At 49.3% G+C, this 57,671-nt stretch carries 48 protein-coding genes and 1 pseudogene; 29 read left to right on the top strand and 20 right to left on the bottom strand.

The annotated features are described in order from the left end of the window. Positions 1–303 (top strand): transposase (locus L5M17_RS12095; protein WP_263147697.1); only part of this gene is annotated, 303 nt, incomplete at its 5' end. A 53-nt stretch (positions 304–356) separates the two neighbouring features. On the opposite strand, the gene L5M17_RS12100 is transcribed toward L5M17_RS12095, so the two are convergent. The 13 genes from L5M17_RS12100 to L5M17_RS12160 form a co-directional block, all read right to left on the bottom strand. Next, positions 357–1,901, bottom strand: coding sequence for a formylglycine-generating enzyme family protein (locus L5M17_RS12100; RefSeq protein WP_263147700.1), 1,545 nt, complete (start codon positions 1,899–1,901; stop codon positions 357–359). Next, positions 1,891–3,105, bottom strand: a complete 1,215-nt coding sequence (locus tag L5M17_RS12105; protein ID WP_263147702.1) for an ABC transporter permease — start codon at positions 3,103–3,105, stop codon at positions 1,891–1,893. The genes L5M17_RS12100 and L5M17_RS12105 overlap by 11 nt, the downstream gene beginning before the upstream one ends. Next, the gene (locus L5M17_RS12110; protein WP_263147705.1) at positions 3,092–3,802 is read right to left on the bottom strand and encodes an ABC transporter ATP-binding protein; all 711 of its coding nucleotides are present in this window, start codon (positions 3,800–3,802) and stop codon (positions 3,092–3,094) included. Before L5M17_RS12110 ends, L5M17_RS12105 begins: the two co-directional genes overlap by 14 nt. Then, positions 3,802–5,772: a vWA domain-containing protein gene (locus tag L5M17_RS12115; RefSeq protein ID WP_263147910.1), complete on the bottom strand. Its 1,971-nt coding sequence runs from the start codon at positions 5,770–5,772 to the stop codon at positions 3,802–3,804. The genes L5M17_RS12110 and L5M17_RS12115 overlap by 1 nt, the downstream gene beginning before the upstream one ends. Further along, complete coding sequence (locus L5M17_RS12120; RefSeq protein WP_263147708.1) at positions 5,772–6,482, bottom strand: hypothetical protein; 711 nt, start codon at positions 6,480–6,482, stop codon at positions 5,772–5,774. Before L5M17_RS12120 ends, L5M17_RS12115 begins: the two co-directional genes overlap by 1 nt. A gap of 362 nt (positions 6,483–6,844) precedes the next feature. Continuing rightward, positions 6,845–9,547, bottom strand: coding sequence for a putative virulence factor (locus L5M17_RS12125; RefSeq protein ID WP_263147710.1), 2,703 nt, complete (start codon positions 9,545–9,547; stop codon positions 6,845–6,847). Continuing rightward, positions 9,547–12,612, bottom strand: coding sequence for a virulence factor SrfB (locus L5M17_RS12130; RefSeq protein ID WP_263147713.1), 3,066 nt, complete (start codon positions 12,610–12,612; stop codon positions 9,547–9,549). The genes L5M17_RS12125 and L5M17_RS12130 overlap by 1 nt, the downstream gene beginning before the upstream one ends. Positions 12,613–12,630: 18 nt before the next feature. Further along, entirely contained in the window at positions 12,631–14,121 is a 1,491-nt protein-coding gene (locus L5M17_RS12135; RefSeq protein ID WP_263147715.1) for an SrfA family protein, read from the bottom strand. A gap of 64 nt (positions 14,122–14,185) precedes the next feature. Beyond that, on the bottom strand, positions 14,186–15,319 hold the full coding sequence (locus L5M17_RS12140; protein ID WP_263147717.1) for a hypothetical protein: 1,134 nt from the start codon (positions 15,317–15,319) through the stop codon (positions 14,186–14,188). Between the two features lie 88 nt (positions 15,320–15,407). Next, the gene (locus L5M17_RS12145) at positions 15,408–15,899 is read right to left on the bottom strand and encodes a hypothetical protein (protein ID WP_263147720.1); all 492 of its coding nucleotides are present in this window, start codon (positions 15,897–15,899) and stop codon (positions 15,408–15,410) included. 77 nt (positions 15,900–15,976) lie between these two features. Further along, the gene (locus L5M17_RS12150; RefSeq protein WP_263147722.1) at positions 15,977–16,699 is read right to left on the bottom strand and encodes a hypothetical protein; all 723 of its coding nucleotides are present in this window, start codon (positions 16,697–16,699) and stop codon (positions 15,977–15,979) included. A 504-nt stretch (positions 16,700–17,203) separates the two neighbouring features. Continuing rightward, positions 17,204–17,413, bottom strand: coding sequence for a DUF3387 domain-containing protein (locus tag L5M17_RS12155; RefSeq protein WP_263147723.1), 210 nt, complete (start codon positions 17,411–17,413; stop codon positions 17,204–17,206). Positions 17,414–17,687: 274 nt separating this feature from the next. Then, a complete protein-coding gene (locus L5M17_RS12160) occupies positions 17,688–18,815 on the bottom strand; it encodes a hypothetical protein (RefSeq protein ID WP_263147726.1) in 1,128 nt (375 codons plus the stop codon). Positions 18,816–18,993: 178 nt separating this feature from the next. Between L5M17_RS12160 and L5M17_RS12165 the strand changes: the two genes are divergently transcribed. Continuing rightward, a complete protein-coding gene (locus L5M17_RS12165; RefSeq protein WP_263147729.1) occupies positions 18,994–19,632 on the top strand; it encodes an ERCC4 domain-containing protein in 639 nt (212 codons plus the stop codon). A 27-nt stretch (positions 19,633–19,659) separates the two neighbouring features. Here the strand turns inward: L5M17_RS12165 and yjjG are convergent, their stop codons facing one another. Continuing rightward, entirely contained in the window at positions 19,660–20,343 is a 684-nt protein-coding gene (yjjG, locus tag L5M17_RS12170) for a pyrimidine 5'-nucleotidase (RefSeq protein ID WP_263147731.1), read from the bottom strand. 295 nt (positions 20,344–20,638) lie between these two features. Between yjjG and L5M17_RS12175 the strand changes: the two genes are divergently transcribed. Next, positions 20,639–21,550, top strand: a complete 912-nt coding sequence (locus L5M17_RS12175; protein ID WP_263147734.1) for a LysR family transcriptional regulator — start codon at positions 20,639–20,641, stop codon at positions 21,548–21,550. Positions 21,551–21,691: 141 nt separating this feature from the next. Here L5M17_RS12175 and L5M17_RS12180 read toward each other — a convergent pair whose 3' ends face one another. The 3 genes from L5M17_RS12180 to L5M17_RS12190 all read right to left on the bottom strand — a co-directional run bounded on the left by L5M17_RS12180 (position 21,692) and on the right by L5M17_RS12190 (position 25,496). Continuing rightward, a complete protein-coding gene (locus L5M17_RS12180) occupies positions 21,692–23,650 on the bottom strand; it encodes a DUF2075 domain-containing protein (protein ID WP_263147739.1) in 1,959 nt (652 codons plus the stop codon). Then, a complete protein-coding gene (locus L5M17_RS12185; protein ID WP_076497128.1) occupies positions 23,647–23,877 on the bottom strand; it encodes a helix-turn-helix domain-containing protein in 231 nt (76 codons plus the stop codon). Before L5M17_RS12185 ends, L5M17_RS12180 begins: the two co-directional genes overlap by 4 nt. Positions 23,878–24,374: 497 nt before the next feature. Then, entirely contained in the window at positions 24,375–25,496 is a 1,122-nt protein-coding gene (locus L5M17_RS12190; protein WP_263147744.1) for a Fic family protein, read from the bottom strand. A 427-nt stretch (positions 25,497–25,923) separates the two neighbouring features. Between L5M17_RS12190 and L5M17_RS12195 the strand changes: the two genes are divergently transcribed. Continuing rightward, positions 25,924–26,757: a sulfotransferase gene (locus L5M17_RS12195; RefSeq protein WP_263140704.1), complete on the top strand. Its 834-nt coding sequence runs from the start codon at positions 25,924–25,926 to the stop codon at positions 26,755–26,757. Between the two features lie 48 nt (positions 26,758–26,805). Here L5M17_RS12195 and L5M17_RS12200 read toward each other — a convergent pair whose 3' ends face one another. From L5M17_RS12200 to L5M17_RS12210, 3 genes are all read right to left on the bottom strand, one after another. Further along, positions 26,806–27,870, bottom strand: coding sequence for a phosphotransferase enzyme family protein (locus tag L5M17_RS12200; protein WP_263140707.1), 1,065 nt, complete (start codon positions 27,868–27,870; stop codon positions 26,806–26,808). Further along, the gene (locus L5M17_RS12205; protein WP_263147746.1) at positions 27,863–28,735 is read right to left on the bottom strand and encodes an NTP transferase domain-containing protein; all 873 of its coding nucleotides are present in this window, start codon (positions 28,733–28,735) and stop codon (positions 27,863–27,865) included. The genes L5M17_RS12200 and L5M17_RS12205 overlap by 8 nt, the downstream gene beginning before the upstream one ends. Before the next feature lie 165 nt (positions 28,736–28,900). Next, positions 28,901–30,598: a hypothetical protein gene (locus L5M17_RS12210; protein ID WP_263147748.1), complete on the bottom strand. Its 1,698-nt coding sequence runs from the start codon at positions 30,596–30,598 to the stop codon at positions 28,901–28,903. 252 nt (positions 30,599–30,850) lie between these two features. Here L5M17_RS12210 and gmk point away from each other — a divergent pair, with 252 nt between their 5' ends. The 25 genes and pseudogenes from gmk (at position 30,851) to L5M17_RS12335 (ending at position 57,671) form a co-directional block, all read left to right on the top strand. After that, positions 30,851–31,474 (top strand): guanylate kinase, encoded by a 624-nt coding sequence (gene gmk / locus L5M17_RS12215; protein WP_263147750.1) that lies wholly within the window; start codon positions 30,851–30,853, stop codon positions 31,472–31,474. Positions 31,475–31,532: 58 nt separating this feature from the next. After that, complete coding sequence (gene rpoZ / locus L5M17_RS12220) at positions 31,533–31,811, top strand: DNA-directed RNA polymerase subunit omega (protein ID WP_007651394.1); 279 nt, start codon at positions 31,533–31,535, stop codon at positions 31,809–31,811. 42 nt (positions 31,812–31,853) lie between these two features. Beyond that, complete coding sequence (gene spoT, locus L5M17_RS12225) at positions 31,854–33,959, top strand: bifunctional GTP diphosphokinase/guanosine-3',5'-bis pyrophosphate 3'-pyrophosphohydrolase (RefSeq protein WP_105251161.1); 2,106 nt, start codon at positions 31,854–31,856, stop codon at positions 33,957–33,959. A 25-nt stretch (positions 33,960–33,984) separates the two neighbouring features. Beyond that, positions 33,985–34,368 (top strand): RidA family protein, encoded by a 384-nt coding sequence (locus L5M17_RS12230; protein ID WP_105251160.1) that lies wholly within the window; start codon positions 33,985–33,987, stop codon positions 34,366–34,368. A gap of 508 nt (positions 34,369–34,876) precedes the next feature. Continuing rightward, entirely contained in the window at positions 34,877–36,541 is a 1,665-nt protein-coding gene (locus tag L5M17_RS12235; protein WP_212600293.1) for an AMP-binding protein, read from the top strand. A 181-nt stretch (positions 36,542–36,722) separates the two neighbouring features. After that, positions 36,723–37,667 (top strand): calcium/sodium antiporter, encoded by a 945-nt coding sequence (locus tag L5M17_RS12240; protein ID WP_105251158.1) that lies wholly within the window; start codon positions 36,723–36,725, stop codon positions 37,665–37,667. A gap of 248 nt (positions 37,668–37,915) precedes the next feature. Continuing rightward, positions 37,916–38,620, top strand: coding sequence for a tetratricopeptide repeat protein (locus L5M17_RS12245; RefSeq protein ID WP_263147754.1), 705 nt, complete (start codon positions 37,916–37,918; stop codon positions 38,618–38,620). Between the two features lie 118 nt (positions 38,621–38,738). Further along, the gene (locus L5M17_RS12250; RefSeq protein WP_263147756.1) at positions 38,739–39,818 is read left to right on the top strand and encodes a sensor histidine kinase; all 1,080 of its coding nucleotides are present in this window, start codon (positions 38,739–38,741) and stop codon (positions 39,816–39,818) included. Then, positions 39,818–40,414 (top strand): response regulator transcription factor, encoded by a 597-nt coding sequence (locus tag L5M17_RS12255; RefSeq protein WP_198572537.1) that lies wholly within the window; start codon positions 39,818–39,820, stop codon positions 40,412–40,414. The genes L5M17_RS12250 and L5M17_RS12255 overlap by 1 nt, the downstream gene beginning before the upstream one ends. Positions 40,415–40,605: 191 nt before the next feature. Continuing rightward, positions 40,606–42,681, top strand: a complete 2,076-nt coding sequence (recG, locus tag L5M17_RS12260; protein ID WP_263147758.1) for an ATP-dependent DNA helicase RecG — start codon at positions 40,606–40,608, stop codon at positions 42,679–42,681. 203 nt (positions 42,682–42,884) lie between these two features. Next, positions 42,885–43,781, top strand: a complete 897-nt coding sequence (locus L5M17_RS12265; protein WP_219255063.1) for a DUF3014 domain-containing protein — start codon at positions 42,885–42,887, stop codon at positions 43,779–43,781. Between the two features lie 337 nt (positions 43,782–44,118). Continuing rightward, on the top strand, positions 44,119–44,856 hold the full coding sequence (locus L5M17_RS12270; protein WP_113941113.1) for a beta-ketoacyl synthase chain length factor: 738 nt from the start codon (positions 44,119–44,121) through the stop codon (positions 44,854–44,856). Then, positions 44,849–45,724: a lysophospholipid acyltransferase family protein gene (locus L5M17_RS12275; protein ID WP_263147761.1), complete on the top strand. Its 876-nt coding sequence runs from the start codon at positions 44,849–44,851 to the stop codon at positions 45,722–45,724. The genes L5M17_RS12270 and L5M17_RS12275 overlap by 8 nt, the downstream gene beginning before the upstream one ends. Beyond that, positions 45,708–45,962: a phosphopantetheine-binding protein gene (locus L5M17_RS12280; RefSeq protein ID WP_011787697.1), complete on the top strand. Its 255-nt coding sequence runs from the start codon at positions 45,708–45,710 to the stop codon at positions 45,960–45,962. The genes L5M17_RS12275 and L5M17_RS12280 overlap by 17 nt, the downstream gene beginning before the upstream one ends. A 9-nt stretch (positions 45,963–45,971) precedes the next feature. Beyond that, positions 45,972–46,220 (top strand): acyl carrier protein, encoded by a 249-nt coding sequence (locus L5M17_RS12285; RefSeq protein ID WP_011787696.1) that lies wholly within the window; start codon positions 45,972–45,974, stop codon positions 46,218–46,220. Further along, the gene (locus tag L5M17_RS12290; RefSeq protein WP_263147764.1) at positions 46,220–46,768 is read left to right on the top strand and encodes a hypothetical protein; all 549 of its coding nucleotides are present in this window, start codon (positions 46,220–46,222) and stop codon (positions 46,766–46,768) included. Before L5M17_RS12285 ends, L5M17_RS12290 begins: the two co-directional genes overlap by 1 nt. After that, complete coding sequence (locus L5M17_RS12295; protein ID WP_263147766.1) at positions 46,765–48,129, top strand: AMP-binding protein; 1,365 nt, start codon at positions 46,765–46,767, stop codon at positions 48,127–48,129. The genes L5M17_RS12290 and L5M17_RS12295 overlap by 4 nt, the downstream gene beginning before the upstream one ends. Further along, a complete protein-coding gene (locus tag L5M17_RS12300; RefSeq protein ID WP_173242763.1) occupies positions 48,122–48,508 on the top strand; it encodes a thioester dehydrase in 387 nt (128 codons plus the stop codon). The genes L5M17_RS12295 and L5M17_RS12300 overlap by 8 nt, the downstream gene beginning before the upstream one ends. Further along, positions 48,502–50,379, top strand: a pseudogene (locus L5M17_RS12305) (glycosyltransferase family 2 protein). The gene L5M17_RS12300 and the pseudogene L5M17_RS12305 overlap by 7 nt, the downstream one beginning before the upstream one ends. Next, complete coding sequence (gene hutH / locus L5M17_RS12310; protein ID WP_263147769.1) at positions 50,376–51,950, top strand: histidine ammonia-lyase; 1,575 nt, start codon at positions 50,376–50,378, stop codon at positions 51,948–51,950. The pseudogene L5M17_RS12305 and the gene hutH overlap by 4 nt, the downstream one beginning before the upstream one ends. Further along, positions 51,947–52,378 carry an acyl-CoA thioesterase gene (locus L5M17_RS12315; RefSeq protein WP_063884990.1) on the top strand — a complete coding sequence of 144 codons (432 nt, stop codon included), beginning with the start codon at positions 51,947–51,949 and terminating at the stop codon, positions 52,376–52,378. Before hutH ends, L5M17_RS12315 begins: the two co-directional genes overlap by 4 nt. After that, on the top strand, positions 52,378–53,148 hold the full coding sequence (locus tag L5M17_RS12320; RefSeq protein ID WP_263147773.1) for an outer membrane lipoprotein carrier protein LolA: 771 nt from the start codon (positions 52,378–52,380) through the stop codon (positions 53,146–53,148). Before L5M17_RS12315 ends, L5M17_RS12320 begins: the two co-directional genes overlap by 1 nt. 2 nt (positions 53,149–53,150) lie before the next feature. Continuing rightward, a complete protein-coding gene (locus tag L5M17_RS12325) occupies positions 53,151–55,589 on the top strand; it encodes an MMPL family transporter (protein ID WP_263147775.1) in 2,439 nt (812 codons plus the stop codon). A gap of 23 nt (positions 55,590–55,612) precedes the next feature. Then, positions 55,613–56,902 (top strand): NAD(P)/FAD-dependent oxidoreductase, encoded by a 1,290-nt coding sequence (locus L5M17_RS12330; RefSeq protein WP_263147778.1) that lies wholly within the window; start codon positions 55,613–55,615, stop codon positions 56,900–56,902. Between the two features lie 4 nt (positions 56,903–56,906). After that, the gene (locus L5M17_RS12335; protein ID WP_173242750.1) at positions 56,907–57,671 is read left to right on the top strand and encodes a DUF3261 domain-containing protein; all 765 of its coding nucleotides are present in this window, start codon (positions 56,907–56,909) and stop codon (positions 57,669–57,671) included.

A 57,671-nucleotide genomic window follows, 5' to 3' on the forward strand; every position in this document is an offset into this window, starting at 1 on the left:
AAAGCACTGTCCAGTGAATTGCTGGAGAAAGGCATCACACTGGTGACAAACGTGCGTAAGAATATGAAAGTAAAAGCGATGTCGTTGTGGGATAGAGCGATGCTGTCGAGACGTTTCATCATAGAAACCATCAACGACCAGTTAAAAAACATCTCTCAAATAGAGCACTCTAGACACCGCAGCGTACATGGTTTTATGCTCAACATGATTGCGGGACTCATCGCCTATCAATTGAAAGACAATAAGCCACAACTGAACATCACTAACGCAGAGTTTAATGCTATTACAGTTATGGCTTGTTAAACCGATCTCAGGTTAAATAGGTTAATAAGCAGTCATTTTTTATTTCAATTTAATTATTGCAATTTCTTACAACTTTCCAACCAAATAACAGCATCAATTTTTCCATTTTGCAGATAGCGCTGTTGGTTTGCCCAATGCGTCGCAAGAAATGGTTTAAGCCCATTCAGTTTTTTGTTAATTGTCAGCATTTGATCAAATGCTGAAATTTGCTCTTTAATGGGTCCTTCACCATATAGGGATGCAGACTCGACTAAACCACTGGCATAATAACCCGATAGCTGACTGAGTCGCTCTTTTTGCTCATCCAACTTAATCTTGCGAACCACGCAGTTTTTATCCGCCTTATCGCTACAAAGCTGCTCATAATTGCTGTTAAGAAAATCCAAAAACTTGCCATCATCTTTTAATTTGGTGCAAAGAAAAGCGCCCAAGTTAAGGCTGGCGCGGATCGACTGGGCACGCTCTTCCTGTTGTTTTTGGTTGCTCGCTCTAAGCTGACCTTCCAGATTTTTCAATTTCTGTTTGAGGACCTCATCATCGACCCCAAAAGCCAACGTGCTCAACTCACTGACTGCATCCTTCTTGTCGCTGGCACCCCCTACAAATTTGTTTGATCCCAGTTGCTGCCAACCGCTCTCGATACTCTTAACTCGCTGGGTCGATGTCATGATAGGGGAAACCAACACCAGCCGTATCCCAGTGCTCTTGCTAGTGAAATGGCGAGCTTCATCGTAGTAACTCACCTCTTTGCGGGCCGCGCTGCGTAAAGTAGCCTGCTCAGTGAGATAGTTACCACCGCGCACCACATAACCACCGGCCTGTCCATGCTGGCGATCGAGCTTGTTGAGATAGAAGGGTTCAAACATAATCTCGTCCACGTTACCCAGCATGTCATGCAAGCCGAGCGGATTAGGAGCCAGCAGCCCCGCCAGTTGCAAACGACCATTGGCTGACTGGGCACCAGCAAACCATTCATGCTCTTTGAGATCGTTCATAGGATAACGAACATCACGAAAATCTGCGCTGTTGACCTTAAGCCCGCCACGTGCGGCAAATTCCCACTCGATTTCAGTCGGCAGGCGCACAAAACCCGCTTTACCATCTTCTTTAGGGATCTTATCAGCGGCATGTTGTCGCAACCAGAGATTGTATTTATCGGTGGCCGCGACAGCATCAAACCAGCTGATGGCGCTCACCGGCAAACTCAGCTTTTTCGAGGGCGTGGGACAGGTCTCAGAGGTAAGGGCCTGATATTGCAGCTGGGTAAGCTCATATTTAGCCATCAAATAATAGCGACCCAGCTCCTTAGCTGACTGAGTGAAACTACCTGCAATGAAAGCAGGATGAGTGTGCTCGACAAAGCCCCATTCACCACCGTCTTGACCTACCTGGATTGGTAAGTCTTCCAGCGGGCCGCTGACCGGCACCTGCACTCTCCGAAAGGCCATGGCTCCTTCGCACGGCATTGGCAGGATCACGTCCTCTACATCGGCTTTTGGATTGTAATGTTGAGCAGCCCATGGCTCGGCAAATGTAACGCCACTGGACAGGGCACATCCCATAATGATGAGCTGGGATAAAGTATTTTTAGAGTTCACGCAAACTCTCCGCAGGTTGAATGGCAATAGCCCGTCGAGCGCCAATAATGGCCACTAGAATGGCCACCGTTAGAGCTAGGATTAGGGCCAGTAAGCAGTGTAATGGGGTAATCTGGCAGATCATCTGTTCAGTACTCTGGCTGCTGGCCAGTGTCCGATTAAACAGTGTACTGCCGCCCAGATAGAGCAAAATGCCCCCACCATAGGCAAGCAACGTCAGGATCACCCCCTGAAAGATAATATAGAGGCCCACCGCCGGGCTGGTAAATCCCAGCAAGCGCAATACCGCAATGTGCTTACGCTTGCGATCCACGTTAGCGAGGAAGGCGCCGATCAAAGATGCGACACAGCCGATAAGCGCGGTGCCAGCAATGACGTTGAAGATGAGGCTAAGTACCCGGTTGATACTCTTTATGTTCTCGATATCGGCCAACCGGCTAACTGTCTCGATACGCTGCTGCTTGAGCCAGAGATCGAGAGCCGCCACTTGGTCAATGCTGTTGGCATAAATACGGGCACGGGCGAATATCGGCGGTTTATCCGTTAACGGCTGACCTGTGCTAATGCCCAACATAGGGATACGATAACCATCACGAAAAGACTCCAACGCCAGCAGCAAGGATTCATGCACGAACAGAGCAGGACGGTTGAAATAAGTCGGCGCCAATATCGCTCCCACAGTTAAGGTGCACTCCCCCAACTCTCGCCTATCATCGAGCTGGCGCATGACGCGCAAGCGGATAGTTTCGCCAACACTGACCGCCAAACGGCGCGCAGCCTCGGCACTGAGGATTACCTCACCCTCGCTCCCCAGTTGCAATGTTCCCAACAGAGGGTCACCCCTATAGGTCGGAATTACCTCTGCATTTTCAATGAAATGGCTCATATCTTTCAGCAAATCGGCTTGGGTATTGAGGGATCGGGTTTGGCCGATGGCAAAGCCTACCTCCGCTTTTTGCCGCAAAGCAGCGATCCATTCTGTTGAATAGTGGCCACTGCTCACCATGCGGATCTCCAGATTGCGTGGATCTCGCACGAGATCCTCCTGCAACTGGCTCACCACCCCATAACGCAGACCAAACATCAGCAGCAGCGGTGCTATCACGGCGATCAGCGAGGAAATTATACAAAACGATACCGAACGATCATGCCAAAGATCCTGCATGGCCAAGCGCAGCAGTAGCCCGCGTTTATGAGAACGCAAAATGAGTCTCTCCCTGCGTTAAATTAGCCTTGAGACAGGGCAAGCCAAACGTCTTGACCAAACCCCAATCATGAGAGGCCACCAGCGCCGCTATGCCCCACTCTTGTACCAACTCGATGAAGAGTGCAAAGAGCAACCTAGCGGTGTGGGGATCAAGTGACGCGGTGGGTTCATCAGCCAGTAGTAGCTTGGGGCGGTGCGCCACCGCCCGCACAAAAGCAACCCGCTGCCGCTCCCCGATAGAAAGCTGGGCTGGTTTCTTGTGCAACAATCCCTCCAACTTGAGAGTCTGGACAGCCCGTGTGAGTAAATGCTCATCTTCCGCAATGCCCAGTAGTTGGCAGGGCAAGCGGATATTGTCTCTCACCGTCAGAAAGGGCAGCAGGCCGCCACTTTGCAACATGAAGCCAATTCTGGTGGCGCGGATGTCGGCTAACGCCGCTTGATCGTTAGCCGCCAACAAGTGGGCAATATCGACGGCAGCTGGAGCGGCGTCAATGAAATCCATCTCAAAACGGCCCACTCGACTGGGGCTCAGTAACAGCCCAATCACCTCAAGCAAGGTGCTCTTGCCGCAGCCACTTTCGCCCGTCACGGCCACCACTTGTCCCAGAGGCAAGGTTAGTGCGGGCAAACAGACCCGATGGGCCTGTTCACCACTGCCCCGCACTATGCTCATATCTTCGATACATAGCATCAGGGCATCATTTCCAGGGGAATCGGATAGACGTGATCACGGGGATCACTATCCTTGGCCAGCGCAACCCAGCGATCAACATCAGCGTTGTAACGCTGGTAATGGCGCTGCTTGGTCGCAAGGGTGCGGATAAACTTCTCCTGTGCCAACCCATCCCAACTCTTCCAGGTCTCCTCATCCAGATTGAGCACATCGCTGCGATAAGGCAGATCGGCAAGGTATTCCCCCATCACACCCAGATCTGTGATACTGGTGTTATCCAACTGCTTGAGCTGGTTAGGATCAGCGCCCATGGTTGCCGCCACCGAGCGCAATCGCTCGAACATCTTAGCCGGTGAGATCATACCTTCATTAGCCGCATCCAAAATCTGTTTCACCACATCGCTAAGGTCACTAAGCTGGCCCTTGGTGAGCAGCACCCTGACCTCGGTGGTCGGGATATTCTGCTTGATCAGATCTCGGTCGCTAATCCAGGCCTCAAACACCAAGGGAGCCTGAGTTCCGCTCTTCTTGCCGAGGTAAGAGAGTTGCATAGCATGGCCTATCAGCGCAGTATCTTGCAGCAATTTTTGCGCCGGGGTGAGCGTGTCCTGCTCTTTAGCGTTACTGGCGCTGCCTACGGCCGGCTCACCAAAATAGGATGCTTTCACCTGATCGGTAATGGCAGTAGCCAGCGCATCAACCTTGTTACCAAACTCGTTAACATCACCCGCATTAACCGGATAGTAAAGCGAGGTATTGGTGCCACTGTAAGTTGATAACTCTTGATATTGGCTTGCTGCCTTGGCGTGATCTTTCTTACCCGCCGCAGTTTTCAGGTGCAGGGTATATATTGCCACCCCAGGGTTGGCGGCTTCCAACCGGATTTGCTTGGCATCCAATCCAGTGGTAGACAGCTTGTTATCCCCTTCGATAGCCCCTGCATCGGTGATCAGCACCACATAACGGGCCCCAAAGCGGCTCCAGTCTATCTGGTCTATCGCCTGCATCACCCCCGCATACGCATCTTCATTGAATAGCTTGCTAGAAACGTTAGCCTGCTTGAGGTCAGCCACTTTTTTCAAGAAGTCGGCACCGTCTTTAATTTCATTGGGGTCGGCATACATGCGGGTGGTATACTCCAGACCAGGTACCTCCTTGGTGCTGGAGCGAAAGGAGATCATGCCAAACTTCACCTGCTGCCCCAGATTTTCCTTGTTGATCCGCTCATAAACCTTGCGCACGGCCTCGCGGGTACGCTCGATATAGGGTCCCATCGATATGGTGGAATCCACCACGAACACTACAGCGGCATTGAACTCCTTGAGCTGGCTCACCTTGGCACTGGATTCTACCGTGGCTGCATCAGCCTTGCTGACCGAGGCCACATTGAGCAAGCGGGTGTAAAAGCCATCCTCGGTCATAACCTCTTCACCACTGAGGATGGGCAGCAGATAAAACTGTTGCTGCAGATCGACAAAGTATTCGGGCTCTTGTGCCAAAATTCCGTCAGCGTTGCCCAGCTTCTTCAACGCAGCACGTAGCGGTGCCACCTTGGCGACAGGATCCGGAGCTTCCAGGATCTGGTTGAGTTGATCTCGCTCCTTGAAAAAGAGCAGGCGATCTCGGTTGGCAGGGTTGGTGAAGGCCAAGGTCAGCTGCATCTTCCAATCAACGGTACAAGACTTGGGCAGCCAACCAATACTATGACCATAGCTGTCGGGGCCGACCTTAATCCAGCCCGCCCCCTTGGCATTGACCTGCTCATAGACATAAAAACTACTAAAGGCCGGTTGTAGCACCCCTGACGCTTGACCAGCCTCGGCCACCAGTTCGCAACCTGGTGTGGTCAATACTCGTTGATAGAGGCTCTTTTTTCCTTCCTGTAACAACGGGCGATGCCCAGATGTCATCTCGGTCGCCGCTACGCTTGCACCACCCAACAACAGTAGGAGTGCTGCCGAGCAGCGCAATAATCTGGTTGCAACCATCACTTGCTTAACTCCTCATAGCGCTGTTTTGCCTCGGCATTGTCAGGCTCAACCTGAAGTACAGTGTCATACCAGTAAGCGGCAGTGGCGTTGTCAGCCTCTTTGAAACAATCATTAGGCTGGTGGAACTTGGGATCATATTCACGGGCATAGGTCAAGGCAACCTTGGTATCCCCCCCTTGCGCACGGTTAGCATAAAGGCGCTGCGCCACTCCACACTTCTGGGCTGACTTGGCACTTTGGATCACCGCCAATAACGCATCGATTGGTGGCTGCTGTGCGATACAGGCCTGCACAAACTCCAATTCGCTCTGGGTCGCCAAGTTATCGGCACTGCAACCATCCTCCGTCACCTCGCCGTTGGTCTCGTTAACCATCGGCTCTGCGGCCACCGGTTCGACAACCTTTTCAGCAATAGGATCGGTCACTGATGTAGCGGTGGATGGTGCATCTGCCGAGCGGCTAAACCAGAAGATCAGGGCGCCAATCATCAGCAATAGCACGACCCCACCAAGGATCAACGGAGTTTTCGATTTGGGCACAGCCGCAGTGGCCGCCAGTAGGGCCGTAGCCACCGGCACGGGCTCTGGTTCGGCACGCAAGGCCGGCAGCTCTATCTCAACTGGCACCTCAACTGGTGCTAGACCTGGTACCGGAGGAGCATTAACCACGGGCGAGTTAATGACACTGCTGCCACCATATTCACCCACCTCTCCTCGGGCGTTGGAAGAGAGCACCGCCTCGCGTGCCACTTGCAAGGTGGTATGGCGAATTTCACCAGAAGCCAGCTTGACGTGGATCTGAATTGGACTGGCGTTGACCAGCAAGGGATCCACTACCGCAGCACCCACTCTAAAACCACTGCCGCTTTGTAGCGGATAACCACCGCTGATGCCGAACCAGCGGGGAGCAGGGCTCCACTCGCCCCCCTCTTGCAAATAGTTCTGCTGATTATTGAGCAGGGCAAATTCGAGACCCTCCACCAGCTCGGAGACACCCCGCAGCCGGATTAGTAGTTGGGCTTCACCCGGCACAGCGGGGTCGGTAGCAATTATTTTGGCTAGCATGGTGCTTACTCTTGTTTTAATTGATGGATGATCTGGCCCAGACGCTGATTCTGATCGTGAGAAATATCCCGTGTGGCACTATGGCCTGCGTTATCTTGGGTGATCAGCACCAGGGAAGAGAGCCAATCCCCCAAATACGCCATGGCAGGATTGAGCGGTGTGTCGGGCAGGCAAGGCAACTCGTTCTGGCCTATTTCTGCGCCACGGGCAAACATCTTGCCCTTAGCGCCCGTAAAGCTGTTTGGCACCTTCTCTGGTGGCATGGCCAAAAAACCAAACCAGGCCACGAAATCGCGCAAGGTAAACTGAGCCTTCATCACTTGCCGTGCCAACAGTTGTTCTCGCCGCACCCCCGCTTGCTCCTGCCCAGCCAGGGTTCGCTTCAACGTCCCCTCCAGATCCAGACGGTTAGCCGCCGTAACCAACTCTTCGGTGAGCAAGTCGATCAATTCGGTCTCGATGCCGAGCTGAGCCAGCAGGGTTTTCTGGGTAGGCAGATCACGCAGATGAGCGACCCATGCCTTGAATGCCTCACGGGCGAAACCATCATCTTGGCCTACCCGCTCTTCAGTCTTGGCAGCTGTGTTCGCCACGGCGGCATCAGCCTGACCGAAAGGATTGCCCGCAAATGGGCTGCTTTCAAAAGGACTCGCACCAAAGGGCATCTGCCCAAATGGGCTGGCAGGGCTACTGCCATAGGGCGAGATAGCGGTTGCTTCTACCCCCTCATCCTTGGGAACATCCTCACGAATACTGAGGTAGATATTGCTCAGCTCCGCGGAGGGTAGATCCAGTTGGCTAATCAGCTCGCCGAGGGAGTTAAAACGGGCGCCAAGCCCAGTCCAGAGCTGCTTGCCTATCTCCCGCTTTTTCGCCAGTTGACCGTCACCATCTTGCTCATACCAACGCCCCAGCAGTTGCTCCGCCAGTTCTTTGCGCTTGGCGTCCAGCTGCTGCTGGAGTCGATCAAGCTTGAATTCAAGATGCGCTACTCCCCTCAGCTCTTGTCCAAGCCGGGCCATACCGCCATCGTTGAGCGACAGCATGGCCACCCACGCAGCTTCAGGATCAGCTAAATGTTGCGCCACACCTTTTCCTGCCACAAAAGAGGTCGCCATCTGTTGCAAGACCTCAGCGTATTGAGGTGCAACAGCCACTTCTCGCCCACCGTCCATCCTCAAGAAAGGGACTGGCATGCCGGGTTTGCGTACCAAGAAACAGTTGTTAAATGCGCGCCCAGGTGCCCACTCCTGGATCCACTCATATTGGCCAAAACGTTCCAGCAGGGTTTGCTGCATCAGGCCATCCCACCCTTCCTTGAGCTGAGCCGGTGTCAGATTCAGCCCGCTGTTGATCCGCATATCAAACATGGTCAACGCCCAAAACAGACCCGGTTTACGACTCTGCCGCTCACAGGCACTCTTGCCCTGGGTCTTTTCTACCCAGCGCGTCAGCACAGGACCCACACTGGTCACGTCACTCTGCTTGGCGGCGCTGGCACAAACCACCAAGGCATTCATCTCCTGATTGTCGGTATAACGCTCGAACAGATACGCGACCTTGCCACGCAGCAACAGCTGAGAAATCGGACTTCCGCCTGCGCTAGCGGCCTCCTCCAGTTTGCTAATCGCGAGACGACCCCGGTAGCCGGGGAAATCAAGCAGATCCACCTGCTCCACCAAGCTATCCGCTGACCCCTCGACCATGGGAAAGATCAACTCGGTGGTAAGGGCGGCCAGCTGGGCCTGGGCAATCGAGGCAGACGTGTACCGACCGTCAGTCCCCAAGAAACAGATCTCGACGGTCCTGTCCTCGGCGGATCCCAACAAGCCGAGGCTGTCTACATTCATGATGCTCACACTGCCGTTACCTTGATTCAACAGGCAATCAAGGGGAGCGTAGACGGTCTTGGCGTGGCCCAGTCTGGCAAGGCTGGTCGCTAGGTTGCGATAGATCTCGGTCAGCTCGATTTGCTCGCCCCACAACAGGGAGAACAACTCGGCCCGCTCAGCGGGCGTCAGGGTCGGTGCCAACTGCAATACCCGCGGCCAATAGCCATGCTCGAGCTTTTCCACTGATTTTCTAAAGCTGCCGTTCAGATAGTCCCACAGGGCCACCACATCATCACGGCTGACACCGTTGTTGGCCACTGCATTGATGGGGCGATCCTCAAACGGCCGCAGCCGCGCCTCGATGCGCGCTTCATCGAGCTGATAGCTCAGAAGTTCGTGGTTGAAATCGTTAAACCAGGTGTTGGCCAGGATCTTGGCTAAGTCTATCTCGCTAAACAGCTGCAAGGGTACCGGGTAATTCGCCGGAGCAGTGGTCTGGGCACGGGTAAACCGCGTGACCAGACCCGTGGCCTCTTTGCCGCCGCCCACCGGGTTAACCTCCTTGATGAAGTCAACCGGACGCTCGCCATAGCGCCCCTCCAGTGCACCATTACTGCCAGCGGCCAAGGCTGAGATCAGATAGGATTTACCCGCTTGGGAAATGCCGAAAAAACCCACCGTCATGGGTGTACCAGCCACCCGCTTGAGGCTGCTAGCCAAATTGCGGGCCCGGTGCAGACTGAGGTTGAGCTTATCCGCCTCGTTGTCGAGACGATGGGAGTCATGGCGCACTGCATCGACCCAGGCAAGCGCATCTAGGGCGCTGCGTTCGATGGTTGCCCAGCCTTGATTTAGGATCTCCTGTTGAGGCTTCATTATTGTTTTACACTCCCGCTATCTAGCCAGTGTCTGCTATCGATGAGTCCGGCATCTGGCATGGTGTTGAGCTCCAGCTCGAGATCCCGCTTATTGAACGTTTTGTCGGTGTTGCTGCTCACTTCACTGACCATCAGCTTGTCACTAATAAGTCCCAATGCCCTAGCCCGGTTATCTTTGCCAATGGCCAGCTTTACCTCGAGATAAGGTGAACTGCCATCTGGGGCCTTGGCCTGGGTATATTTGGCCCGCCCTTCATCACTGAAACGCAATGTATAGAGGGAAGATGCCGTCCAGCGTTCCGTATCGAGCTGGCGATACCCTAGTCGCAAATCACCGCGCATGATCCAAGCTGGAGTATCCGCCTCGGAACTACCGCTGCTAGGCAGTTGGATCTGACCCTCATGCGACTGAATGTCACGGTAGGTCACATCATGATCTCGGATGATATTTTGCAGGTCGATGATCCCCATATGGCGGATGGTGGAGTAAGGCCTGAGTGCCGCCGTGCGGAAATGGAAGTTTGGAATACTGTGATTTGCACATAATAAGGTGATCATGGCTCCCACCGAGGCGGTACTCTTCGGATCCTCGATTTGGCCATTCTTGTGGAACGGATACCAAGTGCCAGTATGGTAACCATGCAGCGGCAAAATGCGTCCCGGCGGCAATGGTAGACACATCCGAATAAAAGCCTGAATGCCCGGCAGTAAAGAGGGACGCCCGGTTAACAGCAACATGTCGCAATGGTAGTTAGCCATCACCTCACACAGTGCGGTCAACACCTTGCAGATGTTGAAACGACCAGACAGCAACGACTGATGCAATTGTGCCAAATTGAAAGTAATAGGCACCTCGCACAATTTGAAATCACTGCCACCGCCCGCTTTTTGTACCTCCCGCCGCACAAACGCCTCAACCACCTCACTGATGTTATTGTCTGGCAGCAAGTCGCCATAACGCAGGCTCTCGCTCACTTTCGCACCAGAGCCCTGCGGATCATACTGCTCATAGCGACCCAGCAGATTAAGAGCAATCGGGACAAATACCTGCAAGTTAAGTTGCTGACGCAGCACCGCTTCTGCCGCACTCACGTTGTTGGCACCACAAAGCTGAGACAATAAGGTGTCCACTGACGCAACACTGGTCTGTTTAAGCGCAGCCTCCAACGCAGGCAGCACCAACAACTGGATCACATCGAGCAGTATATCGTCCCCCGCAATTTTGAAACTGTCGCGAAAGCGCTGCTGCGGAACGATATGGGCATTCACACCGGCCCCATGTTTCCCGCTGCGATCGAGGGCATAATCGGTGATCACCAGATCCGTGGTGCCACCCCCAATATCGATGGAAGCGAGGGTAATACTCTCACGGTTCTTTCTGTCAGGGCGGCCCAGCGCGGCAAAAAACTCCTCCGGATGACCAGCAAAGTTCTGGTTGATCTCGGTATAGAGGTAGACCAGTTGGGCGCAGGAGGCCTCGTCCCATTCCACCCGGACACGGGGCAACGGCACCTGAATTTTATCCTGCACACTCCCCTCATCCAGCCTACGATAAGGGTCTTGTTCTCCTTGGTGCCAACGCAGCGCCTTCCACACCAGCCCTACGGCTTGGTGCATGCGTTCATCAAGAATGCAGCGTTCTGCCATCGGCATGCCGGGCGGCACGGTGAGGATAATATTGCGCAACTGGCGTGGGATGCCGGCGTGACCTTGGCGAGTCCGCTGGGCCGGGCTGTTGATCTGGGTCAGTGTTTGGGTCAGTACCTCTGCGAGCAAAAAGGTCATCAGGGCACTGCGTGAGTAGCGCGGCGTAAACACCGGTATGCGATCCATCTCATCCTCTATAGTGTGTAGCGCTTCTCCTTTTTCATTGATAAGGTTGGCAAAAGGGGCAGCAGTTGCCAGCGGATGAGCGTCGTGCTGCTGGTATGCCGTATTGAAGCGCCAACCCTGACCATAGAACTTCTCATCCCACAGGTAGCGCTTCGGACTGGACAGGCCAGTAGATCCTTCACTACCACGACGGCGGCTGGCCAAGCGGCCAGCTTCGTTGCCGATTCGGGCGATGGTCGGCCATTGAAACGCATCATGGCGGCCACTGCGTACCGAGAAGTGATCCTTGCCAAAGAAGGCCTGTGAAAATTCGATGCGACTTTCGAAGGGCTGGCTGTAAACCTGTTCGGGGGAATTCAGATCCCGCAGCTGCAGTACATAGTTGTGCATCAGGCCGGAACCGGACTGACCGTGATCTTCAATCAGAATGCCGCAAGTGCGAGAGTTACCCACGTCAAGCACCAGATCTACCGGGATAGGCTTGATGGCATTGGTCTCGCCGTTAGCGATGATGCGAAATTGTGGGATCTCGACCAGTGGCGGCTCCTTACTTTGCTGATCGGCGATTGGTTTAGCAAGCAAAGAAAGCAGATTGAGATAATGTGCAATCGGGTATTGCAGCTGTATCTCGATCTCCCGCTCCTCTCTATCACGCCCCTTGCTTGCATCATTAAAGACCTCAAGCAGCCACTCTTTTAGCCAAGGCTGGGTCAGATACCAACCAAGGGCATAGGTCGAGGTGGCGACCTGAAACGTGGCCCCCGCACTGACATCTTCATGATTTGGTCCCAGATCGGCCGCACCGTGCAACTTGGCCATAATCCGAGTATCAAAAACCAGAGTCAAACGATGGCTATGACCATCCAAATCCGGCTCTTGCAGTTTCAGCAGTCGAAAACGTGCCCAGTTGATCGGCCCTTCATTATAAAAGTGGGGAGGATTAAACCGGAACAGCGGCAGCGGCAGCCAGATCCCGTCCAGCAACTCGAGGCTGCTCTTGAGTGCAATATCGTACTTAGCGTGCGCTCTTTCGATAGCGTCGGGTCCTGGCTGGAAGAAATGGAAATCCTTTTCTTCGTTGTACAGCAAACGAGTGAGCACGCCACTGGCCAGCTCTACAAATTCGCCAGCCTGTTTGCGATCCAGCGTCAGACCGAAATCCATAAACTGGATCCCTGAATCACCCACAAGGGTGACCTGACGATCAAATGGTTTTATTTCTGGCAACATGATTGTCTCTTCCTATCCTTAGGGATTTATCTGGCGCATTTTGATGGGGAACTGCTGCTCACCATTATTGCGGCCAACGCAGTCGGTACCATTATCCGTACCCGGCTGGCATTCAATTTTTGGGATCATATAGCTAGATCCATCACTGCACTCAGCCGGCCCCTCATTGTTAATACTTAATTGGCCATCTGCAATCACTCCGTTTGCGCCCCCCTGACATACAACTCCATTGGATTGACGCAGGCTGACTCGGCCTTTACCATCTTTGAAACTGTATTGCAGTTGCAAGGGCTTACCAGTCTGGGTGTCCTGAATGCCACCGTTGACTTTCCAATCTCCGTCTAAAAACTGAGCGGGTCCATTGGCAATGGTCGGCGGTATCGCCAGCGTCTTATCTTGAGGCGCCGGCTCTTGCGAGGAACTTTTACTCGTAACTTCGCCAGCGGTGAGCTGACTCGCAGACAGCACGAGGTCAGCGGCTGGGTCGACTGGCATCGGTGTCTGCGGGGAATTTGCTGGCGCTGATGCCTCACTGCCAGCCAAGGCGGCAGGTGGTGGCGTGTGCGGATCACCTGACGTCAAAATGGCGCTAGCCGCAGATTTATCCTGCTCGGATGCCAGGCCAGGCAAAACTGTTGCCACATCAGCACTTCCTGCGGAAGCATTATCCACTGGTAGCACGTGCCCTGATGGGGGAACAGCCACTGCACTATGCCCTACCCTATTCCCAAGCATCGGCAAGTCCATCGATGTTATGCTTGGTACTGAAATGTTGGGAGCACAGGCTCGCAGACCAAGCAGCAGCAGCGCTAACAGCACCAGCAGCAACAACGGCCAGAGCAACCAACGCCAGCGCCAGCGACACCACCAACCCTCGTTATGGATCGTTGGTGTTAGCGGCTGGGTATATACGGGAATCGTCTGCGCAAAGCCTTTGGCTTGTGCAACCTCAAGCGCAGAGACTTTGGGGCTAAAAGCTGCTTCTGGTATGGCCGAGTTCGAACTTACTGGCCTTAGCCAGTGCATAGGGTCTCGCTGTTCACCGTTATCGTGTACAAAACCCCAAAAAGTGATAACTAATACTCCATCCACCAGATACACAAAATCCTGATCAGGAAAATTGACCACCTGCCTAAGTAAGCAGGCAAAGACTCGTTTGTCACCACCATTGTGCTTGTCATCAGTGGTAAGCAGCCGTTCACTAAGTGCCAGCACCGCCAACTTGAAGGATTCAAACTGCGAATAAGCTGCTGCACGCTCAGACTCAGTGGCACTGTTCCAAGGGATCACCTCTCCCGCAAAGCTGCTGTACCAGTCGGTTCTATCTCCCCCCTGATCGTTTTGCGGGATCGCCAAATGGCGCGCAAGATCGAGGCCCGTATCTTGGCGGCGAACAGTCTCCCGTAACTGGGATGCCATGCGGTAGACAGGGAATCCGGTCTCACCAAGCGCCTTAAACGCGGAATTTTGACCACTACGCAGTAATGGACCCTGAATGGAACCCTGCATTTTAAATCCTCAAAAAGTCTAATTATGCTATTGCGGGATCTTACCTGCGTAGCTGCAGGCTAAGTCAGCTTTTACCCTTAGTTGAGTGCCACTTAAGACCCCATCCGAACGTTTTATCGACACTCTCTCGATCGTCGAAATACTGGTTTATCCGTTCAACTTTAATAGCGCCATCAACATTGATTAACCGGGCGATAACGCCAACGGCTCTATTATCACTCCCTTCGGTTAAACGCGTCGTAATGGATGGCTGATCAGGAATGTGGATGGTGATGGTGGCTTGAGTACTTTGCCAATGAGAAGCACCGCTGTAAATGAAGGCATAAATAAGCACTTCATCGATCTGTTGCCAGTGAGTACCGTTAATAGATAACCATTCCCCATGACTGTTGGCACCACTGCGATCATCCCCCTCCAACGCTACATAAGGTTCATTATCATAATCACCAAACAAACGACTAAGCGCCTCAACCCCAGTTTTACTCTGATTTTTCAGTCGTACAAAAGCAGCTAAATCTAAATCAATCGTGCTGTCAGCGCTAGGATTGTTCCAATTAAGATTAACCTGAATGCGGCCAAAATCATGCTGTTTTTCCAGGCTGATACTGGGCTGATCTTTAGACAGATTGGTCCGAGACGCACTGCCAGATGGGAGACCCAATCTGAATAATGTGGGCCAGCAACACTGCAACAGGATCACGAGTACCAGTAATATCGCAACCAAACAGCCAAGCTGCCTGCCAATAATCCAGCGCCCCTTGCTCAGCTTCGGTGCAAGCTCTTCTTGTCGCATTGGCTCAGCGGTCTGCGGCGGGATCCCCCAGTGAACCAAAACCGGCTCGCCATTGATGCCGTAGCACGCCAATCCTGGTGTCTGCTTGAGTAAGATATCTAGCCGCTCTGCAAGCACTGTCTCACCACGGCGAGCCAACTCCTCTGCCAACTGACGGATAGCCTCTTGCCGAAGCCTACACTTCTCATGCAGCATGGCTTGTTCGGTAGCTGGAAGTGCATTCAGCGGTATAGGTTGCCCTTCAAGCTCACTCCACCACTCCAGATTACCATCATGATTACAACGTGCCGTCGCAAACAGGCTGGTAATGAGGGGAGGAAAATGACAATAGAGCACAGCGAGGCTCTGCTCATAATTTTCGAGCGTTTGTTTGTCAATAGGTGGACACGATATTACTCGCTGCATAAAGAGACTTCACATCCAAAAGACGTCTTGAGAGTACTTGCTAGCAAACACGCGTCAGCCAAGCCAGACCTAATCAAGTAATCTAGATCTAGTAACCCAGACTCTTATTCAGTTCTTTAACCTTAACTTCGAGGATAGCGGCCTCTTTTCTTCTAGCGGCAACTTGAGCAGCATTATCATTTGAGAAGGGAGTGAACCGCTGTTCAGCTTCCGCCAACTCGGTGATCTGCTGCTGTAGACTGGTTTGTATGCCACCTTTAAGTTTCAGCTGGGCAACCAATTGGCTTAATGACGTTTTTAGCGCTTGCTGATCAGCCTGCTCTTGCGCCAGCGTTATATTTGATCGCTGCTTACGGCTTTCCATGGCGGCCAAAATCTGGTGCGACAGCGTATTAAGCTCCTGATTTTGTTTTAGCTGTTGCTCTTGGTTGTCGATCTTTTGGCGATATCCACCAGAAGAATCACAACTCATTTTGGTAAGTAGACTCGCGCTACGGTTGGCTGGATCGCAATCCGCAGGGGTAGTGGCACAACCACTTAATACCAGCAAACTACTCAGATAGACGGCTCTCAATTTCATGACGTTTTCCTGTCAATATCCCGGTAAGCTCGGGATATTCTCGATTCCCTTAACGATGATGATACGATATTTAACAATCAACCAACAGTAATGGCGCTACGCTGATCATAGAGGCCATTAACCTCTTGTTCTAATAGTGAAATCTGTTTATTCAGTTCAAGCACTTTGGTATTGACCATTGCCAATTCTGTCTCAGCTACCTCACTTTGCTCGCTTTTAGCGACTTGTTGATATTCGGTCGCCTTCTTGCGCATATTAGTCAACTCTTTCTTGAGTTGAGCTAGATCTGCATCGACTTTACCAAGCTGGCGCTGTGCTAACGCCTTGTCAAAACTGGCTTTGTCTTTATCTTGAGCAATTTGAGTCAACGTTTTACTATTATCCGCAATGACCTGCTTGGCAATATTAGTGCGCGCCACCACAACTTCGGTATCTTTTTGAATGTCGCGGTCCATTGCCTGCAAACGTTCTGTGGTATTGGCATATTCGGCGCGACGACTATCCAAATAGTAGTTAGCCCCCATCGCCACACCACAGGCTGCTATACCCGCCTTTATAGAGCACTGAGTTTTTTCTTCTGACTTCAAAAACATACAAGCTGCAATCCCAATACCTGCGGCCGCAGCACACGCCTGGAATCCAGAGGCACTAAAAAATTCAGCCTCTTGGCCATTGGTAAGTCTTGAATCTGTTGCTGGCTGGTTCCCCGTCATCGAGCTCCCTGTGCTGGCACAACCAGAAATGATAAGGCTGGTGGAAACCATCAAACAAATAGCTGTACGTTTAAATATGAATTTCATGTTAAAAAACCTCTGAACTGTAAAAAACCTAGTAGATGCCTCTCACCAACAGCACTAACTCCATTTAGCACCAGACTCTACAGGCGCTCGATACTGCAGCCAAGTGCTTTCCAAACATCTCGATTCTGTTAGATAAACGAAAAAAATGATAATAATCAATTTTATATATTAATACAATGAAACAGATCACGTTAACAATGTTAAGTAATATAACTTGGTCTTTATGATGCGTAATGTCCGGAGGTTGTCTTGTACTGACTCGATGCTCATTCACCCAACTCATCAGAGCATTAAGCAGAGGTGGCTTCAATATGCCGCTGAAATTTAACCATCCCAAGTTGACTGGGATTACCCATATTGAAGAGACGATGTTAATGTCATCACGTCAATTTCAAGGAACCATTTTAACCTCTAGTCACGCTACCCACAGTGGCTCTAGGATATAAAGCTCATCCGTGATACTTCTTAAAGTTCTTCGCCTGATCCAGCACGCTCTTGTAGACCTCATCGTTGGCTACTGGTGGGAAGCCGTAGCCGTGTAGCAGTAGGATAAGTCACCTTCAACTTGGCATTTATGTCGTCGCGGTTGCTCCAGTCAGGATACAGAGCGTTGTTATCGACCGTCACTTTCATGTCTTGGGCTAGTTCAATCTTCTTGGTCTGCAGTGCAAACTCGACGGCACGGTTAAAGCATTCAAGCTGCAGGGGCGGCATGCTAGATCAGAAATCACTCTTATCGCTGGTTTGGAACATCTAGCCAAGTAGATATAGGTGATTGCACACCTCGATCAGCTATTGCTGAGCATCTTCTTGTCTCCATAACGTACAAAATCATGCAAATCTAAAAAAGACAGATTAGCAACTAAGCAAAATCAGTATTGCCATAAGCAGCTAGGACCAGCATCAAGATAATGTTGCCAAAGTGTCATCGCCATCTCCAAAAATTTCACATGTGAAAACCATTGTGTTTATAGACAAGCTATCACATTCACGACAACACTTGACTGAGTGACGCTAAGCGTTTGAGTAGCGCTTTACGCTTCAAGTTTTTTTGAATAAAAAACTGAAAAGGAAGAATAAAATCATTCTCCAAAAATTTAATTTGATAGGCATAGAATAACGTCTGTAGCGACAATGTCGCTTGATCATAGCCACTGGCACATCCGCGGGAGGCTTCCTCAAAAGCCCTTTTCCAATAATTTTCACGCTCATTGTAGACAGCTTCAAGATACTCATTTCGTTTCTGCGCCTCTTGCGCAAGACGCTCAGTTTTGGCTGCACGTTCCTCTTGCTTAACCTCCATTTCAGCTACAGACCAAAATGGTTGCAACAATAAGCCAGTTACCCAATAGGAAAAATTAACTTGAGGTTTCAGCTCTTTTAACTGATCTATCGCCTGTATGCGTGATAATTGCCCCTCAGCAAATAAGCGACAAAGTAACGCGTCCTTATCGACATCCGACAGCCTAGCCACTTGCTGCTGTGCTGTTAATACTGTGGTTTGAGGGACATGTGCAGGCATTGACCGCAGTAAAAGATGTAAAGCACGTATTGATTGCAAAGGAATGTCAAAAAGAGCAGTAAATGCCAATTGCGCCGGTGTTAACTGGTGAAAATCAAAGGCTATAAGCGGTAAGGGCTCTAATGCCATATCATCGTAGGCTCGACTTAACCAATGAAAATACAAAACGCGATAATCGCCAGCTAAGAGTTCTGCCCTCAGTGCCGCCAAATCAAGCATAAAGGATTCGGCATCTTCATCATCACGGTAGCGATAATCATCTTCTAAGGTAAATATCAGTAATTGCCCCTGTTCACTCTCGACAAAGGACACATAAAACTCAGCATCTATTACCTTGAAATCACTGGGGATTGTACCGGCTGGCAATTTAAGATACGCATTCACTTGCCCCCAATTGGCGTAATAAAAGCCAATATCAAACAAATCCATCATTAAGGTTTCTGGATCGGCCTTTAAATCACCGTAATGATATTGCACACAAAAGAAGTGGCTAGTGATATCTGCTCTGCTAGAAATATTCCTTAATCTATTCCGCTGCGGGACCGATAAGCTACTGTTAACACATTCGAATCGATAATACTGATATTCACTCATGGCTGGCTCACGTTGATTTTCTCGTTCTGCATTATGGCGACAGGTCGAACTGACGCACTTCATCTTAAACTGAGGATTCACAAAGCTGAAGACAACTTTGGTACTTGTGGCTCAGCCTGACTACACTCATAAACAATCCTGAAATCCTGAATGTGTCACTCGGCTGAGGTCAATAAAATTGGCTGCGGATAAAATTCCCCTCTTTTATGACGATAGAGAACATGCAGAAACCATCCTCTATGAGCTGTCACTGCACGAAGATCTCTCGCTCATCAAAAAGCGCCTAAAATTGGGTGATTACCAACTCAATGATTGGCTGATTGAACGCAAAACCTTGCCCGATCTTGTGCAATCGCTATGTGATGGGCGCTTATTCGCTCAAGTTGCCAGGCTAGCCACGAGTGCAAGCTATACGGCGCTACTCATCGAAGGCTGCACTCAAGATATCGCAGATTACCAGATCCGCAGAGAGGCGCTTATCGGAGCGCTGTGCTCCATTTCAATCAATTTCCATATCCCAATACTTCGCAGTTTATCGCAAACTGAAACGGCCAAAATACTGTATTTTTGCGCCACTCAGTTAAACCGCAGAGAAAATGAATTAACTCTCACGGGACGTAAGCCCAAACGCAAGAAAAATCAGCAACTGTTTATCTTGCAAAGCCTACCCGAGGTCGGCCCCAAGCTTGCCAGCAGGCTGCTATACCACTTCAAAAATATCGAGGCCGTTTTCACCGCTCCCGAAGAGGCATTAATCCGAGTCAAAGGCATAGGTAAGGAAAAAGCCAGAAAGATCCGTGAAGCGCTAACAGGTTGATTAAGCAGCTATTTAAAATTATGCAGTTTACACCCCAAGCAACAGGCTATGCAGTTCTTGATGGGAGCTCACTTGATAGTGCGGCTCTATGCCGGCGGGTACATCGTGGCCGTGGACGTTATACCAACAAGTATGAATACCTGCATTGATGCCGCCTTGGATATCAGAATGCGGGTTATCTCCGACCATGAGCACAGCATCGCGCTCAGGATGACCCATGAGTTCGAAGGCATGTTCGAAGATGCCTACATCGGGTTTGGCTATGCCGACTTTTTCTGAAATCACTAAAATATCAAAATGATGCTGCAAGCCTGTACGCTCTAATCGCACGGTTTGTAGCTCAGTGAAACCGTTGGTGATGATGCCCAATTTAGCTTTACCTTGCAGCGCGGCTAATAACTCGCGGGCACCGGGTAGCGGTGAACAAATTTCGGCCATTGCCGATAAAAAAGCGCTATTGAGTGTCATGGCCGTGACAGATAATTTGGCAGCCCAAGGCTCGAAACGTATGGTCTGCAACTCGGCGGCAGTTATCTTGCCATCTTGATAATCAACCCAAAGCGGTTTGTTAACTAACTGATACTCATCAAAATCGGCTTGGGTAAAATCGACCCCAAACTCACTAAACATCAATTTAAGCCCTTTTAAGGCATCGAAATAAAATAGGGTTTCATCGGCATCGAACAAAATCCATTGGTAAGACAAGGACATAGGAACTCTCTTTCTGACAAAATAGCTAAGACCCATCCCATGCCGTTCAGTGGCATCGAGAATGGTACATCGGCGATTGCGGCAACACTGTGGCTAACTGCCTAGCAGTAATCAAGATAAGCGATAAACATGAGCGATGAGCGCGAAAATAACTAGGCTTCACAGTCGACACCCGCAATCAGCAAGTGCATTAGTCTACCTTGCATCAAGGGCGATGATAACCACGATAATAAAAACTGACTGTTGAGGTATCATCAACAATAATGGCAGGGGAACGCGATAATCTAAGGACACCATGGAGCACTTTTCGGCATTACCTATCTTTGTCACTGTCGTGGAATGTGGTAGCTTTTCTCTTGCAAGTCAAAAGCTTGGACTGAGTAAATCGGCGGTGAGTAAACGCATTACCCTATTAGAACAAAGTCTGGGTATTCAACTTTTGCACCGTACCACTCGCAGCTTAAGTCTTACCGAAGCGGGCGCCCGCTATTTTGACTATGTTCGTCCTGCCGTTAAACTCGCAGAGGAAGGGTTGGATGCCATTTCTGAGCTACAACAAGCGCCTCAGGGCAATTTGCGCATCGCAGTTCCTATGGTATTTGGCCGCTTGCATATCGCCCCTTTTATCCCTGAGTTTCTGCGCCGCTATCCTAAAATACAGCTGCAAATGCAGATGGATGATAAGACAACCGATTTAATTGCTGGCGGATTTGATCTGGCAATTCGCATCGGCGATCTACCAGATTCAAGCCTGATTGCCCGTAAAATTGCCCCTTGTTTAAGTGTGATTTGCGCCTCTCCCGAATATATTGCTCGCCACGCTGTACCACAAACGCCACAGCAACTCAGCCAACATAACTGTTTGTTCTACTCATATTTTCGTGATGGTGTTGAATGGACCTTCTTAAGCCCGCAGGGCCCCACTCGTATCCAGCCGAACGGTAACTATCAAGTCAACAATAGTGATGCCATCCACCAAGCCACACTCGATGGTCTAGGCATAGCCAACCTGCCGCGTTTCATGGTCGACGCCGACTTACAAACAGGCCGCCTACAAGCCTTGCTCACAGATCATCCCCTCCCCGAACATGGCATTTACGCGGTTTATCCACAGCGAAAACATTTGCCAACTAAGGTGAGTGTATTGATTGAGTTTTTGATGGAGAAGCTGGCGAGTTCAGATAAGTTTCAACTTGTAAGCGACTAGGAATTACATCCCTACTTTACCCATATGTTGAATGAGAGATATGCTCGATACCTGTAAAAGCGGAGCAACTCTATCTATCCAATGGGTAAAGTTGATATTGCAAATAGGATAATAAAGTTAGTTCGTGTCTCACTCAAAAGTTCAAAGCTCTTCGATTCCACACGCTTTTAGAAATTGATAAGTCGAATCATAAAAAGCCGGTTTTCTAGTAATATCTAACTCATCGCCTTTAGGGACGAAAATCACCATTCCTTGCCTCGCTCGCGTCAGTAAGACTCGATAGGCATTTTCAAGATACCTGCATTTTTCTTCCCGTTGTCGTTGTTCCCAGCTTGAGCCTCGAAACTGCATATGCTCAAAACCTGCATGACCGAATCTAAAATCAGCCTCCCAAGCAACCAAACACCAATCAAGCTCAAGCCCTTGAACATCAAACTCTGTGGCGACATCTTCAAGAAAATGTGAAGAACGAATATCCTCTATCGGCCCCAAAAACCAATCTTTATGCTCAATTTTGTTTTTGACGAAAATGCCTTCAGCTTTTAATCGAATACCATTTGACGAGGCTAGCATTCCCATTGTTTCAGTCCCACGCACTTGAGATTTTATCCAACATTTAGCAGCCTTTAAGTCTCGGGTAACTTTAATTTGATATTTTTGCTTAAAAGTCGCCAAAACATTCATAGCCATGCCACTGTTACCATTAACTAAATGGTGGATAAAATTTGACAACTTTTCGGCTCGAAATGAACGCATCGATGTCGCCAAATGTAAACAAGGTAACAAAGTACCTTTTGAAAAGTCGCGAGTCGTTAAACCCGTAGACACATACTCACCATTAAGTAAATCCGTAGAATAATAAGCATCCCAGTGAGTAAATCGGTTGCCAAGTGCATCCAACCATCCAAAAAGCCCAACCTCGCCGGTGTTGATTTCTTGTCCACCGCCGATCAACGCAATAATTACAGCCCAATCTTCATGGCGGTCCATCACTTCGATAAGATATTCTGGCTCAGACTTATTGAATCCAGCTTGATTACGCTTGGTCTGCATGAATTTGCTAGTCTGCTCAACATTCCAAGCACGCTGAGCTTCGTCAAAGATAGCTACTTGCTCTACTGGGGGTTTGTTCGATGTAAGCGAGTCATCCCTAAACTTATGGATATTCTGAATAAATTGCTCAGTATGTCGTCGACAATCGCCAATTTTCTCTTTAGTGCGATCACGTCTATCTCGCGCCAGAGCTTCTTGCAAAACAGAGACTAAAGGGCCATTTCCGCTTAAAAATACTGCATATTCCTTTTCGTCAGCATTAGAATGCGCACTCGCAATATTAAGCCCTACAAGGGTTTTGCCCGCACCCGGAACGCCGGTAACGAAACAAATGATTTTTCGCTTATTGATCCGAGCATTGTGAATCAACTGAAGTAATTGCTGGCTCGTTTGTCCAAGATTTTGAGTGTCGGCTTCACTACGAGCAATATCTTCGACTTTATGCTGCGCATATAGCGCTTGCGCCGCTTCGATAATAGTTGGTGTTGGCAAATAACCAGAATCAGCCCACAAGTTTGAATCAAAAGTAGGTTGATTCAACCGCTCAGCAATTAGGCGCATTCTTGAAAACAATTCACCGGGTGAAATACACAAGGTAGAAGCAACATTATCGCCTGCGAATACTGGATCTTTCGATTGGCTCGTCGCTTTGGTGGCGACAAGCAGAGGGACTAGATATTTATCATGACTACCGCGATGAAAGTTCTTTAAATCTAAGGCGTATCCATGAGTTTGCCTCATATCTGCAGCGGTAAATACTTTTGCGCCAACTTTAAACTCTACAACAAAAACAATTCCTTTAAATATCATCACGACATCCGCACGTCGTCCCATTCGTGGGATCATAAACTCAATGAAAATATGCCCTTCTCGCTCAATGCTCTCGGCCAAGGAGCGTTTGAGAACTTCAATTTCAGCACACCAAGCACGAGTTTGTGCATGCAATAAATGCTGAGTATGGAAACGTGATATCTGCCCGGTAATCGCATCGGGCTCAGCAGATAGAAAATCTTTAAAACTCGCCGAATAAAATGCTCGTTGAGTCATAATGATCCCTCAACGGTAAAATCAAGAAGTTGTTTCGCCGGGATATCTAAAGCACTGGCAAGCTTAAAAAGATTAATCAAACTAACATTGCGTTGCCCACGTTCAATGCCGCTGACATAGGTTCTGTCCATGTCAGCTTTTAATGCAAGCTGCTCCTGAGAAAAAGATCTCTCAAGTCGCAAACTTTTTAGATGAGTACCGAATGAGGTAAGCAAATGATCTTCCATGAATAATCCTTTGAAGAGTTTTCATGATGATCTTTACTTGTAGACAATACGTCTACGGACTATGAGTCACATTAAATGCCTAGCACTTAATGATTTGGACATAACATCGCACAGGGTAATCACTCACAAAATGCAAAATGATTGTTGCCGCTGATTACATTTAGACGGCAAATTCCGCAATCTACTTACCAACCACTCGGCAATAAGTACCTTGTACTTCGGCCGCCGACGTCGGCTTTGGGCCAGTATCTATCTCAAATTTCTATTAAGCGATTGGTTCTACTGGCTAACAGATATGCGCGAAGGCTAACAGGATTAGGCACTAACATGGAAGTGACTATCCGTGACAGGACGTCACGGTTGAGCATCCTGGGACTTGAACATTCCCTATTTAACTGCCAGTTCGCCTTCCATGGCTCTCGTTCATAAACTTAGAAACCCTAGGTTTCTATTCACCGAGTCACTGGAATACAAGTGCTTGATAACATGCCTAACCTTCATTTTTTCATACTGAGTGGCAATAAGTATCTGGTACTTCGGCCGCCGGCGTCGGCTTTAACTAAAAACCGCTGTTCAACCATTTGAGCAAGATGACGGGTGGCGGTGGCGCGACTCACCTTCGCGACTTTTTGATACTGGCTACTATTAATCCCTAGTTCAAAATCGCCGTCTAACATCCGATTGAGTACTTTGGCTTGCTCTTGACTCAATAAAGATTGGTCGACACTTTGCCAATACTGAGTTTTCGACAGCGTTCTGCTCACATCTGCCATCGCATTGAGTAAGCAATCATTGAGGGTTTCAAAAAACCATACTAACCAAGGAGTAATATCTACATCGCCCCTTTGAGTGGACTCTAAAATGTCATAGTAAGCTTGGCGACGGGCAAGAATACTGACCGACATAGCGTAAAAACGAATCGAGCGTTTCTCCGCTTGCGCCAGAGCTAAATCAGTCAATAAGCGCGTGATGCGCCCATTACCATCATCAAGTGGATGAAGAGTAACAAACCAAAGATGTGTTATCGCCGCACGGATAAGCGGATCTAAAACCTGCGCTTGCCGTGAAGCATTAAACCATTCGATAAACTGCGAGAGTTCAGCATCCAATGCCGCTCTAGAGGGTGCCTCAAAATGTACTGTTGGTTTATCAATGCGGCCAGAGACAACCTGCATAGATGTATCGCCACGCAGCGCTCCGCTAATAACAGGGTTAAACAGCGTATAACCCTGGGGAAATAACTGTTTATGCCAACCTAATATCCGCTCAAGGGTTAATTCAGTCTCTAAATTTTTTAAGGCATCGAGCATAATGTCAGCCAAACCATCGGTTTGTGCTGTTGTCGGATACGGTTTATCTTCAGTCACGCCAAGTTTTTTAGCTAAGGATGAGCGTACCGAAGCAGCATTGAGCTTTTCACCTTCGATCGCACTGGAATGGATAATGTTAGCGAGTAAGGTGTCGAGTGCAGCGTCTGAAGTTAATAAGCTATCGTCGTGACTTAGCATTTGCTTGCCAAGCAACTGGCCCTGATTGAAATAGACCTGACGCAGCAAGGCATCAATGCTGCTGGTGTTCCAATGAAACTTAGGCCAATCGGCTTGCTGCCAAATCCACATATCTACCCCATGAGTCGAATAACAAGCCTATTCTACTCAAATAATGAGGCGATTAACAAACCTATTCGACTCACTTTATGAGTCGAATAGCACTAATAATCGCCTCATCAATACCAACATGGCTATGCAATGCAGAGAAATGAGCCTTGTTGGTAATCCGGGATCTCGTTTCTAAGCCTTGCGGTCATCCACTTGTATTATTGTGCAGCTACAGTGCAGCTATCATACAATTTAGTGCCGCCTTTACTGTGGCGCATTGCCGTTGCGCGTGACTTTTATGTATAGCCACCGACAAATATGTATAGCCACGGACAAAGCCTTCGCGCTGAGATATACTGCCGCCGCTGATTTGACACGCCAATGTGACACGCCGAGGTGATAACTTACGGCTTTACCGCACCACTGACACACATTCTGAGCCTAACCTATGCCTGATAACGCCAACAATTCACCAACCTCTACTCACGTACAATGTACTGCTAATGCACAGCGTATCGGCAATGTTCAACCTACTGGTAATTCACCGATTGTTACGCCAGATGCAATGCATCCAGTCCAGTCGAATGCGCTCAGTGACGAACAGGTAAAGGTAAAAAAGCAGAAGGTCTTTATCATAGGTTTGCCACGCACAGGCACCACGAGTGTAAGTGTGGCGTTGTTGGAGCAAGGGCTAAAAGTGGCACACATGGCCTTTACTAAGCAGGCGTTTATGCTGGCCGACGCCGTGTCTGACACGCCTTGTTTCAGCGATTATCAGCAGTTGGATTTATTATTTCCCGAGGCTGTGTTTGTCTATCTCGACCGCGATATCAATACTTGGTTGCCTTCGATGCAGATGTTACTTGGTAAAATGGCACCCCATTTAGATGAAAAAACGGGCCGCTTCCATCCAATATTAAAGCGCAGTTTTAGGCATACTTTCGCCATAGATAAAGTGGCGGAACCTGCCAGCAGTGAGCACTTAATTGCTTGTTATCAAAAGCATCAGCAAGAAGTGTTCGCTTACTTTAGTGGGCGGGAAGACTTTATTTCAATTGATGTTAGCCATGCGGGGAGCTTGAGTCAGTTACTGCAATTTTTGGGAATGGAAGCAAACGCGGAGAATAGCGATGTCGTATTAGGTTTAAGCGAGCCACTGAGTTTCCCTAAACTTAACGTGGGCCGCAACGTGGCAAGTTGGGGCGAATATAAACACCCCAACAAGGTCAACACCAATAGCGCAGGCCCACAAAGCCGTAAGTTTTTCGACTACACGCTTTAACATTGGATCAGTACACAGATACCAATACACAGATATCCAAGCGCTGAATTAGAAATTAGCTTTAAGCACAGTCTCTTGGTCGAGCAAGCTTTGGTACAAGGTAAACTGGTTCGCGGCGCGGTCTAAATTATGGCCTTCGCGGTGGATATGGAAATACACATCACCATTAAGATAATCCGTTAAAAAACGAACACCTATCATCAAACAAATCACCCGAGCACCGAGCCACAGACTGCGCTTTTCGTCTTCCGTTAAAACGTCACCCAACTCACTCAAGTAGCCACGGCAAATCGCGGCGAAGATGTCTTGGCGCACTTGGACTTTATCTAAGGCCGTAGAGTCTTCCTCCTCTGGCGAGCAGAAAGTGCGGACCATGTCGCCAAAGTCATACATCAGATGACCTTTCATACAGGTATCTAAATCGATAATCGCCATGCTGGACATGTCGCGTTTATCGAAAAGCATATTATTGATTTTAGTGTCGTTATGGCAAATTCGCAGCGGCAGCTTTGGCGATATTTCTGCAAGTTCATCAAGCAACGCCTGCTGAGATAACGCGTAATCAACCCAATGACGGCAGAGCGCTAAGCGATGTTGACTATCGAGTTCACCGGCCTGCTTTAGTAAGGCCATGCGTCCCGGTAAATGGTGAAACTGAGGGATCACATCTTCAAGCTCTGTCGCATCAAAATCACTCAAGGCAGAGGCAAAATGACCAAAGGCCTTGGCCGCCATTTCCGCTTCTTGTTCCGACTTAACCACTTCAATGCTAAGACTATGGGGCAAGTAACTGATAGCACGCCAAAATCCTTGCTCGCCTAAATCGATAGCCAGCTCACCCTCTTGGGTTAAACATGGGCTAACGACTTTAAGGCCGTATTGTTGCTGCAACGACTTAGCGCATAAATGATGGCTAATTTTATCGGCATTGCAGACCAAAGCGTTGGGCGTTTTAAATACCTCAGTATTAATTCGCTGCAATACTAATTCGCCCGCAGGCCAGCGCACCAAAAGGGTGTCATTGATGTGGCCATTACCGAGGGCAGAAATTTTTGCCTCGGCAGATTCAATACCAAAATGAGGCAACACTGACTGCCTGATGAGTTTAATCACTCAATAACTCCGTTAATTTTTGTTTTACCCAGACAGTGTCCTGCGGATAAGTCACGCCAAGCCATGGCTCACAGGCAACATCGACATACACAGGCAAACCTTGCTCAATTCCTGCTTGTACTATGGCGGGTAAATAGCATTCAGACTTAGGTTGTTGCCCCTGTTGCCCGATAAATTCGGTTAATTCACGTTTAATAACATCAAATATGTTTGGGGAGAAGCCCCAGCATGTCATAGAGACCAAGGAGTGCGCCGGCAAATTAGCATGACCCTGCGGGCCATCACCCATTAAGTGGCCAGCTTGCTCGGCGATATTGAGCCATTCGGCGACCGATTTAAGCTGACCATTTTCAACCTGACACAAACCACGATTAACGCCACCGTGTTCCGACAACGTGAGTTCTATGGGATAGGCCACCATCATCCACTCAGTTGGCCTCATGCTTAAGCCTTTGGCTAAGGAAACAAAAGCGCTATCACCATAAAAATCATCGGCATTGATAACGGCCATTGGTCCTTTAACGAGATGGCGCGCACTCCAGAGTGCATGGGCCGTCCCCCAAGGTTTAAGCCTGTGGCTAAGATCCGCCAATTGCGCCGCTTCAGGTAAATCCGTTAAGACTTGATAGCAAAAATGATATTCAAAATCGGCTGGCAAAAATCGTGTCAGGATCTCAGTTAATTCACTTTCTAACTCTGGGCGGATCACCAGCACAGCACGCTGAAAACCACTGCGAATGGCCGACATGATTGATAGCACCAACATGGGTTCACCCGCGGGACCGAGTGCCGCCAATTGCTTATCGCCGCCGAAACGACTACCTAGCCCCGCAGCCATAATGACTAAGGTCAATTCTGTATTCATGCTGGATTGATATATTCAGTTCAAATTTAAAGGTGTTTCCCCAAACGCAGCGACCTAAACAACCTAAAGTACGGTTTGAGAAAAAGAGGAGCAAAAGTGTAATCTACCCCTCTAATTGTGACTAGCATTTAAGCAGAATTTTTATCGACTTAGCTGCAGACTTTTTTAACGAGCAATATAATCGCCAAAGGTGCGATTTTGTTCCAATATCGCTTGGCTGCCCTTAAGACTGAACTTATAACCACACAGGCTAATATTACCTCGGCGGGCGAGGTCAATAATGATGGCCTGAGTATCGAGTGGTGAGAATCGCGCCTCTGAAGCGGAATCCGCTTTCAGATCCACAGTCACAGGGCGATAGTCAGTACCATTGTTAAAGGATAAGACGCTGCAAGTTTTATCTCCCTTTGCCGTCGCTAAGGACCACAGGTTTTGTGCTTTACCTTTCTCACCGAGCCAACGCATGATCAAGATGTCATCCTCCAGCGCCACAGAAAAACCGTCGGGTAACGCGAGCGTCACCCGCTCACCCGCATAGGGCGCAATCGCGTTAACTGTGACAACTTCTGCACCATCACCCGTTTCTGCGTCGCCATTTGGCCAAAGGCCCCACACCAAGGCAATCAAGAGCACCACACCACAGCCAATTCCTGCTGGGCGCCAATAACGGCGTTCTACTTTCGGCAGTTTAATCTTAGGCAACACCAAGAAACGCTTTAGTGGCGCCAAAAACTCAAATAAACCGCGAAATAGCTCGGTCATCGAACCAGAATCTTTTGCTTCGGCGCGGCGCTGACGCACTTCTTCGGCATGATCTCTATCGTTAAAGCTGTCAGGCTCATCATCTTCTTCGGCGGTAAAACGCCAACCGGGTTCAGCACTACGCTCGGCAGGATCTAATTGCGCCGCAGTAAAGTCGACATGTTTCAAATCAACATTGTCCACATCGACATCGACCAACTCAATGTGGGTCTGTTCAACGCGGCTAGTATTAGCAGGACGAAAATCCGCATGGCTGTCTGGTATCACAAAATCGGCAGGATTCTGCGTCATTCGAGTTAACGCATCAAAGCGCAGCTCATCTTGACGCAACGCCTCTCGCTCTGCCTCCGCCGCGCTAACACTCGGCTCAACCCTCGGCGATGTTAAAACAGTTTCAACATGGGTAGACAAATCGACCTCTGGCTCAGACACAGTCTCAGCGCTAATGGTTTGGGCATGAAGCTGCTCAACATGTGGTTCATGCCTTTCAGCTTGAGGTTGTGCTTGAATATGAGAGGTAGATTTTGCCGATTGTCTTACGGCAACGTCTTGAGCAACAATAGGTTTAGGGTCAATGATGTTAGGATCTATGGCAGTTTTAGATGCCATGACTTTAGGGTCTATAGTGTTAGGATCTATGGTTTTAGGTGCGATGGTTTTAGGAACAATAGTCGGTTCCACACGGCGCCTAGGCATTGCCTGTGATGCTGGTGCATCCAGCTCAGGACCGAAATAACCGTAGCGATAATCCACTATCGTTGGTGCAGGAAAGCGCCAGCCCCAAAATGTCAGTCCCGCGGCTAACGCTAAACTCAATCCAATTAAGGCAATATGCACACCGGCCGCTAACAGGCCGATGAAAATTATTAACGGCAATAGAAATACGCCAATCAAGCCTTTTGACTTATCGGCATCGGCCAAACGACGCAAACTGGTGAGCCCTAATAAAGGTAGACCCAACAATGCCAGCAAATACATCAGAAAATTAGCCCCAAAAGCAGCGGCTGCAAATGCAATACAGACGTAAACGCCAACACTGATTGCGACAAAACGGGGACGAGAATCACGCCCGTGAAGGCAGAAAAGAGATTTTAACAGCACGACCCTTCCTTTATTGTTGTAAAAACGAGATACAAAAAGACACTCATTGCCTTATTCGCACGAGCGTAACCAATTTACCCGCAATTGTCAGTGCCTACGACCCAAGTCGGATAAAAATGCACATAATATCGAAGTAAATCTAAAATAGGCTTAAATTGCCAGCCAACAAGCCCTAGTATTTCTATGGTCAAAATCGGTATAATGCTCGGCTTTCTGGGCCCTTCTTGCGTTAACCCATTGGATATTTAGCTCATGACCGCACGCGGAAATTTATTTATTGTGTCGGCGCCAAGTGGCGCAGGTAAATCCTCGTTGATTTCAGCCTTGCTTAAAGACAAGCCAGCCGACATGCAGGTTTCGGTATCTCATACCACCCGCGCACCACGCCCAGGCGAAGTTGATGGTCAACACTATCACTTCGTTAATGTTGAGCAATTCAAAGCCTTAATTGCTGAAAATGCCTTTTTTGAATGGGCAGAAGTGTTTGGCAATTACTATGGTACCTCGCGCCATGTGATCGAACATACGCTCACCCAAGGTATCGATGTTTTCCTCGATATCGACTGGCAAGGTGCCGAACAAGTTAAAGCCGTGATGCCAGAGGCCGTTGGTGTGTTTATTCTACCACCCTCTAAAGCCGAGCTAGAGCGCCGCCTAACAGGTCGCGGACAAGACAGTCGCGATGTTATCGCCAGCCGTATGGCACAAGCCGTATCGGAAATGTCCCACTATAAAGAATATGATTTTATTATCGTCAACGACGATTTTGACACTGCCTTAGCCGATTTGCGTGCCATCATTCGCAGTCAGCGCTTAACAGGTGCTAGTCAGATCCACGCGCAAAATGATATGCTTCACGATCTGTTGGCAGGATAGCTGTCATAGTGTACAATTTTGCGTCATTTTTTCCCTAGATAAACTGGAGTTTCAACACATGGCTCGCGTAACTGTAGAAGACGCCGTAGAACAAATCGGCAACCGTTTTGATATGATCTTGGTTGCGGCGCGTCGTGCTCGCCAAATCGCCGTGCAGGGTAAAGACCCTATGGTTGAAGAGATGAACGACAAACCCACGGTTATCGCCCTGCGTGAAATCGAACTAGGTTTAGTTAATGCTCACACCTTAGATGCCGATGAGCGTCAAACGGTACGTGAACGTGAAGCCGCTGAAATTGCAGCGGTTGCAGCCATTGCTGAAGGTCGTTCATTATAGTTTTTGAGTAAAAACCTATTTAGGTAAAAGGAGAGCTGCCACTTGTATCTGTTTGAAGGTCTAAAGGAGTCTGCTTCCGGTTACTTAGAACCTGAACAGGTAGAATTGCTCAAGCAGGCGTACCAGATTGCGCGCGATGCCCACGAAGGGCAAATGCGCACGAGTGGCGAACCTTATATTACTCATCCGGTTGCGGTTGCCCGCATCCTTGCTGACATGCGTCTTGATCATGAGACGCTGATGGCAGCACTGCTCCATGACACCATCGAAGATACCCATGTCACCAAAGACGATTTAGCCGAATTATTCGGTGTCGCGGTGGCCGAACTCGTCGAAGGCGTGTCAAAACTCGATAAGCTTAAATTTCGCGACAAGAAAGAAGCTCAGGCTGAAAACTTCCGTAAAATGATGATGGCGATGACGCAGGATATCCGCGTTATCCTCATCAAGCTTGCCGATAGAACCCACAACATGCGTACCTTAGGCGCACTGCGTCCCGACAAACGTCGCCGTATCGCCCGCGAAACCTTAGAAATCTACGCACCCATCGCTAACCGTCTCGGTATCCATAACATCAAGACAGAGTTAGAAGACTTAGGTTTCCAAGCTTATTATCCAATGCGATATCGGGTGCTTAAAGAAGTCGTTAAAGCCGCCCGTGGCAATCGCAAAGAATTGATCCAAGGCATCGAAGCCGCTGTGTATACACGCTTAAACGATGCGGGTATTCCAGGGAAAGTCAAAGGTCGCGAGAAAAACCTCTACTCCATCTATAACAAGATGCAGAGTAAAGAGCTGCAATTCCAAGAAGTCATGGATATCTACGCCTTTAGGGTGATAGTCGATTCCATCGACACTTGTTATCGCGTACTCGGCGCCATGCATGGACTGTACAAGCCTCGTCCCGGTCGTTTCAAAGATTATATCGCTATCCCTAAAGCCAACGGTTATCAGTCACTCCATACCTCTTTGTTTGGTCCACACGGCGTGCCCGTTGAGATCCAAATTCGTACCGAAGATATGGACCAGATGGCCGACAAAGGGGTTGCCGCACACTGGGCCTACAAAGGCGGTGCGCAAACAGGCCAAGGCACGACGACTCAAGTGCGTGCCCGTAAGTGGATGCAAAGCTTGTTGGAATTACAACAAAGCGCCAGCACCTCATTCGAATTCGTTGAAAACGTGAAGACTGAACTCTTCCCTGAAGAGATTTATGTGTTCACCCCCGAAGGTCGCATTCTGGAATTACCCGTCAATGCCACCGCGGTAGACTTTGCCTACGAAGTGCATACGGACGTGGGTAATACTTGCGTCGGCGCCCGTGTTAATCGCCAAGCGTATCCGCTTAGCCAGCCGTTAATTTCAGGCCAAACCGTTGAAATCATTACCGCTAAAGGCGCCCGTCCTAATGCCGCTTGGCTGAACTTTGTGGTAACCGGTAAAGCTCGCGCTAAAATCCGCCAAGTGCTGAAAAGCCTTAAAGGTGATGATGCGATTGCACTCGGTCGCCGCCTGCTCAACCATGCGCTAGGCAAAACCAAACTCGACAGCATTGCGCCTGAGCAGATAGAAAAAGTGATCCGCGATACTAAACATACGACGCTCGATTCACTGCTCGCCGATATCGGCCTTGGCAATGCCATGAGTATTGTTATCGCCCAGCGTTTGATTGGCGATAATCTTGAGAATCAAGAAAGTCGCGACGGCCACATGATGCCAATTCGTGGCGCCGAAGGCATGCTCGTTACCTTCGCTAACTGTTGCCGCCCCATCCCAGGTGATGCCGTGATAGCCCACGTGAGCCAAGGTAAGGGCTTAGTGGTGCACATGGAAAACTGTGCCAATATTCGTGGTTATCAAGGCGAGCCAGACAAGTATATTCCCGTACAATGGGATAATGTTGAAGGCGTTGATTATCAAGCCAATCTGCGGGTGGAAATTGTTAACCACCAAGGTGCACTGGCGAAGATCACCTCGATCATTGCCGCCGAAGGTTCAAACATTCACAACCTCAGCACTGAAGAACGTGATGGTCGCGTGTATTTGATCAACCTGCGGATTTCGGTGAAAGACAGGATCCATTTAGCCAACGTGATGCGCCGAATTAGGGTACTGCCCGAAGTACTGCGCACGTCCCGTAACCGTTAATTAACTCAACACTAAAGAGAGCGTCATGGCAGAAAAAATCATCATAGCGACCGAAAACGCCCCAGCGGCCATAGGCACGTATTCACAAGCGGTTAAAGTCGGCAGCACAGTGTATTTATCTGGCCAGATCCCGCTCGTGCCAAGCACAATGCAAATTGTCAGCGATGATTTTGAAGCACAAGTCGTGCAAGTATTTGAAAACCTAACGGCGGTTTGTGCTGCTGCGGGTGGTTCAATCAACGATATCGTTAAGCTCAACATCTTCCTGATTGATTTAAGCCACTTCGCTAAAGTGAATGAAATCATGAGCCGTTACTTCAGCCAGCCATACCCAGCCCGTGCTGCTATCGGCGTGAAGCAATTGCCGAAGGATTCTCAAGTTGAAATGGACGGCGTGATGGAGCTGTAAGCGCTAGCATTTCACCTTCTATAAACGAAAAGGCGCTACGGCGCTTTTTTTGTTGCCAACACGATCCTACACCCCGCTCGCCACTCTCTTCATCTTGCTTTCATACCAATCACATTAAATATCTAATCAGTTCAGAGCCTCACAGGCATTTCAATCCAAGGCGCATTGACGCAGAAATGGTTATTCCCTTTTAAGTCAATGCAACACCGGAGTGGGATGCCTGTGTGACTCCCGAAGGGCGGCTGATGTTCACTACATGGCAACGCGCTTTATACTGCGTTTAAGGCTTTCGACAGAGCACCACTATGCCTTCAAGCCTTCGCCTTGTCTAAAGCGCGTTGAACTCCCGCTGAATGAACAGATATTTAATACGATTGGTATAACACTCAACTTGTAGGCTTTGCGCTCCATTCTCATATTTTACAATCTTGTAAACTATTTGCGCGAGCTCACAAAACTCGCCATACTGGGTACAGCCAAAAGAACAATAAATAACAGGGAATTGCCAATGGATACAGCGATTAAGACGCCAATTGAAATGCTGGCGCACTGGGCTAATACTCAGGGGGACCAAGTCTATTTACGCCAACCGATCAAGGGTCAATTCCTTGATTTTACTTGGGCTGAAGTTCAAGAAAAAGTTCAACAACTTGCCGGAGCCTTACATCACTTAGGCTTAGAGCGTGGTGATAAAATTGCCGTTCTCTCTAAAAACTGTGCCGAATGGTTTATCACCGACCTCGCGTTGATGCACGGCGGTTATGTCAGCGTACCTATTTATCCTACCGCCAACACAGACACGATTCGCTATGTACTGCAACACAGTGGCGCAAAAGCCATTTTTCTCGGCAAGCTTGACCATTGGGCAGACCAAGAGGCTGGTGTCGGCGGCGAGCTACTACGCCTTGCCATGCCTTATGATACGATGCCAGCACAATATCAATGGGAACAATTGCTTAAGCTAGGCTATCCCTTAGTTAACGCCCCGCTGCCTACTCCAGATCAAGTGATGACACTCATCTATACCTCTGGCTCGACTGGCCAACCTAAGGGCGCGATTCAAACCTTCGCCAGCTATGGCTGGACTTGCCAAGCGGTAGTCCGTGACCTGCGCACCGATGGCGACGATAGACTTTTATCCTATTTACCCTTAGCCCACATCACTGAGCGCGTTGCGATTGAAGGATCATCCTTCTACTCAGGTAGTGTGGTGGCTTTCGTTGAAAGTCTCGACTCCTTCGTTGTCGATGTTCAACGGGCAAAACCAACGGTATTCTTCTCGGTACCACGGTTATGGAGCCTGTTTCAGAAAAACATTATCGACAAAATTGGGGTCAGTAAACTTAATCTATTGCTGAAAATCCCACTGCTTAGCAGCTTTGTGAAATACAAAATCCATAAGGGTTTAGGCTTGAACCATTGTCGTCTACTCGGCTCTGGCTCGGCGCCAATTCCGCCATCACTGATCCACTGGTATCACAGTATTGGTCTTAATATCTGCGAAGCTTGGGGTATGACAGAAAACTGTGCCTATTCGATCATCAACTATCCTTTTGATGCGCGTAAAATTGGTACTGTTGGCCGCCCAGTTGAGGATTGCCAGATCCGCCAAGGCGAGGATGGTGAGCTACTGCTCAAGAGCCCGGGATTAATGACAGCTTATTATCTGCAGCCTGAAGCTACTGCAGCGGCATTCGATGCTGATGGTTTCTTCCACACAGGCGATCTGTGCTCAATTGATGCCGATGGTTGTGTCACTATTACTGGCCGAGTGAAAGACAACTTTAAAACCGCCAAGGGCAAATATGTAGCGCCCGTGCCTATCGAACGTAAATTGGCGCAGGATCCCCATGTTGAACTGATTTGTGTGATTGGTTCTGGTCTGCCGCATCCCGTCGCACTAGTGCAGTTATCCGAAGGGGCAAATCTACAAGCCCGTGAAGAAGTCCGCACCTCACTCAAAGCGACACTCGATAGCGTTAATCCGCACTTAGAGTCACACGAACATGTCGATGCGATTGTCGTGGTCAGTGATCCTTGGACGATTGAGAATGATGCGCTCACGCCTACCCTCAAAATCAAACGCCATGTGCTTGAAAAAGCCTTTAGCGAACGAGTTGACGGCATTCGTGGCGCCCAAGTCCGCTGGGAAGATGAATTAACTCAAAAATAACTTGGCTAAACAATCAGTTGGCGAGTATGGTCATCAGCTAAAACTAAGCACGCCTAGGGTGTGCTTTTTTATGACATATTCTGTCAAAATCCGATAAAACCACGTATCATGTGCGCCAGTCGGCCAAGGGGCAATTCCCTTGTACTTTTCCATTCAATATTAGGTTTAACAGAGTCTAACGATGCTAATTACACTATCGATTATTGGCGGTTTTATTATTTTAACCTTAGGCGCAGAAGCCCTAGTTCGTGGCGCGAGTTCAATCGCTCTACGTTTAGGTATTACGCCACTTATCATAGGCTTAACTATTGTAGCCTTTGGTACTAGCGCACCAGAACTGGCTGTGAGTGTAAAATCTGCTCTAGCAGGAAACAGCGGTATCGCCTTAGGTAACGTTATTGGCTCTAACATTGCTAACATAGGTTTGATTTTAGCCATCACGGCACTTATCCGCCCTATTCAAGTGCAATCTCAAGTCGTAAAGCGTGATATCCCTTTGATGATATTGGCTTCCATGTTGTTCTGGGCACTCTTGTTAGATGGCGAGCTCAGCCTAATTGACGGTGTGATATTGCTGTCACTACTGTTCGGTTATTTAGCCTTTAGTTACATCAGCTCGAAAAATGGTAATGAAGAGGAAGAGATTGAAGCGGGTCCAAATAATCCGCTACTTTCAGCCCTATTTATCTTAGTCGGTATTGGTATGTTAGTCGGTGGCGGTATTTTGTTTGTCAACGGCGCAGTAGATTTAGCCAAGACCTTCGGTATCAGTGAAGTCATTATCGGCTTAACGATCGTGGCGATTGGTACCAGTATGCCAGAGTTAGTAACTTCTGTTCTAGCGGCACTGAAAGGTCAGAGTGACATAGCCATAGGTAACGTTGTCGGTTCTAACATATTCAATATTTTGGGTATTTTAGGTATTACTGCAATAGTACAGCCGGTATCATCACTTGGCTTCCAACCCTTTGATTTCATCGTGATGTTGGCATTTGCCATCATGATTTTACCTTTCGCTTGGACAGGATTTCGTATTGGCCGCCGCGAAGGTTCAGTATTACTACTGTGCTACTTAGGTTACTTGGGCTACCTAATAAACCAAGCGAGCACTCAAGCTGTGGTATAACACTTAGCTGCTCATTTACGATAAAAAACACCGGAGCCTCTCCGGTGTTTTGCTCTCTAGGTATTGCAGTCCTTTATTCATCACGCACCTTCTTTAAAGCACACCTCATAAAAAATATAAGCACACAACTCAACTGATGACATTTGTCATGCCAAAGCCATGACCTTTGTGTCTGCACTTCTTCTATCGAATTTCTGATAATGAGCCCGTACCCAAACATTGGGAAACTCACTCAATAAGGAAATACCATGAAAACATTACTCCTCGCCTCCAGCTTTGTGCTTATCAGTACTCACTCGTTTGCAGCAACGCCATCAAACACTAGCATCACCAACGTAGACGCGGCCTCGAATGCGATGAATCTAACGCAATTACAACAACTGAGCGGCAGCACTCAAGATTATGATAAAGCCTATGCGAACTATCGCTTAGCCATCAGTGCCAATGTAATGGGACAAAAAACACTCGCTAGCAGCGCACTGACTACAGCGCAAACCACATTAGAAGCACTCGAAACCAGCCAAGCGAATGCAGAATCCCTCGCGCTGTTATCGTCGGTTTATGGCATGCAAATCGCCTTAGACAATAGCAAAGGTGCAACGCTCGGCATGAAATCCGCCAAGGCGATTGCCGGTGCCGAACAATTAGAACCACAAAATCCACGGGTAGCGCTTGTTAAAGCCATCGCCGCCTATAACACACCAGCCATATTTGGCGGCAGCATGCAAAATGCTAAGACCTTAGCCACTACAGCCATAGAAAGATTCGCCCAGCCTTGCGACAACATTTGCTGGGGTGAAGCCGAAGCTTACACATGGCGCGGGCTCGCTAAACAGGAATTAGGCGATAGCCAAGGCGCGATTGAAGATTGGCAACAAGCGATAAAAGTACAAGCAGATTATGGTTGGGCAAAATTTTTGCTTCAACAAAATCAGCAATTAAGTGCAAAATAGACAAAGTTGTTAACGGGGATCTATGGCGCTGACGATAGCGCCAATCCCTAAAAAGAATAAATTAAAACAGATGCCATCGGTGGGCATTCAACAACCAACTCAGTGACACAGAGGCATCATGATAAGCACTCCCCTTCAGCTCGAACGAAAACTTGCTTGGGTGTATTTGATAAACTTAGTGTTTTATCTGATCCCACTTGCCATTAATCCCTATCCAAGCTGGAAAATCGCCCTCAGTTTTGCCGTGTTAATCCCTTTTATTGCCAGTTATTTTTGGACCTATAAGTGCAATAGCCGTAGCGCCTATCTGCCCATTCTCATTATGGTGGCCATAGCAATAGCGATCACACCAATCAACCCAGGCTCTATCTCGCTATTTACCTTTGCCGCTTTCTTCATTGGCTTTTTTTATCCTCTCCGGACCTGTCTGTTGGCTATTGCAGCCCTCATCGGCCTGCTGTTTGCCCTCAATGAGATTTACCACTTTAACAGTTACTACTTTCCGCTTTACGGCTCGGGATTAGTGCTCGGCGTGGGCATGTTTGGTGTCGCCGAACGCAGACGTTATCGGCATAAATTGAAAGAACAGCAAAGTGCCCAAGAAATTACCACCTTGGCCACTATGCTTGAGCGGGAACGTATCGCGCGGGATCTACACGACATTATGGGGCATAGCCTATCTTCCATCGCCCTTAAGGCTGAGCTAGCCGAAAAGCTTATCGCAAAACAAGAATATGAACTCGCATCAACCCAATTGACTGAGCTAGGACAAATTGCAAGGGAAAGTTTAAGCCAGATCCGCCACACAGTGTCAGACTACAAACACAAGGGCCTAGAGAGTTGCGTGACGCAGCTTTGTAAATCCTTAAGGGATAAAGGCTTAAGTGTCGAGCTCAGTGGTGAGCTACCCAAGCTAGGTGCAACCACAGAAAGCCAACTGAGTTTGATCCTCACCGAACTCATTAATAATATTCTTCGCCATAGCGGTGCAAGTGAATGCTCTATCCACTTTTCTAAGCAATCAGACCGCCTGCTGCTCGAAGTCAAAGACAATGCCGCGGCCAAACCTTTTATAGAGGGTAATGGCCTCACTGGTATACGCGAGCGTCTCGACAGTTTAGGCGGCAGCTTGAGCTATAATCTCGAACAGGGATATAGATTTACCGTCAGTTTACCTTTGCAGGGAGCAACACATTAATGAAGATTTTATTGGCGGAAGATCAAGCTATGGTGCGAGGAGCACTCGCCGCACTCCTCACGCTTGCAGGGGGTTTTAGTATCACCCAAGCGAGTGACGGCGACGAAGCTCTAAGCTTACTCAAACAGCAAAGCTTTGATCTCTTGCTAACGGATATCGAAATGCCCGGCCGCACAGGCTTAGAGCTGGCTACATGGTTAAAGGAGCAACATAGCCAAACTAAGGTTGTGGTCATTACCACCTTCGGCCGTGCGGGCTATATTAAACGTGCCATCGAAGCGGGTGTGGGCGGCTTTCTGCTTAAAGATGCGCCCTCGGAAACCTTAGTCAACGCGATTCAACAAGTGATGGCGGGAAAACGAGTGATCGATCCTGAACTTGCCATGATGGCGATTGGCGATGTCGACCCGCTCAACGACAAAGAACGCCGCGCTCTTCGCCTCGCTAGCGAAGGCAAATCCACCTCCGACATCGCCGAAACTCTTTTTATCGCCGAAGGGACTGTTCGCAACTACCTCTCAGAAGCCATAGCCAAACTCAATGCCAGTAATCGAATCGATGCAGCCCGCATTGCCAAGCAAAAAGGCTGGTTGTAATAACACTCACAGTTAACCACGCTTTCAGCCTAACGATATCTTATCAACAATTTTGTGGTCTTAAGGCTACAGAAGGATATTAGCTATGCTTCCAAACAAAATTTGATAACACCCTAATTCCCCTTGAGATTGCCTTACGCTTATTCTCTGTTAATATATGTATAAATTCACAGTGATTGAGTGCTAACGACTTGCAGCAATTGGATCTTGTTCCGATCACCGACCTCAAAGGCGTCGCCAAAAAGGTCGCGGAGAAACTCGCAAAGCTCGGCATCACAACAGTACAAGATCTGCTGTTTCACTTACCCCTGCGCTACGAAGACAGAACCCAAGTCTATCCCATTGCCGCCCTCAGCCTAGGCGGTTATGGCACTATAGAAGCTGAAATCCAATCGACACAAATCATCCAAGGCCGCAAGCGCATGCTGGTCTGCAATGTGCGCGACGATACGGGCAGCTTAAGCCTGCGCTTCTTTAACTTTTCCGTTGCTCAGCGTAATGCCATGCAAAATGGTTTGATGATCCGCGCCTACGGTGAAGTGCGCCGTGGTAGTCATCAAGCTGAGATAGTGCATCCAGAATATAAAGTGGTGTATCCCGGTGAAGATGTTCACCTGAGTGATACCCTAACGCCGATTTATCCCACGACTGAGGGCTTAAAACAGGCGAGTTGGCTAAAGCTGACGGAGCAAGCCTTGGTATTGCTGGAAGAGGGTGGCTTAACTGAACTTCTGCCACCACAATTGCAACCTAACAACATCAGCCTTAAACAAGCGCTGCAGACGCTACATCGCCCTCCTGCGGGGATCTCTCAGTTCGATTTAGAGCTAGGTCAACACCCAGCCCAGCAACGACTCGTGCAGGAAGAATTACTCGCCCACAATCTCAGCATGTTACGCCTAAGGCAGCGCAGTAATTTAGATGCCGCTGTCACCATGCAGGCCACGGGGCAGTTGCTCAATCCCTTCCTCGCGGCTTTGCCCTTTAAGCCGACTGGCGCCCAGCAAAGAGTCGTGGCTGATATAGGCAAAGATTTAGAAAAACCGCACCCTATGATGCGCTTAGTGCAAGGGGATGTTGGCTCGGGTAAAACCTTAGTCGCGGCGATGGCGGCATTGCAAGCGATTGAAAACGGTTATCAAGTTGCCATGATGGCGCCAACCGAGCTATTGGCCGAGCAGCATGCGACTAACTTTGCCGCTTGGTTTGAGCCACTCGGGCTTAAGGTCGGTTGGCTGGCGGGGAAACTTAAAGGCAAGGTCAGAGCGCAATCCCTTGCGGATATTGAATCCGGCGCCGCCCAGATGGTGATTGGTACCCATGCCATCTTCCAGCAGCATGTGGTCTTTAACAAACTTGCGTTAATTATTATCGATGAGCAGCACAGATTCGGCGTACACCAACGCTTAGGCCTGCGGGAAAAGGGCGTGAGCCAAGGTTTCCACCCGCATCAATTGATCATGACAGCCACACCCATTCCCCGCACGCTGGCGATGACGGCCTATGCAGATCTCGACACGTCCATTATCGATGAACTGCCGCCGGGGCGAACTCCAGTAACCACAGTGGCGATTGCTGATTTACGCCGTAACGAAGTGCTTGAACGGGTGCGTAACGCCGTCATCACAGATAAACGTCAGGCCTATTGGGTGTGTACTCTGATTGAAGAATCCGAAGTGCTCGAATGCCAAGCCGCCGAAGACACAGCCGAAGAACTGCGCCTCGCCCTGCCCGAGCTCAATATTGGCCTAGTGCATGGCAGATTGAAGAGCGCCGAGAAACAGCAAATCATGGCTGACTTTAAGGCTGGCATTATTCATCTACTGGTAGCGACAACCGTGATTGAAGTGGGCGTCGACGTGCCCAATGCCAGCCTGATGATCATTGAAAACCCTGAACGTTTAGGTCTAGCACAACTACATCAACTGCGCGGACGAGTCGGTCGAGGCGCCATCGCAAGCCATTGTGTGTTACTCTACAAGGCGCCGTTGAGCCATACCGCCACCCAAAGACTGAGTGTACTCAGACAAAGCAATGATGGTTTCATCATAGCGCAGAAAGATTTAGAAATTCGTGGTCCGGGTGAAGTGCTTGGCACTAAGCAGACGGGGCTGGCTGAGCTCAAAATTGCCGATCTGGTGCGCGATCAAGCTTTGATCCCACACATTCAGAAATTAGCGAGCCATGTAATGGCTCAAGCCCCCGAAAAAGTCGATGCAATTATTTTACGTTGGCTCGGGCACAGGCAGCACTATGTGCAGGCTTAAGCCGTAAATATTAAAGGGTAAAGAACGAGGCGTAACATCTGCCTTTACTCGAAATAAATTGTTTATGTTCAGCTAAGCGCTATAGACAAGCGCATGGAAACTTGCAAAATGAACCTGCGGCCTTCAAATAGCCCGCTCTTGCACTTTAATGTTAGCTGCATGTATTCACCAAGTTACCTTGACACTCAAGCGAAGGATGTAAAATGCAAGTTAATCAAGATGATAGAATAACACCTCAAGAGACTTCTTCTAGCAGCAATCGCTTTGCGCTTTTTGCGATAGTGCTCGTCGTGCTACTTTCTGCCGGAGGATATTATTACTACAGCGGTGATTCTGACTCACCTAAACTCATCCCTAACGCCCCTATTGTATTGCCTGAAACACCGCCATCTGAACCTATGACGCTCGAAAGTGCGCCAGAGCCTGAAACCACTGAGACGACGCCTGCCGTTACAGAAACGAACACCAATAGCACTGAAACCACTGCAGTGGCAGAGCCTGAAGTTGTCGTAGAACCTGTGCCTGTGCTGGCTGAAAGTGATGCATTTGTGCAACAAAAAGCCCTCGCCATGATCAATAACAATGTGCTGAGTTCTTCGTTAGTGCAGCAAGATCTCGTCCGCCAATTTGTGGTATTCGTGGATAACCTAGCCCAGGGTGAATTAACCCGTAAAGTTAGCCCACTTAAAGGACCAGAGAAGCTGTTCTCAGTCTCAGAAATCACCAACAAAGTGTATTTAAATCCTGAGGGTTTCCACAGATACGATGCCTATGTTGACTCGATTGCCAAAATGGACGAACAGAGCTTAATCACAACTTACAAGCAACTGACGCCGCTCCTAGAGGAAGCCTTTACCGAACTCGGCTACAGCAACGCCAAATTTAACGACAGAATGCTGCAAGCGATTAAAATGTTACTCGCAGCACCTATTATTGAAGATCCGATTGAGCTGAATTCAATTAGCGTTAACTATCAATTCGTTGACCCTAACTTAGAGGCATTACCCAGTGCACAAAAACTGTTGATCCGTATGGGTCCAGAAAATACTCGCAAGTTGAAAGTAGCGCTGCGTAAAATCGAGAATCAATTGTCGCAATAGGTTATCAAGCTCATGCCAAAAGGCGCTCAGTGCGCCTTTTTTCATTTTAACCTGTAAGTTAAAGCGTCAGCGAAATCAGATAGCCACTGCGATATTTGTTACTCAATGTCGAATAAGCGCTGCAAATCACAGCACTTGATCCCATTCCGTTAACCCGCACAATGCAAATGGCTTCATAAAAAGAAGGGGCATAGTGTAGAATGACCACGCTGTAGAGGGCATTTCGAGCGTCATTCTTCTAACTCGTATACTCCTCACTATGGTATGACAATCCATTAATGTTCTAACTTAGTTAGGGATAACTAAGACAGCTTAAATTTAGTGTCGAGGCAAAGTAGTGCAACTAACATTCAGCATTCTCTCTTGGGGCGCTTGGGCCCCCCAATATCAGCACCATCAAAGTTGGCAAACTTGGTGCGAGAGTTCGGCTGAGCTCAATCTCGATACGCCACCACAGTCGGATACCACCGCTCCCGCACTCAAACAAATTCCCGCCATGCAGCGCCGCCGTTTTAGTCGCTTGACTAAGATGATGTTAGAGGTGAGTTTTCAGTGCGAAATGCCTGCAAATTGTCGCTCTATTTTTGCCTCGCGCCATGGAGAGTTGCAGCGCACCATTGGCCTGCTCGAAGACATTATCGCCAAACAGCCCTTATCGCCCTTAGGTTTTAGTCAGTCGGTGCACAACACCGCCAGCGGCATTTTTGGCATAGTGGCGGCCAATACCGCGCCTTCAACTTCAGTTGCGGCGGGCACAGAAACCCTGTCCCAAGCTATGGTCGAAGCCTTCGCCCAATTACATCAATCGCCAGAACCATTGTTATTGGTGTTCGGTGATGATCCAGTGCCTCCTGTGTACGATGAGTTTACCCAAGAATTTGAATTACCTTTGGCCCTAGGCCTACAGCTCGCGCCCTTCGATACACCCGCTTCGGCCAAGCTCACGGTGAGCCGCATTTCTAAGGCAACAGCTTTAAATCCGCTGACCTATGGTGCATTTATCCACGCCCTAGCGACGGCACAAAATATTTCAGGCTGCTTATCCCAATGGCATTGGAGACTTGAGCATGTTTGATGTAGCCCACAGCCATGACGCCGCCAAGGATCATCAAGATTCAATACTCAATGCCGCTTATACCTTGCCAGAAACTCGCCGCGAAGGGCTGAATTATGTGCCACGTTGGCTAGGCGGTGTGAGTTGTTATATCGCCTTTGGCTTAGGCGGCTTATTAAGCTCCTTGACCATTCTGCCGCTACTGCGTTTTTGGCCAGGCACACCAGAGGCGCGGATTATTCGAGTCCAAAAAGCCGTGCATTTAATGTTCAAAGGCTTTGTCGCCATGCTCACTTGGGCAGGTGTGATTAAGGTCAGCAGCCACGATGCCCAAAAATTACATGATGCCAGAGGCGTTATCGTCATAGCCAATCACCCCAGTTTAGTCGATGTGGTGGTATTGATAAGTCTCATGCCCAATGCGGGCTGCATAGTCAAACAAGCTTTGTGGCGTAATCCATTTTTGCGTGGTGTGGTGTCCTGCGCGGGTTATATTCCCAATCGCGGCGCCGAACTCATGCTAGAGGATTGCCGCGAAGTGCTCGCAAGAGGCACCAATTTAATCATCTTCCCCGAGGGCACGCGTACGGTGGTCGGCGCGACCATTAACCACTTTGCCCGCGGCGCTGCCAATATAGCCTTAAGGGCCGAAGCGGATATTTTACCTGTGGTGCTACGTACCAATGTGCGTGGTTTGACAAAGGAGCAACCTTGGTATGAAATCCCAAGGCAAACCATGGGAATGGCCGTTGAAATCGGCACAATCGTTTCTTACCAGAAGTACCAAGCGGCTTTAGGTGAGCATGCAAAAATGGCCCGGCAGCTGACGCGGGATCTTGAACATTACTATAAACAACAACTCGAAAATAATTATGAACTTAAACAATGAAATAAAGCAGTTAATCATCGACTGTCTCGATCTAGAAGACGTCAGCATTGATGATATTGAAACCGATGCACCGCTATTTGGCGAAGGTTTAGGCTTAGATTCTATCGACGCCCTCGAGCTCGGCTTAGCCATCAAGAAAAAATTTGATGTCAAAATCGAAGCCAATTCGGATGCCACTAAGGCCCATTTCCACAGTGTTGCCAGCTTAGCTCGCTTTATCGAATCACAGCGTCCATAGGAGAGGAATATGCAAAATCGTGAACAAATCCTCGCTATGCTGACCACTATTTTAGTGGACGAATTCGAAATTGATGCCGAGGCGATTACGCCTGAGGCCAACCTGTATGAAGAGCTCGATCTCGACAGCATTGATGCAGTCGACTTAGTGATAAAACTGCAGCAACTGACAGGTAAAAAGATCCAACCCGATGAATTTAAATCAGTTCGCACAATCAATGATGTGATTAATGCTATCGAAGGTTTAGTTAAAACCTAATGCGAGCCTTGCTACAGGTCTTAACCGCCCTAACTTTGCTGGCCTACCCCGTTGCCGTGTATTTAGGGCTCAGTTACTTGCCTGCTGGCACCATAGCGCTCGTGCTGTGTTTATTGCTGATAGTGCGGCTAATGCTACAAAAGCAAAAGGTTAAGACATTAGTTTTACCACTATTGGTGGGGATTGTGCTCACGGCAGGCAGTTATCTTACCAAGCGCAGTGACTGGCTGCTGTATTACCCAGTAGTGATAAATCTCACTATGCTGGCGCTGTTCAGTTATTCACTGCACACTGGCCCTAGCATGATCGAACGTTTAGCCCGTTTGAAAGAACCCGATTTACCGGATGAAGCCACTGGGTATCTTAAAAAAGTCACGCTACTTTGGTGCGGCTTATTTATCTTCAATGGCACTATGGCGGCTTACACCGCTGGCTTTACTAGCTTAGCAACCTGGACCTTGTATAACGGTTTGATTGCATACGTACTCATGGGACTGCTCCTCGGTGGGGAATGGTTATATCGCAGCTTTTGGTTGAAGAAAACATGACACAGCTACTCAAAAACTGGTTAACCCAAGGGCCCTTTGCCCAACAACTGATCAGCTTTAATCACCACGACATAGTCACAGGTGCATTATTTACCAATCAGGTGGCGTATTTTTACGAGCAACTGCTGGCCGCGCCAGAGAAAAAATGGCTGCTCGCGAGTGATACCAGCGATCTGTTTGCTGTCGGTTTATGTGCGGCGCTGTTAGCCGGCAAGGAAATTATCTTACCAGCCAACACCCAAACGGGCACGCTGAGCGAGTTAACCCACCAGTTTGAAGGCATATTGTCGGACAAGCCATTGTGTGAAAGTCAGGCCTTTATTCTACTGAGAAAAGAGCTGAGCCTACCGAGCAAGCCTTGGCCGGCGAGCGAGGCTATCGGCGAACTTGTGCTATTTACCTCCGGCAGCAGTGGCGAACCTAAGGCGATCCGTAAAACACTTCAGCAATTAGACGTTGAAGTCTCAGTGCTCGAACATACCTTTGCCGAACATTTACCCCATTGCAGTGTGGTTTCAACGGTTTCCCACCAGCATATCTATGGCCTGTTATTCAAGATTTTGTGGCCACTCGCCGCCAGTCGGCCATTTTTAAGCGAGCAGATTGAATACCCAGAAACCTTAAGCTATTACACCGCCTTACTGCCAAACCTGTGTTTGATCAGTAGCCCTGCCCAGTTATCGCGTTTACCTAAGGCCTTAGAGCACGAGCGGCAGCTGCGCTCACCCAGCTTAGTGTTTAGCTCCGGCGGGCCCTTAAGTTTTGCGGCGGCTCAGGGGATCAGCCAATGCTATGGCCATCTGCCCATCGAAATTTTTGGTAGCACAGAAACGGGCGGCATCGCCTATCGCCGTCAGCATGAGGCCGATGAACCTTGGCAAGTGTTTGACAGAATATCGATAGATCAAGATCCTAGCGACGGAGCCTTGCTACTTAAATCACCCTATTTAGCCAACGATGAATGGTTGCGCTGCGAAGATAAAATCGAACCGACCGAAAATGGCCAGTTTAGACTCAAGGGCCGACTCGATCGCATCGTTAAGATTGAAGAGAAACGCCTGTCACTGGCGCAAATGGAAACGCTGTTAGGCAGTCACGCCTATGTTGAGCAAGCGGCACTTGTCGTATTGCCGCAGTTTAAATCCCAACTGGGCGCGGTAGTGACCCTCTCCGCACTTGGCCGCAGTGTGCATCAAGAGCAGGGAAAACTCAGTATCAACAATGCGTTAAAAGCACATTTACTGACGCAATTTGAGCGAGTCACCCTGCCACGCCGCTGGCGTTATCCCGATATTTTACCGCTTAACACTCAGGGTAAGCGTGTCACTGCCCAGTTAGTCGAGTTATTTGATCATGATTAAATCGAGTTTACCGCCGATCCTGCATTCCAATATCGGCATGGATAACATTGAATTACGTCTGTTAGTGGCGGCCGACCTTGAATCTTTTAAAGGACATTTTCCCGAGCAAGCCGTACTGCCAGGCGTGACGCAATTAGATTGGGCGGTGCGTTTAGGCTGCCAATATTTCGGCTATTGCGAAGCCGTAGCCAACTTAGAAGTGCTTAAGTTTCAGCAACTCATACTGCCGGGGCAAGAAGTCACCTTAAGCATTAGCAACAATGCGGCTAAGGGAAAACTCACCTTCGCCTATAGCGATGGTGAAAACCGCTACGCGTCAGGTCGTATCGCCTTCGATATCTCGCCAGTTAACAGCAGCGATGGGGCGAGCCAGTGCTAACACCTCCCAGCGACTTAGTTGAGTCGGCGCCCATCAAGCTCGCCTTAGTGATCCCCAATTACAATCACAGTGCCGCAATTGCCCAGACCTTGGCCGAACTCGCCCAATTTAATCTGCCCTGTTATTTGATTGATGATGGCAGCAATGACGAAACCCGTTATCTACTGCAATCCTTAGCCCAAACCTATCCTTGGGTGACTTTGCTGCTGCATCCTTACAATCGTGGTAAAGGCGCTGCTGTGATGACGGGCCTACGCCGAGCCTACCGCGATGGCTTTAGTCATGCACTGCAGGTCGATGCCGATGGTCAACACAATCTGGCCGATATTCCAGCTATGGTAGCCAAGGCGCAGGCTAAACCCGATGCGCTGATTTCAGGCAAACCCGAGTACGATGAATCCGTGCCTAAGGGCAGGCTTTATGGCCGTTATATCACCCATTTTTGGGTGTGGGTCGAAACCTTAAGCTTTGATATTCAAGATTCTATGTGTGGCTTTCGCGTTTATCCCTTAGCCGCCACGGAGCGATTACTGTGCCAGCAAGCATTAACGGAGCGAATGGATTTTGATATTGAAATCCTCGTCAAACTCTACTGGCAAGGGGTGGAAATTTTATTCCAGCCGACTAAGGTGATTTATCCCGAAGGTGGTGTTAGTCACTTTCAAGGTGTGGCCGACAATGTGCGCATCACTAAACTGCATACCAAGTTATTTTTCGGCATGCTCAAACGCCTGCCTTGGCTATTGAAGCGTAAATCACAGCAACAAGCCGCGCAAAACTCCCATTGCTCGTCAGCAACACAATCGACTTCAGCAACATCATCAACTTCAGCCACCCATTGGTCGGGCATGAAGGAGCGCGGCAGTTACTGGGGCATCAAACTGTTAGCCGAGAGCTATCGCTTTGGCGGCCATTGGTTGTGCCGCGCCATTATGTATCCTGTGATTTGTTATTTCTTTCTCACGGGCAAAGTCACCCGCGAAGCCTCGTTAGATTTCCTGCGCCGCGTGCAAATGCTTGAGCCGCAACATCCTAAGCTCAATCAGCCCGTAGGCTGGCGCGATAGCCTGAATCACTTTTTAGCCTTTGGAAATGCCGCACTCGATAGAATCGATGCCTGGTGCGATCGCATTCAATTGAGCCAAGTGGATTTCCCCGATCGCCAAGTGCTGGCCGACCAACTCGAAAGCGGTAAAGGCGCCGTGTTATTGGTGTCTCACCTTGGCAATTTAGAACTCTGCCGCGCCATTTCAATCCACCAGCGCAAAGTCAAAGTAAACGTCATGGTGTTAACGAGCCATGCTTAAAATTTCAATAAGGTACTCAAGCAGTTAAACCCTGATAGCACGCTTAATCTTATTCAAGTGACCGAGCTTAACCCCGCGACGTCTATGCTGTTGCAGCAAAAGATAGAAGCTGGTGAACTGGTGGTGATCGCGGGCGATAGAACCTCGCCGAATACCCAAGGTCGCGTCATGTACGCGCCCTTTATGGGGCAAGACGCGGCGTTTCCCCAAGGGCCGTTTATTTTGGCTGGCTTACTCGATTGCCCTGTTTTTTTAATGTTTTGTCTGCGGGAACAGGGCCGTTATCGGGTGCATTTAGAACACTTCGCCGAAACACTTAAAGGCCCAAGGGCGGGCAGAATGGACAGATTACAGCAGGCAGTAAATCGCTACAGCGAACGCTTAGAATACTTTGCCAGACGCGAGCCTTTGCAATGGTTTAACTTCTTCGATTTTTGGCGTAAAGACAGCGAATTAGAACGCGCATCAACCAATTCAGTACAAGCCGATGCTGTAACAACAGAATCAGCATCACCGCAGATCCCAGAGCAGGATCATAAGACAGACAGGACTAGTCATTCATGAGCCACACCCAAGCCGCCGACTCAAAGAATCAATCAGACTTAAAGACTGTTGAGTTCGGCCGTCAATTTCTTACCTTAGAACAAGTGGTTGCCGTCGCCAAGGGCGCACCAGTCAAGCTCTGTGATGATGCGGATTATCAAGAATATATTCAAAAAGGTGCGCGCTTTATCGATAGCCTGCTGCACGAAGAAGGCGTGGTTTATGGTGTAACAACTGGTTATGGCGACTCTTGCACAGTCAATGTGAGCTTAGATCTGGTCCACGAATTGCCACTGCATTTAACCCGCTTCCACGGCTGCGGTTTAGGCGAGACCTTAAGCATAATGCAGGCCCGCGCTGTGATGGCTTGCCGTTTAAACTCCTTAGCCATTGGCAAATCTGGCGTGACCTATGAGCTATTAAAGCGCATCGAAACTTTGCTCAATCTCAACATAGTCCCTGTAATCCCAGAAGAAGGTTCGGTCGGCGCCAGCGGTGATTTAACGCCGCTGTCGTATTTGGCCGCCGTGTTAGTCGGCGAGCGCGAAGTGATTTACCAAGGTGAGCGCCAAGCGACTCAAGCTGTGTACGTTAAGCTCAACATCACCCCGCACGTACTGCGGCCAAAAGAAGGCTTAGCCCTGATGAACGGCACGGCTGTGATGACGGCCTTGGCCTGTTTAGCCTTCGATCGCGCCCAATATCTTGCCCGCTTAAGTAGCCGCATTACCGCTATGGCTTCGTTAACGCTAAAAGGCAACTCGAACCATTTTGATGAAATCTTATTTGCCGCTAAACCGCATCCAGGGCAAAACCAAATCGCCACGTGGATACGGGAAGATTTAAATCACCACGAACATCCGCGCAATTCGGACAGGCTGCAGGACAGATATTCCATCCGCTGCGCGCCGCACATTATCGGCGTGTTGCAGGATGCGCTGCCGTTTATGCGTCAGTTTATCGAAACCGAAGTCAACAGCGCCAACGACAACCCGATTGTCGACGGCGAAGGCGAGCATATTCTCCACGGTGGCCATTTTTACGGCGGCCATATCGCCTTTGCGATGGATTCACTGAAAAATACTGTGGCTAACTTAGCCGATCTTATCGATCGCCAAATGGCACTGGTAATGGATCCTAAGTTTAATAATGGCTTACCCGCTAACTTATCCGGCTCAACCGGCCCGCGCCGCGCAATTAATCATGGCTTTAAAGCGGTGCAAATTGGCGTATCGGCGTGGACGGCAGAAGCGCTCAAACACACTATGCCCGCCAGCGTGTTCTCACGCTCAACCGAATGCCACAATCAAGACAAGGTGAGCATGGGCACTATCGCCGCCCGCGATTGTATGCGCGTGCTGCAATTGACCGAACAAGTCGCAGCGGCTGCATTACTCGCCATGACTCAAGGCATTGGCCTGCGTATCGCCCAAAATGAGCTGGACGAAGCCTCGCTCACCCCTTCATTGGCGAAAACACTCGCCCAAGTGCGCGGTGATTTTGAGACCTTAATTGAAGATAGGCCGCTTGAAGCCGTGCTGCGCCAAACCATAGCTAAAATCCAAGCGGGTGAATGGGAAGTGTGCCGATGAAATCATTGCTCACTATCGATATGGAAATGCAAATCCCCTTCCACGATGTGGATTCCATGGGGATCACTTGGCATGGCAATTACCTGCGTTATTTCGAGATTGCTCGCTGCAAGCTGCTCGATGAGTTGGGCTACAACTACCGCCAAATGCAAGCATCTAACTATGCGTGGCCTATTATCGATTTGCAGATTAAATACGTCAAAGCTAGCACCTTCGAGCAAAAAATCACGGTACGTGCCGAGTTAGTCGAGTGGGAAAACCGCTTAAAGATCAATTATCAAATCCGCGACGTCGAAACCGGTGCGCGCATCACTAAGGGTTATACCATTCAAGCAGCGGTCGATATGAGCACCCAAGAATTGTGCTTTGTTACCCCAGACGTATTCCGTGACAAAATCGCCACCCTGCTCGCCAAGGTGGAAGACTAATGAACTCAGTACTCACGAAGAGCTCTGTGCTGGCGAAGTGTGCATTATTTCTCTGCTTGGCTTGTGCTTTGATAACCCTGCCACTCAAAGCAGAAACCTTAGCTGAGCCCGGTGTTTATCAAACACTCTTTAGCCAAAGTGCGGATACCGCGCAGCTTGTCGCCTTAAGCCAAAAGCTTAACTTGGGCGAAACGGTGCGAGGCCAGTTTGTGCAATCTCGGCAACTAAAGGTGCTCAAAAAGCCGTTAATCAGCCAAGGTCAGTTTATCTTCGACAAAGAGCAAGGGCTGATTTGGCAGCAGATAAAACCCTTCGAATCCCTGCTGATTTTAAAGGATAAGCAGCTTATTCAGCGCGATAGCCAAGGTCGAGTCCAAGTCAGCAAGGCCGATGCGAATGCCAGTGCTGCCGCTATGGGGGATTTATTGCCCAGCCTAGTGCGCGCTATGCTCGGCGGTGATATTTCCGGTTTAAGTGAGAACTTTGAACTGCACTTCCTAATCGCAGACAGGTTAAAAACAGAAAGCTTGAGCACAGACGGCCAATGGCAATTAGGCCTAACGCCCAAAGATCCCTTAATGAAAAAAGCCATCGCCAATATGGTGTTAGAGGGTGGCGATACCTTGCAATCCTTAGTGCTGCTGAGCGCGGCGCCGAGTGTGAGCCCTCAGGATATGACCCGCATCGACTTTAGTGCGCTTTCCCAAGGCAAACTCAGCGAAACCGAATTGGCGCAATATGCTGTGGCTGACAAGGCGAATAAACCTTAGCCATGGCCAACTTCGCCGCGCGCGCCAATCAAGCGCTAATGCAATCATCCCCTAAATGGCGCCTAGCTATTTGGTTGCTATTGATGCTGTCTGCCAGTCTGTGGACTTTGCAACTCTGGCAAAACGGCGCACGGATGCAGAGCGATATCCTCGCCATGCTGCCCCATTTACAGCAGGACAAACTCACAGAACGCGCCCTTAACCAAGTTGAAACCACGCTCGCCGATCAAGTCTATATTGCACTCGTCGCCAAGGATGAAACCACGGCAATCGCTGCGGCTAAGCTGTTGATGCAAAAGTTTGAAGCTGACCTTGTTGCAAGGGGTAAGCAAGGCGCGCTCACAGATATTCGCAGCGCCGATATGCAGCTCGGTGAAGCGTTGGGGCAATATTATTTCCACCACAGATTTAAATTACTGACAGCACCACAAGCTGAGGCGTTAGCAACGAAAGACATTGGAAATCTGATTGAAGCGGCCACGGCGCAGCTTTACAACGCCTTCAGTTACGCCAATAGCAACTTGCTCGCCCAAGATCCGCTGTTGTTATTCCCCGCCAATTTACTCGCCCTCGCGCCGAGTTCAAAAGTCAGGACCAGCCAAGGGATACTGCTCGCGAATCAAGGCGATAATGTCGCCGCGGTTGTTATGGCAAAGGGCCAAGAAAGTGCTTTTAATCCCAATGCGCAATTGGCGCAGATGACGGCATTAGCCCTAGGATTGGATGCGGTTAAACAAAGCTATCCCGATATTACACTGCTTAAGGCTGGTGCCCTGTTTCACGCGATTGCGGCGACCCAAACGGCTAAGAGTGAAATCTCGATCCTCGGTCTTGCATCCTTACTTGGGGTAATAGCTTTAGTCTGGCTGGCGTTTCGCTCAGTGATGCCGCTACTGTTGGCAATCGTTACCATTTCCAGCGGGCTGTTGCTGGCAGTGACTTTTACCTTAAGCGTGTTTGGCGAGCTGCATTTACTCACCTTAGTATTTGGCACTAGCTTAATTGGCATTGCCATCGACTACAGCTTTCATTTTTACTGCGAGCGCTTAAGCGATACCGAACGCAACGCAAAGGCGACGGTCGCGTATATCTTCCCCACAGTGACACTTGCCTTTATCACCAGTGCCTTAGCTTATGTGGGCATAGGTTTAGCGCCGTTTCCTGGGATGCAGCAAGTGGCGATTTTCTGCGCCGCGGGACTACTCGGGGCCTATCTCACCCTCATTCTCGCCTACCCACAGTTAGCGGGAAGTCGTTTGCCATCGGGCTCCCGCCCATTAGCGTTAGCGGGGAAGTACCTTGCCAACCTCACTCAGTTATCCAACCGATTGACCACACCTTTAGGCATGGGCATGTTTGCTTTAGTGATAATGGTGTGGTGTCTGGTTGGCGTAACAAAGTTAACCGTCGATGACGATATTCGCCATTTGCAGCAAAGCCCCGCAAGCGTGACTGAACCTGAAAATCAGCTCAGGCAGCTACTCAGCGGCGGCACAGATAATCAATTCTTACTGGTACGCGCCGCGAGTGAAGAAGCGTTGCTGCAGCAGCTTGAGCGAGTGTCGCCACTGCTCGATGCCGCTATTGCGAACCAAGAGTTAGGCAACTACGTCAGCCTCAGCCGATATCTTCCCAGTCATCAAAGGCAAGACACGGCTTATCGCTTACAGGGTGAAATCTATCAAACTCAGATAGATACTGTGCTCACAAGCCTTGGGTTGGATGAGAACTTAAAGCCAGAGCTGCAAGCAAGCTACTTAGCAGCTAAAGAGCAATATATCAGTCCAGCAGATTTCTTTACGCTAGAGGCAGGCAAGCAACTCGCACCGCTGTGGCTAGCACCAAATAGCAAGGCCACCGACTATGACGTTCTAAATGATGGCGGCGCGAGCGCTGAGCATGGTGCCATTGTCTTGCTTGGCGGCATTAAACAGATCGACGCGATCAAGGCGCGCTTTGCCCATGATGAAAGCGTACAACTTATCGATAAAGTCGCGGATATCTCCGCCGTCATGGGCCATTACCGACAGTTAACTCTAAAGCTGTTAGCGCTCGCACTCGGTATCGCACTCTTGTTGTTTAGCCTGAATTTTGGCATTAAAAAAGCCGCGGTTGTCGTTGCCGTTCCAGCCCTTGCGGCCTTGCTAACGCTTGCAACCTTAGGCTTAACGGGCTCGCCACTGAGTCTGTTCCATGCACTCGCGCTCATTTTAGTTTTCGGGATTGGGATAGACTACAGCTTGTTCTTTGCCTCTGCTCAAAACCACGGCAAGGCAGTGATGATGGCGGTATTTATGTCCGCCTGCTCGACCCTATTAGCCTTTGGTTTACTCGCCTTTAGCCAGACCCAAGCGATTCATTATTTTGGTTTAACCCTGTCACTAGGTATAGGTTTAACCTTTTTACTTTCGCCACTGATTTTAACGACTAAAAAGTCCTGATAACGACAAGGAACGTACTTTACATGCCTACACCCGCTCACGATTTATCGGCTATGCCAAATTCACTTGCCGTCGATGTGGCTATTATCGGCGCAGGACCTTCAGGCGCCATCGCCGCCAGCTTGCTACACCAACAAGGTAAGCGCGTGCTGGTGTTAGAAAAACAACATTTCCCCCGTTTCTCCATCGGTGAAAGTTTACTGCCCTGCTGCATGCAGTTTATCGAAGAAGCCGGCATGTTAGATGCGCTCAATGCCGCCGGATTCCAACATAAAAATGGCGCCGCCTTTCGTCGCAATGGCACTTACACTACCTTCGATTTTACCGATAAATTTACCCCAGGGCCGGGCACCACATTCCAAGTGCAGCGCGCCAGTTTTGATAAACTGTTAGCCGATACCGCCCAAAGCCAAGGGGTCGACATCCGCTACGGCGAAACCGTCGAGGCGATAGATTTAACCGAGAATCCATGCTTAATGGTGCGCAATGAACAGGGCGAGCTTTATCAAATCAGCGCCCAATATGTGCTTGATGCCAGTGGTTTTGGCCGTGTGTTACCCCGCTTGCTCGACTTAGAAAGTCCGTCTTGCCTACCACAGCGCAGCGCCATCTTTACCCATGTGGAAGACAACATCAGCGATCCTAACTTTGATCGAAATAAAATTTTAATCAGCGTCCACCCAGAGCATAAAGACATTTGGTATTGGCTCATTCCCTTTAGCAATGGCCGTTGCTCACTCGGCGTGGTTGCCGAACCGCAATTACTGGCGCGTTTACAAGGTTCGCTTGAGCAACAATTGATGAACATAGTCAATGAAGAACCAGGACTAAAAGCCCTACTGGCAAACGCTAAGGTGGTGCAAGAATGCGCCACTCTCAAGGGCTATTCCGCCAATGTGTCACGCCTTGCGACCGACAAGTTCGCCCTACTGGGTAATGCCGGTGAGTTCCTTGATCCGGTATTTTCCTCCGGCGTCACTATCGCCATGCAATCGGCATCGATGGCGGCAAAATGTGTGACTAAACAACTCAATGGCGAAACGGTTGACTGGCAAGCCGATTACTCAGCACCTTTAATGCAGGGGGTGAATACCTTCCGCACCTATGTGCAAGCTTGGTATGATGGCCGCTTTCAGGATGTGATCTTCTATGAAGAACCGAATCCACGCATCAAGCAAATGATTTGCTCGATTCTGGCGGGCTACGCTTGGGACCTCAATAATCCCTTCGTTAAAGACTCGGAGCGCCGCCTGAACATGGTGGTCGAATTGTGCCAAAACCAAGTTGCCATTCCTGAATTTGCAGAGGCGTAACCGCATGTCGCTCAACTTTAACGCGAAATGGCGAGTGTTCCCCGCGCTACTGATCATCAGTCTAGGGCTGACGGGATGTAGCGAACTGCTGTTCAGGCAAACCTGTGTCGGCCTCGCTAAAGACATGCGTTATTGCTTGGCGCCACTGCCCCATGATTTTGCCCCCGCAGCCGATAAGCCTCTGACTAAGCCGACGGCCAAACCTGCGGACATTAGCAGCCCGCAAACCGAGAGCAAAACGGGCGTATCCTCACCCCAATCCTTTAGCCAAAAGGTCAGCATTAAAGTGGGTGATAAGTCCCACGAACTGCTCACTCAATTAGAGTTAGAGGATGAGCGCATGACACTCGTTGGCTTAGCGCCACTCGGACAGGCTTTGTTTACCTTAGTTTATGATGGTAATACACTCAGCAGTGAACAAAGCGTGCTGCTAGGGGACAATTTTAAAGCTGAGTATTTAATGGCGATGATGCAACTGATCTATTGGCCTGAGCAGAGTATTCGCGCCCATTTAGAAGGTGGTCATTTAGTCACAGGTCTTTGCGATACGGTTGGGGGAAATCAGGGCGATACGCTTATAGGCACCCGAGTGAATACAATCCCCTGTCGCCAGATCTATAGTCAAGATACCTTGATCAGTAAAAGCGGCCAGCAAACCCATGTGGTGCAAATCCGTTATCAGCAAAATATCGGCGATGCTCTTTGGCAAGCCCACATCAGCTTAACTATGCCACAAGCTAAATTTGAGCTAGAAATCGAACCTATTTAA

The sequence above is a fragment of the Shewanella sp. SW24 genome, from assembly GCF_025653395.1.
In the GTDB taxonomy this organism is placed as follows: domain Bacteria; phylum Pseudomonadota; class Gammaproteobacteria; order Enterobacterales; family Shewanellaceae; genus Shewanella; species Shewanella oncorhynchi.

What these genes read in the sequence shown, in the direction of transcription:
- L5M17_RS12180 (WP_263147739.1), bottom strand. Translation starts at nt 23,650, where the DNA reads ATGACTCAACGAGCATTTTATTCGGCGAGTTTTAAAGATTTTCTATCT.
- L5M17_RS12325 (WP_263147775.1), top strand. Translation starts at nt 53,151, where the DNA reads ATGGCCAACTTCGCCGCGCGCGCCAATCAAGCGCTAATGCAATCATCC.
- L5M17_RS12195 (WP_263140704.1), top strand. Translation starts at nt 25,924, where the DNA reads ATGCCTGATAACGCCAACAATTCACCAACCTCTACTCACGTACAATGT.
- L5M17_RS12150 (WP_263147722.1), bottom strand. Translation starts at nt 16,699, where the DNA reads ATGAAATTCATATTTAAACGTACAGCTATTTGTTTGATGGTTTCCACC.
- L5M17_RS12110 (WP_263147705.1), bottom strand. Translation starts at nt 3,802, where the DNA reads ATGCTATGTATCGAAGATATGAGCATAGTGCGGGGCAGTGGTGAACAG.
- L5M17_RS12295 (WP_263147766.1), top strand. Translation starts at nt 46,765, where the DNA reads ATGACACAGCTACTCAAAAACTGGTTAACCCAAGGGCCCTTTGCCCAA.
- L5M17_RS12335 (WP_173242750.1), top strand. Translation starts at nt 56,907, where the DNA reads ATGTCGCTCAACTTTAACGCGAAATGGCGAGTGTTCCCCGCGCTACTG.
- L5M17_RS12130 (WP_263147713.1), bottom strand. Translation starts at nt 12,612, where the DNA reads ATGTTGCCAGAAATAAAACCATTTGATCGTCAGGTCACCCTTGTGGGT.
- L5M17_RS12125 (WP_263147710.1), bottom strand. Translation starts at nt 9,547, where the DNA reads ATGAAGCCTCAACAGGAGATCCTAAATCAAGGCTGGGCAACCATCGAA.
- L5M17_RS12320 (WP_263147773.1), top strand. Translation starts at nt 52,378, where the DNA reads ATGAACTCAGTACTCACGAAGAGCTCTGTGCTGGCGAAGTGTGCATTA.
- gmk (WP_263147750.1), top strand. Translation starts at nt 30,851, where the DNA reads ATGACCGCACGCGGAAATTTATTTATTGTGTCGGCGCCAAGTGGCGCA.
- L5M17_RS12175 (WP_263147734.1), top strand. Translation starts at nt 20,639, where the DNA reads ATGGAGCACTTTTCGGCATTACCTATCTTTGTCACTGTCGTGGAATGT.
- L5M17_RS12285 (WP_011787696.1), top strand. Translation starts at nt 45,972, where the DNA reads ATGCAAAATCGTGAACAAATCCTCGCTATGCTGACCACTATTTTAGTG.
- L5M17_RS12240 (WP_105251158.1), top strand. Translation starts at nt 36,723, where the DNA reads ATGCTAATTACACTATCGATTATTGGCGGTTTTATTATTTTAACCTTA.
- L5M17_RS12115 (WP_263147910.1), bottom strand. Translation starts at nt 5,772, where the DNA reads ATGGTTGCAACCAGATTATTGCGCTGCTCGGCAGCACTCCTACTGTTG.
- L5M17_RS12315 (WP_063884990.1), top strand. Translation starts at nt 51,947, where the DNA reads ATGAAATCATTGCTCACTATCGATATGGAAATGCAAATCCCCTTCCAC.
- L5M17_RS12155 (WP_263147723.1), bottom strand. Translation starts at nt 17,413, where the DNA reads ATGCCGCCCCTGCAGCTTGAATGCTTTAACCGTGCCGTCGAGTTTGCA.
- rpoZ (WP_007651394.1), top strand. Translation starts at nt 31,533, where the DNA reads ATGGCTCGCGTAACTGTAGAAGACGCCGTAGAACAAATCGGCAACCGT.
- L5M17_RS12145 (WP_263147720.1), bottom strand. Translation starts at nt 15,899, where the DNA reads ATGAAATTGAGAGCCGTCTATCTGAGTAGTTTGCTGGTATTAAGTGGT.
- L5M17_RS12190 (WP_263147744.1), bottom strand. Translation starts at nt 25,496, where the DNA reads ATGTGGATTTGGCAGCAAGCCGATTGGCCTAAGTTTCATTGGAACACC.
- L5M17_RS12290 (WP_263147764.1), top strand. Translation starts at nt 46,220, where the DNA reads ATGCGAGCCTTGCTACAGGTCTTAACCGCCCTAACTTTGCTGGCCTAC.
- L5M17_RS12330 (WP_263147778.1), top strand. Translation starts at nt 55,613, where the DNA reads ATGCCTACACCCGCTCACGATTTATCGGCTATGCCAAATTCACTTGCC.
- L5M17_RS12300 (WP_173242763.1), top strand. Translation starts at nt 48,122, where the DNA reads ATGATTAAATCGAGTTTACCGCCGATCCTGCATTCCAATATCGGCATG.
- L5M17_RS12230 (WP_105251160.1), top strand. Translation starts at nt 33,985, where the DNA reads ATGGCAGAAAAAATCATCATAGCGACCGAAAACGCCCCAGCGGCCATA.
- L5M17_RS12265 (WP_219255063.1), top strand. Translation starts at nt 42,885, where the DNA reads ATGCAAGTTAATCAAGATGATAGAATAACACCTCAAGAGACTTCTTCT.
- L5M17_RS12280 (WP_011787697.1), top strand. Translation starts at nt 45,708, where the DNA reads ATGAACTTAAACAATGAAATAAAGCAGTTAATCATCGACTGTCTCGAT.
- L5M17_RS12135 (WP_263147715.1), bottom strand. Translation starts at nt 14,121, where the DNA reads ATGCAGGGTTCCATTCAGGGTCCATTACTGCGTAGTGGTCAAAATTCC.
- L5M17_RS12205 (WP_263147746.1), bottom strand. Translation starts at nt 28,735, where the DNA reads ATGAATACAGAATTGACCTTAGTCATTATGGCTGCGGGGCTAGGTAGT.
- L5M17_RS12275 (WP_263147761.1), top strand. Translation starts at nt 44,849, where the DNA reads ATGTTTGATGTAGCCCACAGCCATGACGCCGCCAAGGATCATCAAGAT.
- L5M17_RS12160 (WP_263147726.1), bottom strand. Translation starts at nt 18,815, where the DNA reads ATGAGTGAATATCAGTATTATCGATTCGAATGTGTTAACAGTAGCTTA.
- L5M17_RS12235 (WP_212600293.1), top strand. Translation starts at nt 34,877, where the DNA reads ATGGATACAGCGATTAAGACGCCAATTGAAATGCTGGCGCACTGGGCT.
- L5M17_RS12245 (WP_263147754.1), top strand. Translation starts at nt 37,916, where the DNA reads ATGAAAACATTACTCCTCGCCTCCAGCTTTGTGCTTATCAGTACTCAC.
- L5M17_RS12140 (WP_263147717.1), bottom strand. Translation starts at nt 15,319, where the DNA reads ATGCAGCGAGTAATATCGTGTCCACCTATTGACAAACAAACGCTCGAA.
- L5M17_RS12185 (WP_076497128.1), bottom strand. Translation starts at nt 23,877, where the DNA reads ATGGAAGATCATTTGCTTACCTCATTCGGTACTCATCTAAAAAGTTTG.
- L5M17_RS12250 (WP_263147756.1), top strand. Translation starts at nt 38,739, where the DNA reads ATGATAAGCACTCCCCTTCAGCTCGAACGAAAACTTGCTTGGGTGTAT.
- yjjG (WP_263147731.1), bottom strand. Translation starts at nt 20,343, where the DNA reads ATGTCCTTGTCTTACCAATGGATTTTGTTCGATGCCGATGAAACCCTA.
- hutH (WP_263147769.1), top strand. Translation starts at nt 50,376, where the DNA reads ATGAGCCACACCCAAGCCGCCGACTCAAAGAATCAATCAGACTTAAAG.
- L5M17_RS12255 (WP_198572537.1), top strand. Translation starts at nt 39,818, where the DNA reads ATGAAGATTTTATTGGCGGAAGATCAAGCTATGGTGCGAGGAGCACTC.